The 57,671-nt window shown below is 60.5% G+C and carries 46 protein-coding genes and 1 pseudogene (1 of these 47 running past the window's edge); 27 read left to right on the top strand and 20 right to left on the bottom strand.

Annotation, left to right across the window (positions count from 1 at the left end; genetic code table 11):
• Positions 1-293: 293 nt before the first annotated feature.
• The gene (pdxT, locus tag DWV32_RS06690; RefSeq protein ID WP_117757660.1) at positions 294-881 is read right to left on the bottom strand and encodes a pyridoxal 5'-phosphate synthase glutaminase subunit PdxT; all 588 of its coding nucleotides are present in this window, start codon (positions 879-881) and stop codon (positions 294-296) included.
• Positions 882-901: 20 nt separating this feature from the next.
• Complete coding sequence (gene pdxS, locus DWV32_RS06695; protein ID WP_117757661.1) at positions 902-1,792, bottom strand: pyridoxal 5'-phosphate synthase lyase subunit PdxS; 891 nt, start codon at positions 1,790-1,792, stop codon at positions 902-904.
• 145 nt (positions 1,793-1,937) lie between these two features.
• Here pdxS and DWV32_RS06700 point away from each other — a divergent pair, with 145 nt between their 5' ends.
• Complete coding sequence (locus DWV32_RS06700; protein WP_117757662.1) at positions 1,938-3,374, top strand: PLP-dependent aminotransferase family protein; 1,437 nt, start codon at positions 1,938-1,940, stop codon at positions 3,372-3,374.
• Positions 3,375-3,916: 542 nt separating this feature from the next.
• The gene (locus DWV32_RS06705; RefSeq protein WP_117757663.1) at positions 3,917-4,798 is read left to right on the top strand and encodes a hypothetical protein; all 882 of its coding nucleotides are present in this window, start codon (positions 3,917-3,919) and stop codon (positions 4,796-4,798) included.
• A 242-nt stretch (positions 4,799-5,040) separates the two neighbouring features.
• On the opposite strand, the gene DWV32_RS06710 is transcribed toward DWV32_RS06705, so the two are convergent.
• A complete protein-coding gene (locus DWV32_RS06710) occupies positions 5,041-5,604 on the bottom strand; it encodes a ferritin family protein (protein WP_070097113.1) in 564 nt (187 codons plus the stop codon).
• Positions 5,605-5,857: 253 nt separating this feature from the next.
• Here DWV32_RS06710 and DWV32_RS06715 point away from each other — a divergent pair, with 253 nt between their 5' ends.
• From DWV32_RS06715 to DWV32_RS06750, 8 genes are all read left to right on the top strand, one after another.
• Positions 5,858-7,078, top strand: coding sequence for an iron-containing alcohol dehydrogenase (locus DWV32_RS06715; protein ID WP_117757664.1), 1,221 nt, complete (start codon positions 5,858-5,860; stop codon positions 7,076-7,078).
• 8 nt (positions 7,079-7,086) lie between these two features.
• Positions 7,087-8,466, top strand: coding sequence for an aldehyde dehydrogenase (locus DWV32_RS06720; RefSeq protein ID WP_117757665.1), 1,380 nt, complete (start codon positions 7,087-7,089; stop codon positions 8,464-8,466).
• Between the two features lie 250 nt (positions 8,467-8,716).
• Entirely contained in the window at positions 8,717-8,896 is a 180-nt protein-coding gene (locus tag DWV32_RS06725) for a hypothetical protein (RefSeq protein WP_117757666.1), read from the top strand.
• A 66-nt stretch (positions 8,897-8,962) separates the two neighbouring features.
• Positions 8,963-9,508 (top strand): metallophosphoesterase, encoded by a 546-nt coding sequence (locus DWV32_RS06730; protein ID WP_233540426.1) that lies wholly within the window; start codon positions 8,963-8,965, stop codon positions 9,506-9,508.
• Between the two features lie 73 nt (positions 9,509-9,581).
• Entirely contained in the window at positions 9,582-10,418 is an 837-nt protein-coding gene (locus DWV32_RS06735) for a PRD domain-containing protein (protein WP_158566100.1), read from the top strand.
• Between the two features lie 341 nt (positions 10,419-10,759).
• Entirely contained in the window at positions 10,760-12,208 is a 1,449-nt protein-coding gene (locus tag DWV32_RS06740; protein ID WP_117757669.1) for a PTS transporter subunit EIIC, read from the top strand.
• Positions 12,209-12,285: 77 nt separating this feature from the next.
• Positions 12,286-13,050 carry a ChbG/HpnK family deacetylase gene (locus DWV32_RS06745; protein WP_089573337.1) on the top strand — a complete coding sequence of 255 codons (765 nt, stop codon included), beginning with the start codon at positions 12,286-12,288 and terminating at the stop codon, positions 13,048-13,050.
• 139 nt (positions 13,051-13,189) lie between these two features.
• Positions 13,190-14,947: a DUF2130 domain-containing protein gene (locus DWV32_RS06750; RefSeq protein ID WP_117757670.1), complete on the top strand. Its 1,758-nt coding sequence runs from the start codon at positions 13,190-13,192 to the stop codon at positions 14,945-14,947.
• A gap of 80 nt (positions 14,948-15,027) precedes the next feature.
• On the opposite strand, the gene DWV32_RS06755 is transcribed toward DWV32_RS06750, so the two are convergent.
• The 3 genes from DWV32_RS06755 to DWV32_RS10140 form a co-directional block, all read right to left on the bottom strand.
• Positions 15,028-17,709, bottom strand: a complete 2,682-nt coding sequence (locus DWV32_RS06755; RefSeq protein WP_117757671.1) for an RNA helicase — start codon at positions 17,707-17,709, stop codon at positions 15,028-15,030.
• A 309-nt stretch (positions 17,710-18,018) separates the two neighbouring features.
• A complete protein-coding gene (locus tag DWV32_RS06760) occupies positions 18,019-18,858 on the bottom strand; it encodes a tRNA (guanosine(46)-N(7))-methyltransferase TrmB (protein ID WP_117757672.1) in 840 nt (279 codons plus the stop codon).
• Between the two features lie 118 nt (positions 18,859-18,976).
• A complete protein-coding gene (locus DWV32_RS10140; RefSeq protein ID WP_147346221.1) occupies positions 18,977-19,849 on the bottom strand; it encodes a hypothetical protein in 873 nt (290 codons plus the stop codon).
• 268 nt (positions 19,850-20,117) lie between these two features.
• On the opposite strand from DWV32_RS10140, the gene DWV32_RS06775 reads away from it, so the two are divergent.
• The 4 genes from DWV32_RS06775 (at position 20,118) to DWV32_RS06790 (ending at position 24,611) form a co-directional block, all read left to right on the top strand.
• Entirely contained in the window at positions 20,118-20,831 is a 714-nt protein-coding gene (locus tag DWV32_RS06775; protein ID WP_117757675.1) for a helix-turn-helix domain-containing protein, read from the top strand.
• On the top strand, positions 20,831-21,727 hold the full coding sequence (locus DWV32_RS06780; protein WP_158566102.1) for a DUF4097 family beta strand repeat-containing protein: 897 nt from the start codon (positions 20,831-20,833) through the stop codon (positions 21,725-21,727). The genes DWV32_RS06775 and DWV32_RS06780 overlap by 1 nt, the downstream gene beginning before the upstream one ends.
• A 97-nt stretch (positions 21,728-21,824) precedes the next feature.
• A complete protein-coding gene (locus tag DWV32_RS06785) occupies positions 21,825-23,732 on the top strand; it encodes an elongator complex protein 3 (protein WP_117757677.1) in 1,908 nt (635 codons plus the stop codon).
• The gene (locus tag DWV32_RS06790) at positions 23,733-24,611 is read left to right on the top strand and encodes a spermidine synthase (RefSeq protein ID WP_117757678.1); all 879 of its coding nucleotides are present in this window, start codon (positions 23,733-23,735) and stop codon (positions 24,609-24,611) included.
• A 28-nt stretch (positions 24,612-24,639) separates the two neighbouring features.
• On the opposite strand, the gene DWV32_RS06795 is transcribed toward DWV32_RS06790, so the two are convergent.
• From DWV32_RS06795 to DWV32_RS06835, 9 genes are all read right to left on the bottom strand, one after another.
• Positions 24,640-27,084: a DEAD/DEAH box helicase gene (locus tag DWV32_RS06795; protein WP_117757679.1), complete on the bottom strand. Its 2,445-nt coding sequence runs from the start codon at positions 27,082-27,084 to the stop codon at positions 24,640-24,642.
• Positions 27,085-27,200: 116 nt separating this feature from the next.
• Positions 27,201-28,505: an ATP-binding protein gene (locus DWV32_RS06800; protein WP_117645733.1), complete on the bottom strand. Its 1,305-nt coding sequence runs from the start codon at positions 28,503-28,505 to the stop codon at positions 27,201-27,203.
• Entirely contained in the window at positions 28,498-30,252 is a 1,755-nt protein-coding gene (locus tag DWV32_RS06805) for a TerB N-terminal domain-containing protein (protein WP_233540427.1), read from the bottom strand. The genes DWV32_RS06800 and DWV32_RS06805 overlap by 8 nt, the downstream gene beginning before the upstream one ends.
• An 87-nt stretch (positions 30,253-30,339) precedes the next feature.
• Positions 30,340-31,056, bottom strand: coding sequence for a DUF554 domain-containing protein (locus DWV32_RS06810; protein ID WP_187361837.1), 717 nt, complete (start codon positions 31,054-31,056; stop codon positions 30,340-30,342).
• A gap of 118 nt (positions 31,057-31,174) precedes the next feature.
• Positions 31,175-32,605, bottom strand: a complete 1,431-nt coding sequence (locus DWV32_RS06815) for a hypothetical protein (protein ID WP_117645731.1) — start codon at positions 32,603-32,605, stop codon at positions 31,175-31,177.
• 18 nt (positions 32,606-32,623) lie between these two features.
• Complete coding sequence (locus tag DWV32_RS06820; protein ID WP_147325188.1) at positions 32,624-32,839, bottom strand: hypothetical protein; 216 nt, start codon at positions 32,837-32,839, stop codon at positions 32,624-32,626.
• 46 nt (positions 32,840-32,885) lie between these two features.
• Positions 32,886-33,485, bottom strand: a complete 600-nt coding sequence (locus tag DWV32_RS06825) for a hypothetical protein (protein ID WP_089573324.1) — start codon at positions 33,483-33,485, stop codon at positions 32,886-32,888.
• A 90-nt stretch (positions 33,486-33,575) separates the two neighbouring features.
• Positions 33,576-34,085: a hypothetical protein gene (locus tag DWV32_RS06830; protein ID WP_117629648.1), complete on the bottom strand. Its 510-nt coding sequence runs from the start codon at positions 34,083-34,085 to the stop codon at positions 33,576-33,578.
• Positions 34,082-34,378: a hypothetical protein gene (locus tag DWV32_RS06835; RefSeq protein ID WP_089573322.1), complete on the bottom strand. Its 297-nt coding sequence runs from the start codon at positions 34,376-34,378 to the stop codon at positions 34,082-34,084. The genes DWV32_RS06830 and DWV32_RS06835 overlap by 4 nt, the downstream gene beginning before the upstream one ends.
• Positions 34,379-34,723: 345 nt before the next feature.
• Here DWV32_RS06835 and DWV32_RS06845 point away from each other — a divergent pair, with 345 nt between their 5' ends.
• Genes DWV32_RS06845 through DWV32_RS06855 form a run of 3 tightly spaced genes read left to right on the top strand, consistent with a single transcriptional unit; the run spans position 34,724 to position 38,349 of the window.
• Positions 34,724-36,325: an FAD-binding oxidoreductase gene (locus DWV32_RS06845; RefSeq protein ID WP_117757681.1), complete on the top strand. Its 1,602-nt coding sequence runs from the start codon at positions 34,724-34,726 to the stop codon at positions 36,323-36,325.
• Entirely contained in the window at positions 36,322-37,143 is an 822-nt protein-coding gene (locus DWV32_RS06850) for an electron transfer flavoprotein subunit beta/FixA family protein (protein ID WP_233540428.1), read from the top strand. Before DWV32_RS06845 ends, DWV32_RS06850 begins: the two co-directional genes overlap by 4 nt.
• Positions 37,144-38,349: an electron transfer flavoprotein subunit alpha gene (locus DWV32_RS06855; RefSeq protein ID WP_117563499.1), complete on the top strand. Its 1,206-nt coding sequence runs from the start codon at positions 37,144-37,146 to the stop codon at positions 38,347-38,349.
• Here the strand turns inward: DWV32_RS06855 and DWV32_RS06860 are convergent.
• Positions 38,346-39,158, bottom strand: a complete 813-nt coding sequence (locus DWV32_RS06860) for an HD domain-containing protein (protein ID WP_117582900.1) — start codon at positions 39,156-39,158, stop codon at positions 38,346-38,348. The two genes, DWV32_RS06855 and DWV32_RS06860, sit on opposite strands and share 4 nt — an antisense overlap.
• A gap of 162 nt (positions 39,159-39,320) precedes the next feature.
• Here DWV32_RS06860 and DWV32_RS06865 point away from each other — a divergent pair, with 162 nt between their 5' ends.
• The 4 genes from DWV32_RS06865 to DWV32_RS06880 all read left to right on the top strand — a co-directional run bounded on the left by DWV32_RS06865 (position 39,321) and on the right by DWV32_RS06880 (position 42,787).
• A complete protein-coding gene (locus tag DWV32_RS06865; RefSeq protein WP_255413120.1) occupies positions 39,321-39,977 on the top strand; it encodes an AzlC family ABC transporter permease in 657 nt (218 codons plus the stop codon).
• On the top strand, positions 39,967-40,290 hold the full coding sequence (locus DWV32_RS06870; protein ID WP_117582902.1) for an AzlD domain-containing protein: 324 nt from the start codon (positions 39,967-39,969) through the stop codon (positions 40,288-40,290). Before DWV32_RS06865 ends, DWV32_RS06870 begins: the two co-directional genes overlap by 11 nt.
• A 141-nt stretch (positions 40,291-40,431) precedes the next feature.
• Positions 40,432-41,454 (top strand): 2-keto-3-deoxygluconate permease, encoded by a 1,023-nt coding sequence (locus DWV32_RS06875; protein ID WP_117645720.1) that lies wholly within the window; start codon positions 40,432-40,434, stop codon positions 41,452-41,454.
• Positions 41,455-41,644: 190 nt separating this feature from the next.
• The gene (locus DWV32_RS06880) at positions 41,645-42,787 is read left to right on the top strand and encodes a diguanylate cyclase (RefSeq protein ID WP_158566105.1); all 1,143 of its coding nucleotides are present in this window, start codon (positions 41,645-41,647) and stop codon (positions 42,785-42,787) included.
• A gap of 100 nt (positions 42,788-42,887) precedes the next feature.
• Here DWV32_RS06880 and DWV32_RS06885 read toward each other — a convergent pair whose 3' ends face one another.
• Together DWV32_RS06885 and DWV32_RS06890 are read right to left on the bottom strand one after the other, a co-directional pair.
• Positions 42,888-43,823 carry a DMT family transporter gene (locus DWV32_RS06885; protein ID WP_117582905.1) on the bottom strand — a complete coding sequence of 312 codons (936 nt, stop codon included), beginning with the start codon at positions 43,821-43,823 and terminating at the stop codon, positions 42,888-42,890.
• Positions 43,824-43,922: 99 nt separating this feature from the next.
• A complete protein-coding gene (locus DWV32_RS06890; RefSeq protein WP_117629658.1) occupies positions 43,923-47,669 on the bottom strand; it encodes a phosphoribosylformylglycinamidine synthase in 3,747 nt (1,248 codons plus the stop codon).
• A gap of 184 nt (positions 47,670-47,853) precedes the next feature.
• Between DWV32_RS06890 and DWV32_RS06895 the strand changes: the two are divergent.
• A pseudogene (locus DWV32_RS06895) lies at positions 47,854-49,417 on the top strand (cation:proton antiporter).
• Between the two features lie 284 nt (positions 49,418-49,701).
• On the opposite strand, the gene DWV32_RS06900 reads toward DWV32_RS06895, so the two are convergent.
• A complete protein-coding gene (locus tag DWV32_RS06900) occupies positions 49,702-50,451 on the bottom strand; it encodes an SDR family NAD(P)-dependent oxidoreductase (protein WP_117645711.1) in 750 nt (249 codons plus the stop codon).
• A gap of 214 nt (positions 50,452-50,665) precedes the next feature.
• A complete protein-coding gene (locus DWV32_RS06905; protein ID WP_117757683.1) occupies positions 50,666-52,009 on the bottom strand; it encodes a homoserine dehydrogenase in 1,344 nt (447 codons plus the stop codon).
• 251 nt (positions 52,010-52,260) lie between these two features.
• Between DWV32_RS06905 and DWV32_RS06910 the strand changes: the two genes are divergently transcribed.
• The 5 genes from DWV32_RS06910 to DWV32_RS06930 form a co-directional block, all read left to right on the top strand.
• Positions 52,261-53,427 carry an ABC transporter substrate-binding protein gene (locus DWV32_RS06910; RefSeq protein WP_117757684.1) on the top strand — a complete coding sequence of 389 codons (1,167 nt, stop codon included), beginning with the start codon at positions 52,261-52,263 and terminating at the stop codon, positions 53,425-53,427.
• A 271-nt stretch (positions 53,428-53,698) separates the two neighbouring features.
• Positions 53,699-54,886, top strand: a complete 1,188-nt coding sequence (locus tag DWV32_RS06915; RefSeq protein WP_055250634.1) for an ABC transporter substrate-binding protein — start codon at positions 53,699-53,701, stop codon at positions 54,884-54,886.
• Between the two features lie 139 nt (positions 54,887-55,025).
• Positions 55,026-55,907, top strand: coding sequence for a branched-chain amino acid ABC transporter permease (locus DWV32_RS06920; RefSeq protein WP_117757685.1), 882 nt, complete (start codon positions 55,026-55,028; stop codon positions 55,905-55,907).
• A 9-nt stretch (positions 55,908-55,916) separates the two neighbouring features.
• Positions 55,917-56,996 (top strand): branched-chain amino acid ABC transporter permease, encoded by a 1,080-nt coding sequence (locus DWV32_RS06925; RefSeq protein ID WP_117757686.1) that lies wholly within the window; start codon positions 55,917-55,919, stop codon positions 56,994-56,996.
• Positions 56,986-57,671, top strand: the 5' portion of a protein-coding gene (locus tag DWV32_RS06930) for an ABC transporter ATP-binding protein (RefSeq protein WP_089573307.1). It continues 175 nt past the right edge of the window; 686 of the gene's 861 nt are visible here — the first part of the coding sequence; its start codon is at positions 56,986-56,988; its stop codon lies off the right edge, out of view. Before DWV32_RS06925 ends, DWV32_RS06930 begins: the two co-directional genes overlap by 11 nt.

Below are 57,671 nucleotides of genomic sequence, written 5' to 3' on the forward strand. Positions count from 1 at the left end.
AGCGGGGGCTCCTATCTTTTCAGTGCCCTCGGATTGGGTCATAGTGTCTGTCGCTACCAAAACATCGGCGTTGCCTTGATCCAAACCTACCAAAAGGGGACAGGTTTATTTGGTCGGTTTTATCTGGACAAACGTGGTCGTCTATCGCAATATGGTCGTTGGGGACGTTCTTGTTTGACTAGTCGTTTAAGAACGTCCCCAACGACTACATAGCATGAGAGTGGATAATCTCCCGGTTTGAGTCTGCATTCAAGCTCAAAGTGGGAGATTATCCACTCTCGTTTTTGTTCTACCTACATTTGTAGGAACAGTTCGTGGAGGCGGGTGTCTTCATCGAGTTCGGGGTGGAAGGTTACGCCGAGCTGGTTGCCCTGGCGGGCGGCGACGATGCGGCCATCGACCTCTGCCAAGGCCTTGGCGTCGCCGTGGACCTCGACGATGCGGGGCGCGCGGATAAATGTCAGCGGCACTTCACCGTCGATGCCGTCTACCTGTCCCTTGGTGCGAAAACTGCCGAGCTGTCTGCCATAGGCATTGCGCTCAACGAGCACATCCATGGTTGCCAAACGCGGCGTGCCCTTATCGTCATGAGCGGCAAGGTCGTGAGCCAGCAGAATCAGGCCGGCGCAGGTGCCCAGGACGGGCATGCCTTCAGCGATACGGGTACGAAGCTCCTCGAGCATGCCCAACTCATCAAGCAGTTTCCCTTGAACGGTAGACTCGCCGCCGGGAAGTACCAGGCGGTCAAAGTTCTGCTGCAAATCGGCCGCCTGCCTCATCTCGATACAACGTGCGCCCAGCTCAGATAGCCTTGCCTCATGCTCGGCAAAAGCGCCTTGGACCGCCAGCACGGCGACCGTTTGGTCTGCATAATCGCTCATGTGCGATCCTTTCTGCTGGACTAGCGCCCGCGCTCCTCCATGATGATCTCGATCTCGTCGGCGTTGATGCCCACCATAGCCTCGCCCAGGTCCTCCGAAAGCTCGGCGATGAGCTTGGCGTCGGTGAAGTTTGCCACGGCCTTGACGATGGCGGCGGCGCGCTTGGCGGGGTCGCCGCTCTTAAAGATGCCCGAGCCAACAAAGACGCCCTCGGCGCCCAGCTGCATCATCAGCGCGGCGTCGGCGGGGGTCGCTACGCCGCCGGCGGCAAAGTTCACGACGGGAAGCTTGCCCGTGGCATGGACCTCGCGCACCAGCTCGACCGGAACCTCCAGCTGCTTGGCTGCCTCAACGAGTTCATCGTCGCGCAGGGCAACAACGTCGCGGATCTGCTTTTGGATCTTGCGCATATGGCGCACGGCCTGAACGACGTCACCTGTGCCCGGCTCGCCCTTGGTGCGAATCATCGTGGCGCCCTCGGCAACACGGCGCAACGCCTCGCCCAGATCGCGGGCGCCGCAGACAAACGGTACGTCAAACTGGGTCTTGTCGATGTGATAGACATCATCGGCGGGGGAGAGAACCTCGGACTCGTCGATATAGTCGATTTCGATGGCCTGCAGGATCTGCGCCTCGACCATGTGGCCGATACGGCACTTGGCCATAACGGGGATGGAGACAGCTTTTTGGATACCCTTGATCATCTTGGGATCGCTCATGCGCGAGACGCCGCCTGCGGCACGGATGTCGGCCGGGATGCGCTCGAGCGCCATGACGGCGCAGGCGCCCACCTCCTCGGCGATGCGTGCTTGCTCGGGCGTGGTGACGTCCATGATGACGCCGCCCTTGAGCATCTGCGCGAGCTCGCGATTGAGTTTGACGCGATCGGCCTTGCTGGTCTGTTCTGCCATGGTTGCTCCCTTGGTTGGCATGTACATTGCTTGACGGAACATCCTATCGGGGAGCTGGGTATGGCGAAATACTCAGTTTTCGAGATAATAACAAGGTCAGACTAATGTCAGATTGAATGATTCGATAAGGTCAGGTGATAGACCCATGCTTGACTACAATTTGGAAAATCGCGGCGAAGCATCGCTTTATGAGTATGTTTACCAGCAAATTCGCGATGATATTGTTGCTGGCCGTATTGCGGCGGGGGAGCATCTGCCGTCTAAGCGCGCCTTTGCGAGTCATCTGGGTATCAGTGTCATTACCATCGAGAATGCATATAGCCAGTTGCTTGCCGAGGGCTATATTTGCTCAATGCCGCGTCGTGGCTACTACGCGTGCGAGCTTCCGGATGCGCCGGTTTTGGCTTTGGCTGCGGGGGATATCGACCGAGATGCTGTCCCTGTTGGTCCCAGCGCGCATGATGCCATGGGGCAGGCAGAGCGATTCGACGCACTTTCTCCTTCCGCTTTGGAGGCGGCGCGGCTTTGGCAAAGTGCGCTACGGGCGACGCTGACGTCCGAAGACGAACGTGAAATCTTTTCGCCCGCACCGGCGCAGGGCACCGCTCGACTGCGACGTGCGATTGCACACCATCTGCGCGGGACAAGGGGCATGAATGCCAATCCCGACAATATCGTTATCGGTGCGGGCGCCCAGCTGCTCGATACCATGTTGGTTCAGTTGCTTGGCGCGGACAAGGTGTATGCCGTCGAGGATCCAGGCTATTTGCGCTTGACGCGCATCTATCAGGCCATGGGTTGCGAAGTGCGGCATGTCCCGTTGGATGCTGAGGGCGTGGACTTGAGCGCGCTGCAGAAAACCGGGACCGATGTCCTTCACCTGATGCCGTCTCATCAGTATCCGACCGGTCTTGTGACGAGCATTGCACGTCGCTATGCGTTGCTGAGCTGGGCCGCCGAGCGGCCAGGTCGGTATCTCATCGAAGACGACTTTGATTGTGAGTTTCGCCTTGCCGGCAAGCCGATTCCCGCGCTCGCGTCGATCGATGCCGCCCAGTCGGTTATCTACACCAACACGTTTTCGAAGAGCCTTTCATCGGCGTTGCGTTTGGCGTACATGGTGCTGCCCGATGAGCTAATGGAGAGGTTTAAACGCAAACTTGGTTTCTACGCCTCGTCGGTAAGTTCTGTTGATCAGGTCGCCTTGGCGCGTTTGCTGGAATCGGGTGATTACGAGCGACATGTGAACCGCGTGCGCGTTCGCGCTCGCGAGGCACGCGATGGCCTGGCGTCGCTTGTACGGAAAGCGTTTCCGGCAGGGGAAGTCTCGATCGAGTACGCGGACGCCGGCCTTTACTGCGTCGTGGCCGTGGAGCGTGACGCGGGCGGAAGCTCTTTTGCACGGGCCCTCACGCGCTCGAGCATCCCTTTTATCGATATCGGTGACTGTTTTTGGTGTGCCGATGGCGCATCTGTCCCTGAAAACTCAACTCAAATTCTTGTTCAGTATGACGATCTGAGTCCAAAAGTACTAACTACCTTGGAATTGCAACTAATGGGGGGCACTCTGCAACCTAAGTGAGTAGACTTTTAGCACTTTGGCGACCAGGCAGTTTTGTAACAAGCTATCTACCTGCGGTTTTGAAAAGCAGGATGACCGGCCTGCTCGGGATGTTCAAAAAAGTCCACTCATTTGCCGCGCACAGCTCCTGCATGAGAAAAAAATGGGGTTTTCAACAGGACCCCGTCCAGTTCTTGGCAAGCTTTTGGTCAGTTGGGGAGGGCTGTTGAAAACTTGACAGTCCGTTCGACGCCATTTTTGGTGCGTTCGCGCCAATGCGTGACTGACTGGGTTGAAATTCGTGTTTTCCTGTGCCTATGAAGGATCTACTTTGTGACATATCAGCTTTTAGGTACTGGCGTTTGCCTCCTCAGGTCCGCGCTTTGTGTCCGCCGCTTCCACGACCGGAAGAAGACCGGCAGCGATATGATCTCGCCCGCAACCCGACGGCTGCGGTCGCGCTCGGTTTTCCGTTGTATACATTGGTTCGGTCGAGAAACAAACGGACTTGTCCTGCCAGCATTAGGCAGCGGCTGTTTCTTGGTGAGCTTCCCAGGGAATCCGTGCTGGAAACGGAGCATGGGGTTTTGATTACGTCTCCTCTACTGACGGCATTCATCATGTTGCGGCATCTGACGGATCTTCAGCTTCTTTTGGTGTTGGCGGAGATGTGTGGCTTGTTTGCGGTGTGTGCCCTGCCGGCGGCACTTGAGGCGGAGCTTTCGCGTGCAATTGATTCGGGCGCGATTTCGACAACGTTCGGTTGGGTGCGCTGCCCGTCCGAGGACGGCACCGCCTCAAATTTATGGCGTCGAGACGCTTTGGTTTTGGGCGGAGATCTTGACCGTTTTTGTTCAGATGTTTGCGGGATACGTTACGGCAATAGATTTATAGCGGTATCGCAACTCGTTCCATTGGGCGCCGCGTCGCCTTTTGAGGTCGAGGCGTATTTGCTACTTGCACTGCCGCGATCCCTGGGAGGCGAAGGTTTTTGCGGCATAGAGCTTAATGTTGAAGTGATGCTAAGCACAAGCGCTCGGGCGATTGTGGGAAAGTCCCGTGTATATATCGACCTACTTCTTTCTTCGCCGGACGGCAGGCGACAGGTGGCCATTGAATGTCAGGGAAAGGCCTCGCACGGACGCGCAGGGGATGGCTTGCGTGACGCTGACCGCATGACGGCCCTTCAGGCCATGGGCTACGATGTACTTCTCCTGACACACAGACAGATATCCGATGAGGGTAGATTCCACGCGATCGTTAAGGCCGTATGCAGGATGCTCGATGCTGAATATCGTGATAAAAGCTTGGAGGAGCAAGGGGCCGAGGCATTACTTCGGTCTGAGCTATTCGTTGACTGGTCAAAACTGGGAGAAATCGACAAAAAGATGCCCGTTAGACACAAAAAGGCCCGATCATGGACGGTTGCAAATCTAAGTGAGTAGACTTTTAGCGTGATGGCGACCAGATTGTTTTGCGGCAAGCTATCTACCTGCGGTTTTATAAAGCAATACGGGTGGTCTGCTCGACAAGTTCCCAAAAGGCTACTCACTTAGTTTTTGACGCGAAGCCGATGTCAAAGGTGGTCCTATTTTTGGGACGTTAACTGGTTTGCAAGACACGAAAAAGGCCCGAACCATGCGGTCCGGGCCTTATAAAGCTAGAGAATGTCTCTCAGGCGTTTGGCTTAGCCGAAGTAGCGCTTTAGCAGGCCGGCGAAAGCCTTGCCGTGGCGAGCCTCGTCGCGAGCCATCTCGTGCACGGTGTCGTGGATGGCATCGAGACCAGCGGCCTTGGCGCGCTTGGCGAGATCGGTCTTGCCGGCGGTGGCGCCGTTCTCGGCCTCAACGCGCATCTCGAGGTTCTTCTTGGTGGAGTCGGTCACGACCTCGCCCAGGAGCTCGGCGAACTTGGCGGCGTGCTCGGCCTCCTCGTGGGCAGCCTTCTCCCAGTACAGGCCGATCTCGGGATAGCCCTCGCGATGAGCGACGCGAGCCATGGCCAGGTACATACCGACCTCAGAGCACTCGCCCTCAAAGTTGGCGCGCAGGTCAGCAACGATGTCCTCGGAGACGCCCTCCATCTTGGCGACGCCCACGACGTGCTCGGCAGCCCACTCGAGCTGACCCTCCTCCTGCTTCAGGAAGCGAGAGCCGGGAACGCCGCACTGGGGGCACTTGAAATCCTCGGGCAGCTGGTCGCCGTCGAACTCTTCCACATAACCGCAAACGGGGCAAACAAACTTCATAATTCGATCCTTTCGATCGATGGCGATGGCGCGCTCGTCCGGTCCCGTAAGGGCCCTCTCCGGACGTGCGTCTTGACGAGTTCTATTATCCATAAATGCAACCAAATGTGAAGCCTATTAGGAATGATTTTTAATAAAACAATTTAAGCATGTGAAGATGTTGATTGATTAACGATTGGCAAGCCATATACGGACGCCGATGAGTACAATCGGTCGAGCAAATGTTGACCAATCAACAAATGAAGGAGCTTCCTTTATGCATCTAGCCCGCCGCGCCTGGTGCCGAACGTATCAAACGGTTTTTCGCATCGCATTGCCGGTGCTGCCCTATACCGAGCCACGCATTTTAGAGCACGCTGAGGAAGTGCCCGCAGTGCTTCAAAAGCGTTCAATACGGCATGTTCTTATCGTGACGGATCCCGGCATTGCCCGTCTGGGGCTCACGGCACCGCTCGAGACAGCGCTCGCGTCCAAGGGAATTAGCGCTGCGGTCTATGCCGAAACACGTGCGAACCCCACGGTCTCGAATGTGGAGGAAGCAGCGTCCCTGTATCGAGAGAACGCCTGCCAGGCCATTATTGGTTTTGGCGGCGGTTCGGCCATGGACTGCGCCAAGGGCGTGGGGGCACGCATCGCGCAGCCAAAGAAGCCCATCAACAAGATGCGCGGCCTGTTGCGCATTCATCGTCGTCTGCCGCTGCTCATCGCCGTTCCCACCACGGCGGGCACGGGAAGCGAGGTCACGCTTGCAGCGGTAATTACCGACGACGAGACGCACTACAAGTATCCCATTAACGACTTTGTGCTGATCCCGCGCTTTGCGGTGCACGACCCCGAGTTTACGCGCGGCCTGCCCGCCTCCATTACGGGGCAAACGGGCATGGACGCCCTGACACATGCCGTCGAGGCCTTTATCGGGCGCAGCACCACGCCCTATACGCGCAAGATGGCGCGCCAGGCGGTGCAGCTCATCCACGACAATTTGCTCGAAGCCTATGAGTGCGGTGGCAACATGCGTGCGCGCCGCAATATGCTTTCGGCGGCGTATAAAGCGGGCGTTGCCTTTACGCGCTCTTATGTTGGATACGTCCATGCCATCGCGCACAGCCTGGGCGGGCGTTACGGGATTCCCCACGGCTTGGCCAACGCCATCATCCTGCCGCACATGCTTCGCGCCTATGGCGAAGCTGCTGCTCCCAAGCTCGCCGATCTCGCCCGCATGGCCGGCATTGCGCCGGCTAATGCGCTGGACAACGTGGCTGCTGAGGCCTTTATCGATTGGGTCGACCGCATGAACGCCGCCTTGGGCATACCCAAATATGTGACGGGCATTCGCCGCTCCGACATTCCTGAGATGGCGGCGCATGCCGATGCCGAGGCCAATCCCCTGTACCCCGTTCCGCTTTTAATGGACCGTTTGGAGCTCGAGCATATGTACGAGGTCGTTGCGGGTGGTATGTTTGAAGACGAGAACTAGGAGGGCCCATGAACACCGAGGAAATCGCGCGCATCGTTGCCGATCAGCGCGCCTATTTTAAGACGCACGCCACGTTTGATGTCAACGCTCGCCGTCGCGCGCTCGTGAGCTTGCGCGACGCAGTGCGGGCGCACGAAGCCGATATTGCCCATGCGCTCAAGACCGATCTGGGTAAGTCACATGACGAAGCCTATATGTGCGAGATCGGCACCTCGCTTTCCGAGATCCGTCATCAGATTGCGCACGTGGCTCGATGGAGTCGTCCGCGCCTGCGCCCGTGCGACCTCGCCAACGCCGTGAGTGTGTGCAAGACGCAAGCCGTGCCCTATGGCGTCGCGCTCATCATGGCCCCCTGGAACTACCCGTTTTTGCTAACGCTCGAGCCGCTCGCTGGCGCTCTTGCCGCAGGCAACACCGTGGTCATCAAGCCGAGTGCCTATGCTCCGGCATCGAGTGCGGTGCTCAAGCAGATCTGTGAAGAGGCATTTGATCCGTGCCTGGTGACGGTTGTCGAGGGCGGGCGCGCCGAGAACGAAGCGCTGCTCGACGAGTGCTGGGACAAGATCTTCTTTACCGGTAGCGTTCCGGTCGGCAAGTTCGTTATGGAGCGCGCAAGTAAAAACCTTACGCCCGTGACGCTTGAGCTGGGCGGGAAGAGTCCCTGCATCGTGGATGCGACGGCTAACTTGAAGGTCGCGGCGCGCCGTATCGCCTTTGGTAAATGGCTCAACGTGGGGCAGACTTGCGTGGCGCCCGACTACCTGCTGGTCGATACGCGCGTGCACGACGAGCTGCTGGGTCTCATCAAGGAAGAGGTCCGCCGTATGTTTGGCGAGCATCCGCTCGATAACGAGGATTACGGGCATATCGTCAACGCCAAGCATTTTGCGCGCGTGCGCGGGCTGATCGATCCCGATAAGGTCGTGCTTGGAGGTACCGCGCGCGAGACTTCGCTCAAGATCGAGCCGACGATTTTGGATGGCGTGTCCCCCGATGACGCCGTGATGCAGGAGGAGATTTTCGGCCCCATCTTGCCGGTGCTGACGTTTGAGAGCCTAGACGAGGCCGAGACGTTTATTACGGATCGTCCGACGCCGCTGGCCCTGTATATCTTTAGCCAGGACCGTGAGGTTCAGCAGCGCTTTGTGCGTTACGTGCCCTTTGGTGGTGGCTGTGTTAATGACACCATTATGCATTTGGCCACGAGCCATATGGGCTTTGGCGGCATGGGGGCGAGCGGTATGGGACAGTACCATGGACGCGAGAGCTTCGATACGTTTAGCCACAAGAAGAGCATCGTGAACAAGGCAACGTGGCTGGACGTGCCGTTCCGCTATGCCCCTTACGCAAGCTGGAAGCACAAGTTCGTGCGCATGTTTGTGCATTAGAATCAGATGACATAGGGATAAACAAAGTGGCTGTCCCCGCGTAAGCGAAGACGGCCACTTCTCACGATGAAAACGTGTATCGGAGTTGGCAAGACCCGCTGCCACGGGTGCCATCCGTGTTCCTATCTTATCTGCAAGCGTTGCGGCGAGCGATTGAAAGACGCAGGTAGGATGAATTTGTGTCCGCACGGGCCCGTAGACTTCTCAATAAGGTTACTTGCCGGTTTACCCGGCCGTTAGAGGAGCGGTCATGTTTGAAGACGACGATCTGTTCGATCTGGTAGACGATCCGTTTGAGTGGGATCTGCTGCTCGATGACGATGAGCTGGAGCAGGACCGTAAGAAGCGGCAGGACAAGAAAGCTCAGAGTGACGCTTCGAAAAAACAAGACAAGCGCCGCCGGGGTCTGTTCGGCGGGCTCTTTGGGTAACCGCTGCATCGCTGCGTCTGTATACTAAACAGGTCTTATACGCGTTGCGAAATGAGGGCATGGACGATGATGTGGTTTACCGCCGACCTGCATCTGGGCGATACGAATATCTTGCACGATATGGACCGACCGTTTGGCTCGGTCGAGGAGATGAATCGTAAGGTCATTGATGCCATCAACGAGTACGTGGCTGCGGACGATCGTCTCTATATCTTGGGAGACTTTACGTATCGATTGCCCATGGCGGAAGCGGTACTCCTGCGTGGGCGCATCGAATGTCAGAACATAACGCTCATCCGCGGTAACCACGACGGCGACTGGGAAGATCCGGACGCGCCGCACATTTGGGATGAGGTGCGCGATTATCTGGAGGTCGCTCCCGGTTACGCTAAGGGTCATCGCCTGGTGATGAGCCATTACCCGATGCTCAGCTGGAATGGCAAGGCGCGCGGCGCCATCATGCTGCACGGGCATATCCACAGCAGGGGAGACCGCGCCAACGCGCGCAATCGCGATCGCGAGCGCCCGATCCTTCGCTATGACGTTGGTCTCGACGCTAACGATTACAAGCCCGTAAGCCGCGACCAGATCCTCGGCTTCTTTGGACTATAGCTGCAAGTGCAGGTAGAATGAACGCGCCGCGCGGATGGTCTGCGCGGCGCGTTTTAGTAGGAGCGATGATTCCATGAAGGCTATCCAGCGCATTAACCACAACGCTGCCATCTGCGAAGACGGCGCGGGGCGTCAGCTTATCGCGCTGGGTCGTGGCATCGGTTTTGGCGAGATGCCGCACGAGGTCGATCTGGACGTTGTTACACGCACCTTTTACGGCATCGATTCAAAGTACCTGGCGTTTATCGACGAGGTCGACCCCGAGGTGCTGGAGTTTTCTGCTCAGCTGGCCGATATCGCAACCGGACAGCTTTCGTACGAATTGAGTCCTAACCTTCCCATTACATTGGCAGACCATATTCAGTTTGCCATTAAGCGTGCCCGCGAGCATATGGTCGTGTCGTTGCCGCTCGAGCGCGATCTGGAGCAGCTGCATCCCATCGAATACCGCTTGGGCGAGCTGGCTGTTCGGGGCATTCAGAAAAGCTTCCGGGTGCGTATGCCCCGAAGCGAGGCAGCGGGCATTGCCATGTCGATTGTTAATGCATCGGTTAGGCCGAGCGAGCGACGCGTGCTTGCCGAGCAGCACGAGGAGCAACTGCTCGATATGACGGTCGCGATTATTCAAGAAGAGTTGGGCGTGACGGTCGATCGCTCGTCGTTTGCCTTTACTCGCTTTGCCACTCATGTGCGCTATCTGCTCGACCGCGTGGCAAAGAAAGAACCGATAGATACTGAGAACTCCGGTCTCTACGACGTGCTCGTGGAGCAGTATCCGGCGGCGTCGCGCTGCGCTCATCGTGTGGACGATCTGATTCAAGAGACCTTTGGCGAGCCATTGGCCCAAGAAGAGCTCGTCTATCTGATCATGCATGTGAATCGCGTGGCTCCTGCCAACCCGGATAAATAAGGTCTCCATCATTCCCTTACCGTCATGGTGACCGTTCGCGGGCTGTTTGCTACCGCTCGCCGGTAATCTGAGCCGCGACGAACGTAACCGCCGCATATACTCCCCCTGTGTTGGGTGTTACTCACGGCGCAGCTCCGAGAGGCACTACCGATTCTGTCGAGACCATTATTGGGTCTCTGTCGGTTGTGCGCGGGGCTTTTTTCATGTCGATCCACCCGGGAATCACATGCAATGAAATCTCTTGCCAACGGGCATCGCGCGCTGCGCAGGCGCGAGCGGAATCGTGTGTCTTGGTGCCATGAAGCCCCACGAGCCTTTAGTTGGAAGAGAAGGGATTCGACATGGCTGTCGATAACAAGAAGATTGCCGAGGACGTGCTCGCTGCCGTCGGCGGCGCCTCCAATGTGACGAACGCGACGCACTGCATGACCCGCCTGCGTCTGAACCTCAAGGATCAGTCCATTCCCAATGACGATGAAGTGAAGAAGATCAAGGGCGTGCTGGGCGCACAGTGGTCTGGCGGCCAGTATCAGGTCATCATTGGCCAGAACGTGCCGAAGGTCTATGACGCCGCTCTCAAGCTCGGCGTGAAGGGCGAGGGCGCAATCGCAGAGAACCTCGATGGCAACACCAAGGAGCCGCTGACGCTCAAGACTGCGGGCCAGAAGACCCTCAACTACCTGTCCAAGACAATGGTCATGACGATCCCCATCATCATGGGCGCCGCCATGTTCCGTACCATTGCCGTACTTTGCGGCGACGGCATGCTCGGTATCTGGTCTGCCGATTCCGACATCTACAACTTCTTCTACAACTGGATTTACAACGCCGGCTATTATTTCCTTCCTGTCTATCTGGGTTGGGCTGCCGCAAAGCAGCTCGGCTGCAGCCAGCCGCTCGGCATGATGCTCGGCGGCGTGCTCATTGCCCCCGAGTTCATGACGTTGGTCAACGCCGCTGCGGATTCTGGTGCTACGACCACGATGGTTTACGGCGTGCTCCCGGCTCAGCTGAACAACTATTCCTGCACCGTTCTCCCCATGGTTCTGTCCATGCCGGTACTCATGGTCGTTGAGAAGTTCATGAAGAAGATCATTCCCGACATGCTCTCTACGGTGTTTGTGCCCGTGTGTACTCTGGCCGTCATGATTCCCGTTTCGCTGTGCGCGCTGGCTCCGATTGGCTCTATCTTGGGCAACGCGGTTGGTAACTTTATGTTCGGCCTCGGCAACACCGGCGGTATCGTCACGGTCATCTCCCTCGTTGCCATTGCCGCGCTTTGGGAGTTCCTGGTTATGACCGGTATGCACCAGGTCCTGCTTACCCTTGGCATTGTGCAGCTGCTCACCATGGGCTCTGACTCCTGCGTCATGGTCGCGGGCGCTATCGCTCAGTTCGCTACGTGGGGCATGGCCTTCGGCGCCTTCCTGCGCCTTAAGGAGACTGACGAAAAGGGTGCCATGCTTGGTTTCTCGCTCTCCGGCATTGTCGGCGGCGTGACGGAGCCCGCGCTGTATGGCTGCGGCTTTAAGTACACCCGCTGCTTGGGTGCCATGGTTGCCGGCGGCGCTATCGGCGGCCTGATCGCGGCTCTTACCAATGTGACGACGTATGTTTTGGGCGCGACGAATATTCTGGGTATAACCGGATATGTTGCCGGCGGAACTGCCAATCTCGTATGGGGGTGCATTGCATCGGGTGCCGCGTTTGTTTCCGCCGCCGCCATCGCTTATCTCTTTGGTTTCACCAAAGAGCAGCTCGATGAGGACGCTGCCGCCGCCAAGGCCTAAAGCGTCTGTTCGGTAAGATAATTGCCTGGGGCATTTGGTTGCACTTCAAGTGCCCCTTTCCATAGATGGGGGTCAATATGAAGCAATTGCTCATTCGTGCCGATGATATTGGTTATTCGTATGCCGTTGACTTGGGGATTGCCCGCAGTATCAATGAGGGCCTGGTGCGCTCGGCGGGCCTGATGCCCAATATGCCCGAAGCTGAGCGCGGCTGGTCGCTCGTGGCGGATGCCGGCATTGCGGTGGGCCAGCATACCAACGTATGCCTGGGCAAGCCGTGTGCCGACCCGGCGCTCATTCCGAGCATGCTCAACGAGAACGGTGAGTTCCATAGCAGCCGTACCTTCCGCGAGCACTTTAAGCGCGGCGAGGAGTTGATAGACTTCGACGAGGCCTGCATCGAGATTCGCGCGCAGCATGACCGCTTTGTCGAGATCGTGGGCCGCGAACCCGATTATTTTGAGGCCCATGCCGTCATGAGCAAAAACCTTAACCGCGCGATCTCGACGGTTGCCCAAGAGCTGGGCCTTAAGGAGCAAAAGGCGAGCTTCGACCCCACGGCGGTGGTGCATTGCGGAGATACCGACCTGCGGATGGTGATGCACTCGATGGAGCCGGGCTACGAACCCAAGGACTCGATTATGCAGGCGGTTCGAGAGATGGAGGACGGCGAGACGGTCGTCTTTGTGTGCCATCCGGGCTATCTCGATCGTTTTATCCTCGAGAGCAGCTCGCTTACGACCGATCGTGCCAAGGAAGTTGATGCACTCATCGACCCCGAGCTTTGCGCTTGGCTTGAGTCTCAACCCAATCTTCGCCTGATCGACTACCGCGACCTGTAAGGATCCAAGCCACCACAAAGGGGACAGTCACCTTTGTGGTGGTTCTGGCGCCGTTGCCATTATGGCGGCGGCGCCTTTTTTGTCCGTGCGGCGCGGTAGAGTGTAGGCGGTTGAAATTTGCGTCCATCGAGGAGCTGCCATGAACGAGATCAAGTGCCCGCATTGCGGCGAAGTTTTTAAGGTCGATGCGTCCGGTTATGCGGATATCGTCAAGCAGGTGCGCGATGCCGAGTTCTCGCGCGACCTGGACGAGCGTGTGAAGGCAGTCCAGCGCGAGGGCGAGCAGGCGTTGGAGCTTGAACGCTCACGCTCGACGGCTGCTTTGCAAAGGGCAGAGTCTCAGCGCGATGCTCAGCTTGTCGAGCAGAAGAACGCCGCAGCTCAACAGCTGGCGCAAGAGCTCGCCAAGCGCGATGCGGAGCTTGCCGAGCTGCACGCCAAGCTCGAGGGCGCTGCCGCAGAGCGCGAGAGCGCAAGCCAGCGCGCGGCGGTTGAGGCCCGTGCCGACGCTCAAAAGGAGAACGCCGAGCTCCAGCGCGAAATCGACAACTTGCGTGCGCAGCTGGGGCGCAAGGATGACGAAGCCAAGCTTGCCGAGTCGGCGGCGCGTAATGCTGCTCAAAACGATGTAGCTGCACGAGATGCCCAGATTGCCGAGTTGCAGGCCAAGCTTGCCGCGGCGGACAAGGCCCAGGAGATGGCGCTTGCCGCTGCCGCGGCCGAGTCTCAGCGTGAGCTCGATGTCGCTCGCAGCGAGGCCGAACGCACACTCACAGACTACCGCGCGAAGGTGCAGGAGAAGTTTTCCGCCGCAAAGGCACAATCTGAGCAAGAGGCCGAGGGCCTGCGTGCCCAGTTGCGCGAGCAGGAACTGATGGCAAAAATGAACCTGTCGGAGGCGGTCGCCGCGGCGGAGCGGGAGCGCGATGAGGCGCGTGCCAAGCTGGCGAGTGAGCTGGCGGTGCGCGATTCGCGTGAGGAACAGGCCAAGGCGGCACATGAGCTCGAGCTTGCGCAGGCCAAGCACGTGAGCGACGAGTTGATCCGCTACAAGGACGAAGAGATTGAGCGCCTTAAGGACATGAAGGTCCGCCTGTCCACCAAGATGGTGGGCGAGTCGCTCGAGCAGCACTGCGAGACCGAGTTTAACCGTCTGCGCATGACGGCATTTCCTAACGCGTACTTCGAGAAGGATAACGATGCGTCCGAGGGCACCAAGGGCGACTTTATCTTCCGCGAGTGCGACGCGAGCGGCAACGAGGTCATTTCGATTATGTTCGAGATGAAAAACGAGAACGACGAGACCGCGACCAAACATAAAAACGAGGACTTCTTTAAGAAACTCGATCACGATCGTCGCCAGAAAGGCTGCGAGTATGCGGTGCTCTGCACCCTGCTGGAGCCTGAGAGTGAGCTCTATAACGCGGGCATCGTCGACGTGAGTTACCGCTATGAGAAGATGTACGTGATTCGCCCGCAGTTTTTCATTCCCATGATTACGCTGCTGCGCAATGCCGCCATGGGTTCGCTGCGCTATAAGCAGGAGCTGGCGGAGTACAAACAGCAGAATATCGACGTCACGAACTTCGAAGCTAAGATGGAGAAGTTCAAGAATGATTTCGGTCGCAACTACGAGATTGCGAGTCGCAAGTTCCAAACGGCGATCGATGAGATCGACAAGACGATTAGCCATCTGCAGAAAACCAAGGAGGCGTTGCTGTCCTCCGAGAACAACCTGCGCCTAGCCAACAAGAAGGCCGACGATCTTACCATTCGCAAGCTCACGTGGGGCAACAAGACCATGAAAGCAGCGTTTGACGAGGCGCGCGGGGCCGCGACAGAGACGAACGATGAGCCAGCCGAGGCGGATTCGTATGAGGTCGAGGATGCCGAGTAGGGGATAGCGTATCGCGCAAAAAGCGGGGCCGCTGGCGATGTTGCCAGCGGCCCCGCTTTGTTTCGTCCCATTGCGCCCGGCTAGTCCTCGAGCAGGTCCTCGATAAAGCCGACGCGGTAGTTTTTGAAAATGACCTCGCCGCCGTCTTGCGTGGCGTCCAGATCGACATCGCCCATGATGCCAAAGTCGTGGTCGCCATCCTCGTCGGCAAAGATCTGGTGCACGTGCCATACGTGCGCGGTCTTCTCGTCGGACTCGTCGATGGAAAACATCGCGGCGCTGCGGGCATCTCCGTCGGTGAGGATCTCCTCATGCTGCTCGTGGTAAGCGTCGAGCGCTTTTTGCCAGCGGATCTCGCTCATGCCCCAGTCGTCGTCGAGCTCGCCCAGGTCGCGAACGTGCTCGCGGGCGGCAAGGGTCACGCGGCGGAAGAGCGCGTTGCGCACCAGCAGCGTGCAGCCGCGGCGGTCCGCCACGACCTCGTCGATGCCCCGCGGCGGCGCAGCATCGAGGGCTGCCGGGTTGCCGGCGTTCTCCCACTCGTCCACCAGGCTCGAGTCCACCGAGCGCACCACAAAGCCCAGCCACGAGATAATGTCGCGCAGGCGCTCGTCGCGCTTCTCGATGGGCACGGTGCGGTCGAGTGAACGGTAAGCCTCTGCCAGGTAGCGCAGCAAAATGCCCTCGGAGCGGGCAATGCCCAGCTTTTGAATGTAGCCCTTAAAATCGCTCGCGCTTTCCAGCATATCGCGCAGAACGCTCTTGGGAGAGAGCTGATAGTCGTTTGCCCAGGGCACTTCCTGGCAGTACTTGTCGAAGGCGGCATCGAGCAAGTCCTCGAGCGGTTTTTCGTAGGTGACATCCTGGATGCGCTCCAGGCGTTCCTCATATTCGACGCCGTCAGCCTTCATTTCGGCCATCGCGCGGTCGCGCGCTGCGCGCTCCTGAGCGCGCAGCACCTGCTTGGGATCCTCGAGCGTTGCCTCGACCATCGAGATCAGGTCCATGGTATAGGTCTCGCTCTCGGGATCGAGCAGCTCCAACGCGGCAAGCAAAAACGGCGAGAGCGGCTGGTCGAGCGCAAAGTCCTCGGGCAGGTCGACCGTCAGCGCGTAGTCGATGTCCGGCGCGGCATCAGCCGGAGCGTCGGGTGCGGGCGGTACCTCGGTGCGCACGACGACGCCGGAGTCGATGAGCGTGGCGAAGATTTCGTCGGCGCGAATCTCGAGCTTGGCCTTTTCCTCGGGCGTTTGCAGGCTTGTCTCGATGAGGTCGTGCACGCGGGCGCGGGCATCGCCGCCCTGCTCGACTACGCTAATCACCATAGAGTGCGTGATGCGCAGGCGCGGCTTGAGCGTCTCGGGCTGTGTCTCGATTAGGCGTTCAAAGGTTTGCTTGTTCCAGGTGACAAAGCCCTCGGGCGCCTTCTTCTTTTTAATCTTGCGAAGCTTCTTGGGGTCGTCGCCTGCCTTGGCCATAAGCTTGGCATTCTCGATCTCGTGCTCAGGTGCCTCGGCAATCACCATGCCCTCGGTATCGAAGCCCGAGCGCCCGGCGCGACCAGCGATCTGATGGAACTCACGGGCGCGCAGACGACGCATCTTGTAGCCATCGAACTTGGTGAGCGCGGTGAGCACCACGGTGTGGATGGGTACGTTGATGCCGACGCCGAGCGTATCGGTGCCGCAGATGACGGGCAGCAGGCCCTGCTGCGCCAAGCGCTCGACCAGCAGGCGATAGCGCGGCAACATGCCAGCATGGTGCACGCCGACGCCGCATCCAAGCAGGCGCTTGAGAATCTTGCCAAAAGCCGTCGAGAAGCTCGTGCCTTTGGCAGCTTCCTTAATGGCCTCGCGCTGCTCCTTACTAGCGATGCCAAAATTGGCGAGCGACTGTGCCGTCGCAAGGGCGGCATCCTGGCTAAAGTGCACGATATAGAGCGGGGCCTCGCCGCGGCGCATGGCGAGCTCGACCGTGCCCTCGAGGGAGGTCGTCACATAGTCGTAGCTCAGCGGAACAGGACGCGGGGCATCGATGACCAAGTCGCAAGCAGCGCCGGTGTGCTCCTCGAGTGAGGCGGCGATGACAGTGACATCGCCGAGCGTGGCGCTCATGAGCATAAACTGCGTGTGGGGCAGGGTGAGCAGCGGCACCTGCCAGGCCCAGCCGCGGTCGGGGTCGGCAAAGTAGTGGAACTCGTCCATGGCTACGCAGCCCACATCGGCATCTTCGCCCTCGCGCAGTGCGTCGTTGGCAAGGATCTCTGCCGTGCAGCAGATGACGGGCGCCTTGGTGTTGATATGCGTGTCGCCGGTGATCATACCGACGTTATCGCGGCCGAGCACCTGTACCAGATCGAAGAACTTTTCGCTGACCAGGGCCTTGATAGGGGCCGTGTAATAACAGCGCTTGCCCTGCGCCATGCCCATAAAAAGCATGCCCAGCGCGACGAGCGATTTACCCGATCCGGTCGGCGTGCCCAAAATGACGTGATCTCCGGCGGCCAGGTCCATGAGAGCCTCTTCTTGGTGATCCCACAGCTCAATGCCGCGATCGCTCGTCCATTCAAAGAAGCGCTCGAAGGCCTGATCGGGCGTGAGCCACGGTTCGGGCTCGCTGCCGTCCTCGGGCTCCCACCAGGTGGGGGAGAGCGCGCCGAGCGAGCCGAATTCGGCTTCGGTTCCCGTGCCGCCCGAGAATGAGCTGGCGGCGCCGGCGCCGGAAACGGTGCTGGCGGCGGTGTCTGTCGTGGTCTGTGCCATGTGTTTGCTTTCTCTCGCGATTGTCCGCCAACTATTATGGCGTAGCGGCGGCGCGGGGTGCCAGCGCGCGAGAAAATGCAGGAAATGGGCGTTCTGCCCGGCCGTTTGGTGCAGTTGCCAGCTAAGTGAGTAGACTTTTTGCGATATTGCGAGCACATGACTTTTGCGCAAGGGTTCTACCTGCGGTTTTATGTTTCGCTATGCGGGCTGTGCCTGGCTATTGCAAAAAAGTCTACTCACTTAGGTTTGAGGGCCGTTCGCTGGCGCCAATTTGCGCTTGTTTGCCGACGCCGCGACCATCAGAAGCCCCTAGGACTCTTGCGGCAGGCGCTTCTTGCCTTTACGGGCGCGGTTTCTAAAGTTCTCGACGGCCTCTTCCATGCCCAGAGGTACATAGGTGAGCTCATCGAGGTTTTCGGGCAGGTAGCAGGCAAGGCTTTGCTCCTGCGCGCGGCCCGCCGCGAGCTGTTCATCGCTGGGCTGCGCGCCGGGTGTGGCGCAAATGCCATAGACGACGGCACCCATCTCGCGCGTGCGGCATTCGTATTCGGTCTCGGGATGCTCGGGATGGTCGCGGCGGACGTCGTCGCTTACCCAAAGCGTGTCGTAGCCGGCCGCGGCAATCTGCCCCAGGGCGTAGTCGCGCAGCGGTTTGCTGTCGGTGCGCAGCGTGACGGTGGCGCCGGCTGCAAAGAGCGGGCGGTAGAGCATCAGATGGTCGACATGGACGAGCCGTTTTTTGGCGTACTTGGCCTTGGGCTGCGGCGTGGGAAAGTTGATGGTGATGGCATCGAGCTCGCCTGCGGCAAACAGCTGCGGCAGCGATGCGGCGCCTCGGGGCAGGACAAGTGCGTTGGACAGCTCCTGCTCGCAGATTTTCTGTGCGGCATAGGCGATGCAGATGGGCTCCTGGTCCATGCCGATAAAGAACGTGTTTGGCTCGCGGGCCGCGCGCTCTACAAGGTACGTTCCCTTGCCACAACCAAGATCCAGATGAAGGTGTTCGAAAGGCTTGCTGCCTGCGGGCGCACAGGCCTCGCGCCAATCTCCGGCATAGGCCTCGGGGTTCGTCTCAATCGCATCGGCGTAGCGCTCCAGGCGCTCCTCGAGTACAAAGTTCTTGGGCGTGCGAACGTGGACGGCTCCCATGAGGCTCCTTGGTCATAAATGCGAAACGCATGGCTGCGCGTTTCGGCAATGCGTTGGAAGAAGGTGGGCATAGTTTGCCCGAAAGATGCGGCGCGGCTCGGCGGCGCGTCGTCGATGCCTACAGACGCTTGAGAATCACATAGCGGTTGAGATCGCCGCTACGACCGTCAGCATGGAAGCGCTCAAGCTCGCGCACGGGGACCTCGCCGCTCTTGTAGAACGTGCGGACACCGCGCACCAGGTCGGTGATCTGCTGATCGTCAAAGTGATGGCAATAGCGGTAGGCGTGGCGGTCGTTTTGCCAGCCAATGAGGTGGTCGCCGGCTTCAAACTGCGCGGAATCGTAACCCTCAAACGGCGGGGTGAGTTCGGCGCGGGCTTCGGCGCGAACGGCCTTGCGCGCCATGCGCTCGTCGTTCATAAACTCCCAAAAGCTGATGGCGATGATGCCGCCCGGGCGTGTCTGGCGCACCAGGGTGTCGAGCACGCGTACGCGGTACTCGCACGACGGCACGTGGTGCATAAAGCCAAAGCAGACCGAGATATCGGCGAGCGGGGCGTCGAAAAGCACGTCGGGTGTCTCGGCGGGGTTGAGCTTCATGAGGGCGTCGAGCACGTCGAGTTCCTGGAAGTGCAGGTTGGGAATGCGCAGGGCGTGGCCATGTGCATCGATGGCCAGGTCTTGGCACGAGTCGACGCCATAGAACTCGAAGGGGCAGCTGGCATCTGCCGAGGGGTTTGCGCCGTCGACGCCCTTGGCGGCAAGTGCGCCGCCGGCGGCAAAGTTCTCGAATCGCATATTGCCGCAGGCAAGATCGAAGACGCGGACGGGATGCTCGATGGTGGCGACGTCGAGCTGTTCGAGCGCGATGTCCATGGTGCGCACCCAGCCGGGCCACGGGGCCTGGCGCGTATCGGAAAAGGAGGCGGAGTGCTCGCGATAGAACGTATTGTTGAGCTGGATGAGCGATGAGGCGAAATCGCGGTTCACGGCGCGGAACTCCCTCCGTTGGCGGTGCGGAATAAACAGTACGACCATACTACCGTTAACGCCGCAACGGGGACAACCGAGCTGCGGGTCATTGCTTTGTTTGGACACATTTCCGCAGCTCATATGCACCCGCAACCGCCGGTTGTCAAAAATCTCACTAGAATAGGTGGCATGCTTTTGGCGGTGGCGGATAGATTTTTAACCGTGCAAGGCGCCTTAAGAACAAAAACGGTCCGGCGGCACGGCTGGCAAAAGCATAGGAGGAACCATGAATGTAGAAACTGCGCAGCGGCTCGCCGACCTTCGCCGCAGCAAAGGCTTTAGCCAAGAAGGGCTGGCGCGAAAGCTGGGGCTGTCGCGCCAGGCGGTCAGTAAATGGGAGCGCGCGGAGAGCTCGCCCGATACCGAGAACCTGATCTCGCTCGCCAAGCTCTATGGCGTGAGCCTGGACGAGCTGCTCAATCCGAGCGATGAGATCGAGGACGATATCGAGTTTGAGAACGAGGACCGCGCCCGTCAGCGCGAGGCCGAGGCGGCAGAACGTGCCCGCACCCATGAGGCGGCGGCGCGCGCCACGGAGGCAGCTACGCAGGCGAGTGATGCTGCGGCCAAGGCGGCGCAAGCGGCAAGCTGGAGTGCGCAGGCCGCCAATGCCGCTACGGCGCAGGTGACGAGTGGCGGCGCAGCTGGCTCGACTCCGGTGAAAGGTCCGTTCCAGTCGTTTCCGTATTGGGCCGTGTGCTGGCTGCTGTTCTTTTTGCTGATGTTCCTGTTTGGTGGCTCCTTTGCCGCGCTGATCTTCTTTACAATCCCCATCTATCGCTGGGTGGCGCGTGCGCTCGATGGCGATTGGGCACGCGGGGATATTCAGGTTGGTCCGGCGCCGGAGGCGGCTAAGGCTCAGGATGTTTCCGCTGCGGTTGATACTGACGTGGCTTCCTCGACCGCCGCTGAGCCGAGCGCCAAAGAAGGTGATGAATGATGAAGCTCTCGCATGAGTCCAAGGTCCGCCTGGGCGTCGGTATCGGAGCGTTCGTGCTCATCATCGGGCTTATCTTTGGCACTTCGCGGATATTGTTTCATTTTGATGGCCTGTGGGATCTCGGCGATATTGCATCCGGTTTGTCCGGTATGGACGATGTGGTTGACGGGGACGATTCTTTGGATGGCGGTAACTATTCTGCTCAGTCTCGGCAGCTTTCGAGCGAAACGTTTGATGCCGACTCATTCCAGTCCCTTGACCTGGATGTGACATCGGGTGAGGTTGAGATCAAGTGCGTTTCCGGCGGGCAGGTGCGTGTCATCGAGAGCGGTCGTGTTGCAAAGGGGGTAGCTACCTACGATGCTGCCACTCAGAATCTGGCCGAGGTCCAGGGTTCTACGCTCACGATTAGCCAGTTCGACTGCGATGACGAGCGCGCTATCGATCGTTCGGTCACCATCGAGCTGCCGCGGGATGTTGCGGATAACCTGGTCGGCATTACGGCGAGGGTGGGGTCGGGAGACCTGACGGTCGCGGACATTGCATGTCACGACTTCGAATTGACGTTGGACTCGGGAGACGTTGAGTTTGCGGGCACCGTAACCGACACCCTGAATGCCAAGGTAGGTTCGGGCGATGTGACGTTCGAGCTCTACCAGGCGCCCGCGAAGTCTATGGACGTGAGCGTGGGCTCGGGCGACGTGGAGATGACGGTTCCGAACTCTACGGGTTTTAAGGCGAGCCTCACCTTGGGCAGCGGCGACTTCGAGAGCGATTTCCTTCCGCTTGGCTACGACGGCGAGACCATTTTGAATCTTGAATTCGACAACGGTGATAAGTCTGCCACGTATCGTTTTGAGGTCGGTTCGGGCGACATGTCGTTTGATTCGGAGTGATGGGTGGTTTTCGGAGACCCGCAAACGTAGCCGCGCTGTTTGATGGAGGCGCCGGAGCCGTGACTGGCTCTGGCGCCTTTGCCTTTACAATGGGGGCATGGAACAGATTATCTTGAACATACTCGAGGCCCTGCGCCGCGGCGAGACCGTGGACGACAGGGCGCTCGTCAAACTGATACATGCCGAGGCGCGCCGTGAGGGTGCCGACAAACGCGACCTGGCCAAGCGCCGACTGCTGCCGTTTTACCAGCGGGTTAAACGTGAGGAACCGGCTCGTTGGGCTGGGTGGAATGTCGATGCCGATCTGGAACGTCAACTGCTGCAGGTGCTGCGTATGAAGCCGCGCCGAACGGCCTCGGGCGTGGCGACCATTACCGTCATCACCAAGCCCTGGCCGTGCTCGGGCGATTGCCTGTTTTGCCCCAACGACCTGCGCATGCCCAAAAGCTATCTTCATGCCGAGCCGGCGTGCGCCCGTGCGGAGCAAAACTGCTTCGATCCGTATCTGCAGGTGAGCGCTCGTCTGACGGCGCTTTCGCAGATGGGTCATGCGACCGACAAGATTGAGCTCATCGTCCTTGGCGGTACCTGGAGCGACTATTCGCAAGGGTATCAGGCATGGTTTATGTCGGAGCTCTTCCGTGCGCTCAATGACGATGCCGTCGCCGGCGTGGCGGCAAACCCCATGTTGGCGCGTCCGGGCATCAGCCGTGCCGAGGCGGGGCGCCTGCTCGATGACGCTCCCGCCGATGCCCTGCCGCCGGTGGTGGCGGAGCGTCGCGAGCGCTATCGGGCAGCGGGCATTACGACCGACGAGGTCGAGCTTGCTGCCGGCGTTGCCGACGAGCAGGGGCGTGTGGATGCTGCTGTGGGCGGCTATAACCGCGCAGTGCGTTGTCTGTACGGCCCCGGCACGCCGTGGGGCGAGGTCGCCGAGTGGCAGACGGCGACGATGGAAGAGCTTGAGCGGCAGCAACGCATCAACGAGACGGCGAAGCATCGCGTGGTGGGGCTCGTTATCGAAACGCGTCCCGATGCTGTAACACCGCAGGCGCTCACGCTCATCCGTCGTCTGGGCTGTACCAAGATTCAGATGGGCATCCAGAGCCTCGACCAGCATCTGCTCGATATCAACGAGCGTCGCATTTCGGTGGCGCAGATCGAGCGCGCGTTTTCGCTTGCGCGCCTGTTTGGCTTTAAGATCCATGCGCATTTTATGCTCAATTTGCTGGGCGCCACGCCCGAGGGTGACAAGCGCGACTACGAGCGCTTTATGACCGAGGGCGCCTTTATGCCCGACGAGGTCAAGGTCTACCCGTGTGCGCTCATCGAGGGTTCGCGCCTGGTGGGCTGTTACGAGCGTGGCGAGTGGCGCCCCTATACCGAGGAAGAGCTGCTCGATGTGTTGGCCGACGATATCGTGGTGACGCCGGCGTTCTGCCGCATCAGCCGCATGATTCGCGACTTTAGCTCCGACGACATTATGGTGGGCAACAAGAAGCCCAACCTGCGTCAGCTCGTTGAGAACCGCCTGGCTGCTCGGGGTGACGGTGCGACGGTGCGTGAGGTTCGCTATCGCGAGATCAGCACGGCGGGTGCCGACCTGGGCGAGTTGACCCTTGACGAAGAAGTGACGTACGAGACGCCGGTGACGCACGAGCGCTTTTTGCAGTGGGTGACGCCGCAGGGCAAGATTGCGGGCTTTTTGCGGCTGTCGCTGCCCGATCGCGCATTTGTTGCCGCGCATGCGGACGAGTTGCCGACGACGCCGGACGAGGCGATGATTCGCGAGGTGCACGTGTATGGCATGGCGGCACGCGTGGGCGACCAGGGACAGGCGGCGCAGCATCACGGGTTGGGGCGTTTGCTCGTAGAGCGTGCATGCGAGATTGCCCGGGATGCGGGTTATGCGCGTATCAACGTGATCAGCGCGATTGGTACGCGCGAGTACTATCGCCATTTGGGTTTTTACGATCATGGCCTTTATCTGCAAAAGGAGCTCTAAATGAACAAGCCGAGTGTTTCTGCCGGCGTCGTTGCCGGCGTTGCTCTGGGAGCCGCGGCGCTTGGTGCGGCCGCCGTCGCTGTTCGTGCTGCCTGTCTGCAGGTTGCGCGAACCCGCAATGGGTTGGCGCGTGTGAAACGCGTGCACGATGAGGGCGGCGATGAGATTCGCGTGTTGGTGCAAGGCGGCGTCTACCAAAGCGCAAGCTATGTTGGCGAACGTTGGGCGGAGCCCGTCTTTGCGTACTATCGTGCGTTTGACGACGTGTTTGAGGCCGAGGGCGCAATGCGTGACGCTTATGGTCATGGCATCGACCGCATGCTTATGCTGGGCGGCGGCGGGTTTGCCTATCCCAAGTTCGCGCTGATGTTGCATGAGAGTTTGCGCATGGACGTCATTGAGTACGATGCCGAGATTACACGTCTAGCGCGTCGTTGGTTCTACCTAGACGAGCTGGAGCGTACGGCGGGCGATCGCCTGCGGGTGATTACCGCCGAGGCGCGTTCGTACCTGGGCGTGACGAGCGTGGGGCATCGTCGCTACGACGTGGTCGTGAGCGATTGCTTTGGCGGTGCCGAGCCCGTACGCGAGCTGGCGACGGTTGAGGCGATGCGTTTGGTGCGGGGCAGCCTGAACCCCGGCGGTATCTATGCGGCCAATATCGTGAGCGCGAACGAGGGGAGCGACGTGACGTTCCTGCGCGATTGCGCAGCCACGGCGCTCGAGGTGTTCGCCCATGCCTGGGTGGTCCCGTGTGGCGATGCGGAGTTCGGTGGCGAGGAGAACTACCTGCTCATCGCCGGCGACGGCGACTACACCTTTGCCGAAGCCGTGCCCTTCGATGCTGACTTCCTCGGCGCGGCCCTCCACGACAAGTAAGTCTCCCCGTCCCAAAAAAAGACTGGTCCTAGGCGTGGTCGCACCAGCTGCGGACACGCTGCTTCATGCCCTCTATGTCGAGCACGCCTTCGGCAAAGCCCTTGCGCACGAGCTCTTCGGGAACAAACTCGTCGTAGCGGTCAAAGTAAGGCACCTCGCCAGGATAGACGAGCTCGATGGGATCGAAGTCCTTCTCGGCCTCGGCGGCGAGCACCTCAAAGAACGTCTCCTCGTCGGCCTTCATCTTAAACTGCATAAAGTACGGGCGTGACGAGTCGAGTCCGCGAAGGCCCAGCTCCGCGGCACATTTAATCTTGAGCATGCGCTCGAGCGCCAAAAAGGCGTAGCTGCCCAGCCAGGGGAAGAGCACCCAGGTATCGCCGCCCAGGTTGATGAGCGGCTTGGTTCCCGCACCCGAAATCTCGGCCGTATGACGAGCCTGCGCCAAGCGGGCCCGTGCGTTACCCATAAGGTACGGATATGTCGCGTGCTCGTTGAGCGCCTTGCGCATGCGCTCGAGCACATGCGTGTTAATGTCGCCGGGGCAGTCGCCAAAGTAGGCCGGCACCCGGCCCTTGACCTGCGTGGCAAAGACAGTGTGGCGCTTCCAGTCCACTTCCTCGACAATCCAGCAGTGTCCGGCGATGGCGATGCGCTCACCGGGCGGGGGCGGATTAACGATCGTGCCCAGCTCAGCCGATTCGCTCCGGACGGTAAACTCCTCGTTTTCCTGGAACACGGCGTAGAACTTAAAGTTGTTGATGATGCGCTCGCCCGCGAGACCCACGATGAGCCCGCCACCTTCGGTGACCTGGATATGGTCGATCTTAATGAGGTGACGTAGCAGCACACGGTAATCGTCTGCCGAGACACGGTGGAAATAGCTGAGCGTGAGCACGCGCTGGGCAAGTTCGGCCGGCGTGAGCTCGCCGGTGCTGGCGAGGGTCGACATAGTCTGGTGATAGAGCAGGCTGTAGGGGAGACGATCGAGCTCGGGTGGCTCGACCCACTTTTCCTCGCGATAGAGTTGTACGAGCGCGATACCCTGCAGGAGCTTCCAGGGAATGGTTTCGGGCATCATCGTGCGCGGCTCGGGCTCTTCCTCGCGCATGACAAACCACATCTCGGGCGGAAGATCGCGACGGCCTGTGCGCCCCATGCGCTGCAAAAAGGAGCTGACGGTAAACGGCGCGTCAATCTGGAAGGCGCGCTCCAGGCGGCCGATATCGATACCGAGCTCCAACGTAGAGGTGGTGACGGTTGTCTGCGTCTGCTCCTCGTCGCGCATGAGCTCCTCGGCCGTCTCGCGTAGCGATGCCGAAAGATTGCCGTGATGGATGAGAAAACGGTCGGGCTCGTGCCGGCTCTCGCAGTAGCTGCGCAGCATGGAGCACACGGCCTCTGCCTCCTCGCGCGAGTTGGCAAAGACCAGGCATTTGCGGCCGCGCGTATGCTCAAAGATATAGCCCATGCCGGGGTCGGCGTTGTCGGGCGCCGTGTCGGTGGGGTTGAGAAGCGCCTGCTCGGTCGCTCGTGGGATGTCGACTTCGCCCTCGGGGGCCGAGGAAGTGCGACGGTCTTTGGGAGCGGCCTTGTCCCGCGCCTGCTCACGACGTTGACGGTGTTCTTCCTGTGTAAGCTGTCCGCTGTGGCACATGTCTTGTCCGGATGCGGGCAGCGCCGCGGGCGCCGCCGTCTCAATACGCTCGCAAGCAAGCACCTCGGCTTCTTGTGGACCTGTGCCTACGAATCCTCGTTGCTGAGCCTGGGGGCCCGAGTTGTAGAAGTGCTCCATGGAGATGCGCCACACGCGGCGCGGTTCCTCAAAGCGGGGGATAACGCAGTCGCGCCCCGTTCCCTTCGAGAGAAAAGCGCCCGTGCGCTCGGGGTCGCCGATGGTGGCCGAAAGGCCAATGCGTCGGGGCTGTACGCCGGCCATGCGCGAGAGTCGCTCGATAAGGCAGAGCGTCTGCCCGCCACGGTCGCCGCGCATGAGCGAGTGGACCTCATCGATGACCACATAGCGTAGGTCGCAGAACATGCGCGGGATCGCCATGTGCTTATGGATTAAGAGCGCCTCGAGCGACTCGGGCGTAATCTGCAAGATGCCGCTTGGCTTTTTGATGAGCTTGGCCTTGTGCGACTGCGAGACATCGCCATGCCAGTGCCAGACGGGGATGTCGGCTTCTTCGCACAGGTCATTGAGACGGACGAACTGATCATTGATGAGCGCTTTGAGGGGGCCGATGTAGAGGGCGCCCACGCTCGCGGGCGGGTTCTCCCAAAATTCGGTCAGGATGGGAAAGAAGGCTGCCTCGGTTTTGCCGGAAGCCGTGGATGCCGTCAGGAGCACATTATCTTGCGTGTTAAAGATGGCATCAGCTGTCGCAACCTGGATAGAGCGCAAGCTCTCCCAATCGTGGGAGTAGATGAAGTCTTGGATAAACGGGGCGTAGCGGTCAAAGGCGTTCACGAGGCCTCCTTTCAAAAGCGAATCTCTCAACGCGGCGGGCAGTGGCTTGCTGCATTACTGCTTCAACGTTTGCCCAGATAGAGCCTGCCAAAATAAACCTGTCCCTTTTTGGCAGGTTAGATGGTGAATTCGGCGAAGTTACGGTCGCCGCCTGCGGTATCGGTGTCGCCTGTTGCGGCTGCCGGCGCCAGCGCGTCGCCGCCGACGCTTTGCAGCAGCTCGGCCACGTTGGCGTCGGGGTTTTGGCATAGGATGTCGAGCAACTCGATAAAGTCACGAATGACTTCACGCGGCGTCAGATGCGTGTCGGCTCCCACACGACCGAACTCGATCTTGAGGAAGTCCACCAAGTCGTTCTCGGTAAGCGTGGGCGTCCAGCCAAAGTAGCCGGCGTGAATTTGCATGAGTTTTTCGATGAGCACCAGTAGCTCCTCGTAGGTGAGCGGCTGCAGGCGGATGATGGGTGCGAGCATGTCCTTAAGGTCCTGGCGCGCAAAGCGACCCTGAGCGAGTCGGCTGCGCAGAGCCTCGTAGGAGAACACGCCGCGGCGGCGGTCTTCGATGGAGGTTGGCGTGCCGCCCATGATCATGCCCAGGTACTGCGCCTTGCCCTGAAGTGTGTCGTTGTACATGGTCAGGATCTTCTCGTAGTTGTACTGGCGCGTGATGGCATTGGGAATCTTATACAGATTCACGAGCTCGTCGATGAGCACCAGCATGCCCTTGTAGCCGCTGCAAACCAAAAAACGCGCGATGAGTTTGACGTAGTCGTACCAGTCGTCATCGCTGATGATGGTCGAGGAGCCCAGCTCGGCGCGCGCCTCGCTCTTGGTGCGGTATTCGCCGCGGATCCATTTGGTCACGCGGCTCATGGTCTCTTCGTCGCCCCCGGATGCGGCCATGCGATAGCGGCGGAGCATGCGGGTGAAGTCGAAGCCGTGGACCATCTCCTCGAGCGGGGCCAGTTGGGCATTGACGACCGACTCGTCGACGTCGGCACATGAGGCGACCCAGCGATCTAGGATAAGGTTGAGCGCACCGCCCTCGGGGCGCGTCTTGGTCGATATATTGCGGATGAGCTCGCGGTAGGTGGCAAGGCCCTGTCCCTGACCGCCCTGCAGGCGGCGCTCGGGCGACAGGTCGGCATCAGCGACGACGAATCCCTCGCCCATGGCGTGCGTGCGGATGGTCTGGAGCAAAAAGCTCTTGCCGGCGCCGTAACGACCGACCAGAAAGCGGAAGCTCGCGCCACCGTCGGCGATGAGGCTCAGATCGGTGAGCAGGGCGCGGATCTCGACCTCGCGGCCTACGGTGATGTAAGGAAGGCCGATGCGCGGGACCACGCCGCCCTTGAGCGAGTTGAGAATGACGGCAGCGACGCGCTTGGGCACGCGAGGTGCTGCGGATGCGGTATCACTCATGGTCTAGGTATCCTCTCACGTCTGCTTCGTAGTCCTCGATAATCTGCGGCCCTGCCGCGCTAAATTCAATTACGGTGTCGCCCACCAGGTCAAAGAGCGCCTCGTTGATGGTATCGACGAGCATGTCCTCGCTCTGCTCCGATTGCACTACCGCCGATTCCGCCTGTACTGCGTTGTGCTCGAGCAGCGCGCGGAGATAGGCGTCTGCGGCGAGCGCGAGTTCGTTCGTGGCGTCAGCGGGCGCAGCCGCTGCGAACGCGGGCGTCGGCGCGAGAAGCGGTGCCATGACACCAAACTGTTCGGTGGATATGGTCGGCTCGTCGGACTCGTCCTGCCCTGCGGCCGCCGCGACCGCCTCGACCGTCGCGTCGGCTACGGGCTCGGCTTCCGGTTGCCCTGAGTCCGCTGCCTCGGCTTCTGCGGACGCGCCGTCCTCGCGTTCCTCGTCAATCAAAAGCGCTTCGCGCGTTTGTGCGGCAGCGCTCCGAATGTGCCCCAGCTGGCTCAAATCGATATCGATCTTGACGGGCTGGTGTGCAGCGTCCCACGAAAGCCATGTCACAATCTCGTCATCGATAATCTTGGCCAGATATTTGGGGACCTTTTCTTCCTTAAGGGGATGGGCAGGGTCCAGGGCCAGGCGCAGGCGTTGGTCGCAGGCGCGCATCATCTCGCCAAGTTTGCTGCTCTTTTGTCTGCTGCCGTGAATCCGCATGCATTCCCAAAAACCGTTTTGGCAACGGTAGATATGGATGGGGTCCAGACGGTATTCGCAGTCCTCGTGGCGCTCGGGCGCAAAGAATACGGCCGAGGCAAACATGGTGTAGGGCATGGCCGTCTCCTCCCCAAATAAACTTGCCACGATGCCGGTCTTTCGGTGCGTGTCATAGTAGCGCGCCATGCGGACATACACGGCGCACGCCACGTGGCGCAGATCGCGGTGGTGGCTGCGGTCGAGCCGCGAGCTACTTAGGTTGTACGTGGAGAGGGCGTTGATGGCGGCCATGAGTCGCTCCTCGCGCACCTCATCGGGCGGAAGGGGGAGCGTGGGCTCGGAGGTTTTGCGACGCTTAGGGGTCTGGCCGGACGGTGCCGGTACAAGGTCTCGTGCCGCGCGCCGCAGTTCGATAAGGGCGTTATCGAACATGACGGTTTTAGAGTCGCGAAGCAGCTTGGGGTCGAGCCCGTGGAACACGGCGTAATCTTGCAGCCACACGCGCGCAAACCGGTCGATGCCGGGCTCGAAGGCGCGATAGACATCCCAAAAAGCCTTGATCTTGTTAAAACCATCGAGTGGATTATCTACGCCAATGCCGCAGATCAGCTCATAGAGATACAGAAAGGCAAAGGACGTAGACGTTTCCTCGACGGTTCCGCGGCGCACTTGGGCACGCCAGGTAAAGTAGCCGCGCAGTTGCCGGTCGCTCATGGCGTTGTAGGTGGGAAAGTACGACTTAAAGGTGCCGTTGTAGGGACAGTCGTCCTCAAAGTCGGCCATCAGCAGGCCCTGGCGGTAAAAAAGCTCGGCTTCCGAAAGCCAGCGGCCCGCACCGCCCTTGGGGTCATCCTGCCAGCGCGATATCTCGCGCATTTTACGGTACTGGTTGGGGAGGAAATTCTGCATCTGTCGGCCGGTTTTGAGAATCGGCTCGTCTGCGTAGGTTTCGTTTGAGAAGCGGGCGGACTGATGGGTCCGGGCCTCGGCCATAATGCGCTCGATGAGCATCTTGATGTCCTGGTCGGCCACCGCTCCTCCTCTCGAACGCAGCTACGGTGACCTCATATCATAGCACAGCATCAAACAGATGTTCGAGATACCGCTGCGTTGATAGATTTAGAACAGGAGGGCGTATATGACGGCGATGACGACGGAGGGAAGCATATTGGCCGTGCGGAAGGTCTGAGGACGGATGAGGTTGACGCCGACGCAGAAGATGAGCATGGAGCCTACGAGCGAAAGGCTGTTGAGGGCTGCTGTGGTCATGATGGGGGAGAGCGCGCCGGCAAACAACGTGATCGTCCCCTGGAACACGGCGACGGGCAGGGCTGAGAAGATGCAGCCGCGGCCAAGCGAGGCCGTCATGGTGCAGACGATGATGCAGTCCAGTGCGCCCTTGAGGGCAAGCGTTGACCAGTCGCCGAGCAGGCCGTCCTGGATCGATCCCACAATGGCCATGGCGCCGATGCACACGGTGAGTGAAGTCGAGACAAAAGCGTTGGTGAACTCGTTATCGCCCTCACTGCCAGTCTTGCGCTTGAGCCATTCGCCAAGGTTCTCGATGGAGGCCTCCAAGTTGATGGCCTCGCCGATGAGCGAACCGAGCGCAAATGAGACGATGAGCATGGTGGTACCGGTGGTCGCTAGCGCCTTTCCATCGATGATGAGCATCTTTTGCATGGTGCCGCCCAGGCCGATAAACAGGACGCACAGCCCCGATGCTTTCATGAGCGTGTCTTGGATGCGCGGTGTAATGAAGCGGCCGCCCGCTAATCCCAAAAGACCGCCCGCAACTAAAAGCGCAACGTTGATGATTGTTCCCAAGCCCGGCATGAGCCCTCCTGTATTGATGCCAACGTGGCAATCGTAGCAGAACGAAATGCGAGGCACATCGCGACTCATCTAATACGTTATATAAGTGGTATTAGGAATGATGCGCAGCATTTAAGCCTCAGGTGGTTGTCGGGACATAGGGATAGTAGTCAAAGCGCAGTGTCATAAGCCGCTGTGGGGATTCAATAGCCGCGGCGATGATATTGGCATCGCGGGCACGATCAAACCCTTCGAGTTCGATCTGATACGAGACGTCTTGCATAATGTCCAGACGTCGCCAGGCTAGAAGTGTGTCGCCATCGAATTCCAAGGTCTTGCCTCCGTCTGGGGCAACGGCGTATAAACGCAGTTTAGCGGTGGTTGCAGGGTCGACAACCGTGACCTTTTTAATTTCGTTTCGAGTATTCTTGGCGCCCAACAAGGTGAGCAGTGTTGGGGCCACGACCTCGCCTGATGGCAAAAAGACGACTTCGATGGATTCGGGAAATGCGATGATGGCCGACTTGCGGACGGGCTGATTGGCGGCGGCAACTTCGATGTTTGCAGCATCGATGACCTCTGTGTGGTCGAGGGCGGCAAGCACGCAGCAGTTACCTTCATCGATCTCCTGAGGATCAGCAAGTCCCAGACTGTCCGCGAGCTCGGGATCGTTTGGACCGGTAGCGGGCTCATTCGGTGCTTCGAAAGAAGCTGGGACGCTGTTTGTCGGCGACGGCGTGTCGCCCGCACCTGCTTCTTTGTCCGTGCTCTCTTCTTGTATGGTTGCGTTGATGGGTTCGTCGTTTGAGGGGAGCGTCTTGGCGTCAAGCGCGGAGGGGACAATCCCGATGGCTCCGGATCCGTTCCACTCCATTTCGAGAAGCGCCGGGTCGGCAAGAATGCGTTGCCTGCTTTGCGCGTGGGCATCGATTTCAATAGGGCCTGCCTCTATCCCTCGTGTAAGGCTGAGTGATCCGGCTGACTTCTCGAAATGAGCGTCTGTGTCTTTGGTGCTGACGGCGTAGAACAGCAGGGATGCTTCTCCCGCCGCGATGGCATCGGTGCCCGCCTTGGTCAGCCGCAGCGATGCCGTGAATGAGAGGGTGGGCTGCACATCGTCTGCATTCGCGGCGGCGCAGCCCAGACATATACCGCCTCCTTTCTCGAAAAACGCACCGTCGAAGGCGACCTTCGCTCCGTTCGCCGAGTCATCGACCGAAGCGATATCGATGCGCAACCCCAAATCGCACGGATCGCCATCTGCATCGAGCACAATCGAGCGCCATGTGCAGACGGCGCACCCCGCCTGGGAGCCGTTTGCCTTGTTCGAACGATTGATATCCACGACTATCGAGCCGTCCGTATTACGACGAAGGCATCCCGAGGTTGAGATTGCGGCCTGTGCGAACGAAAAACGCTTGCACGCAATGGCGCTCGACGGATTTGGTGCGGAGCTTAGGGCTGCTGGTAAGGAGTCTGCCATGACGGGAGTCGCCCAAGCGGCGACAGGCGTTCCGGTTGCGAGCGCGCCGCAGAGTGCGACGACGGGCAAAAGGTTCTTCGATGCCATGGGGTCTCCTTAGCTAATTTAGTGCGGCCTGTCCGTGTTTCGTTTCTGGCTGCGTTTGATGTGCAGACCGAGGCCGGCGGTTCCCGCACCTGCTGCCGTGGCGCCTGCTGCCAAGAGCCATCGTCTGTCGTCTGTCTGTGCCAACGGTTCCTTGCAGTTGCCGCGGTCGAGCTCCGAGAGGTCGACCGTCACTTGCGTGGCGGCCTGCGCCTGTTCTTGCTGGGCAAAGGCCATGGCTGGCCCAAACGCTAGGATACTGACGGCGGCCAGGGCGACGGCCTTATGCCGTGTGCGCACCGGGCTCGACCGTCCAGGTGATCGTTGCAACCTGATCGCCTTCGCCGGTTACGCGGAAGATGTCGCGCGTGACGCGGGCGACGTTTCCGCTTGTCTTGAGCTTAATTTTGTCCGTGCCGCCGGCAATGCCCTGGTAGCCCATGTCGAAGGCTGCATTCTTGGAAAGATCGAGGCCCGTCTCCTGCATTGCGGCGCTGGCGTTCTGGAGTGCGCCGTCGGGGCCGACCTTAAAGTCGATGGAATTCTGCGCGGTTCCGGCCTTGGCGTCGGCGGCAATGGTCCAGGTGTTCATGGCGTCGATCTTCATGTTGGTGACATGGATGCCGTAGGCCGAATGATTGTCGATGGTGGTCGCGTCTTCTGAGGGGCCCTGAAGCGTGCCGTCGGCCTTGGCGACGAAGGGAATAACCGTCGGAACTTTGAACTCTACGTTGTCGATCTCGGTCCTGACCATTACTTTCGTGGTTCCAACGCGCCCGGCTGCCAGAGCTGGCGTCGGGGCGGCGCCCATTGCGAGCGCGAGCGCGAGCCCTGCGCCCACGACGAGCGCTCTGGCTCCGTTCATGTTCCTGGTGATGTCCATGGTCGTTCCTTTCTATTCGCCGCGGGCCGTCCCCGCGATGATTGGACGAATGCTGGTGAATTGCGTGCGGTGTCGCGTCGGCCGAAAAAGCTAGTTCTCGGCTTGCTCAACCCGTACCTTGACACGTGTCGGATTGCCGTGGCTGTCGAGGGTCTTGGCATCGAGTGCCTGGATCTCGATGTATGCCTCTCCTTCTTTGATGTCGCCGGCGGGGCACGTCTCGATTGTCTTGCCGGTCTCGACCACACCGGATTCGTACATGGTCTCGTCGTTTTGGATGACGCGGAATCGCTGGGGAAATTTATTGTCTTGGACGTTTTGCACGTTGACGCGCAGCTTGCCGTCCTCCTGTAGCTGAGCGACCGGCGCGACCGAAATCGTCATCATGTTGTCGCGGACGATGGCATCGAGCTCATCTTGGATTTCTTGTCGCGATTTACCCTCTGCCGTCGTGACTGAGGCGCCCGCTTCGGGCACGGGCTGCGACTGCCAGGCGTATAGCCCTACGGCGATGAGGGCGCAGGCGATAGCCAGGCAGACAACGACGAGTTTCTTGCGACGCCCCAGTCCTGCGAGGCGGGGCGGCTTCTTCGCACTCATGCGGCGTCCTTGGTGGTGTAGACACGTGCGAACGTGGACGGGTCCGCTCCAAAGAGCATGTGAAGCATCAGGCGGCGCGAGTAGATGAGCTCGTCAAAGTCGTGAGGGAGCTCGATGTCGTGGATACGCGCGATGTGGTGGGCGAGCGCCGAGAACGACTCGGGGTCGCAGATAACATCGGTGGTGACGTGGTAGACCGCCGTATCGGGGAACGCCTCTTCGTCGAAAGGCAGGAGATAGGGATCGTCGTCGACCTCGATGGCGACGCCGTACTGGGGCCAGTAATATGCCATGGGAACCTCCCTGCTTCTGGGGCCAAAACTTCTATCGGTTTTGGCTGTCGACGCCGACCGTATCAGCCGCTACTTGACCAATTTCTGACCAAATGCTTGACGGATTGACATCTCCGCAGGTAAAAGGTGGGAAAATTACTTCAACTTTTTTCGAGCGACAATCGAGCGGTCGGCGACGGCGGGGCGATATGTGTCAAAAGCATCGTCTGCCGAGGAAGCCTTGCCGTTCGCCGAATTGCACAAACGTAAAAATCGCCAATTATGGAGACGGTCTCGAACACGTCGACGAAACGATGCGGTAACATCTCCCTGCAAACACTGTAGTTAGCTAAAGGGGGAGTTCGCGTGTCTGCAACCATTAAACCCTTCACCGATGAGTTCGAAGAGTATGGCCGCGATGAATCTCGTGCATCGGGCGAAGCATCGAGCATCTCGTTTCCGACAACGGAAGACGAGGTCCGTGCCATTTTGGAAACGCTCCATGCCGAGCGTGTCCCGGTAACGGTTCAGGGCGCCCGAACCGGCCTTGCCGCCGGTGCCGTGCCCCACGGTGGGCATATCCTCAATACTTCCCGTATGAATCGCTACTTGGGCCTTCGCCGCGATGAACAAGGCCAATTTCTGCTGCGCGTGGAGCCGGGCGTTGTGCTCTCGGAGCTGCGCAAGCAGCTGAGCAAGAAGGTACTGCCGACCGCTGGTTGGGACCAGGCATCGCTTGAGGCCTACGAGGAGTTCCAAGAGTCCCCCGAGCAGTTCTTTCCCACCGATCCCACCGAGGCATCTGCCTGTCTGGGTGGCATGGCGGCATGCAACGCCTCCGGCGCCCGCAGCTACGCTTACGGCCCCATGCGCCCGCATATCACGGGACTCCACGTCGCGCTGGCTGATGGCGATTTGCTTGAGCTTCAGCGCGGCGAGGCTTTTGCCCAGGGCCGCCACCTGTCGCTCGTGACGGCAGAGGGTCATACATTCGAGCTTGATCTTCCTGACTACACCATGCCCAAGACCAAAAATGCCTCGGGGTATTTTGTTGCGGACGATATGGACGCCATCGATCTTTTTATCGGTGCGTGCGGCACGCTCGGCGTCATTACCGAGCTCGAGATCGCCCTGCAGGCGGCACCTTCGGTCGTATGGGGTGTGAGTTGCTTTTTCGATAGCGAAGACAAGGCCGTGTCCTTTACCGATTCCGTGCGTCCCGTGCTGTCCCATGCCGCCGCTATTGAGTATTTCGATGCTGGCGCCCTGGATATCCTGCGTCGCCAGCGCGAGCAGTCGACAGCGTTTGCCTCGCTGCCGGCGCTCGACGACGAGGCAAAGGTCTGTGTCTACGTGGAGCTCGACTGCGATGACGAGGCGCAGGCGACCGAGGAGCTGTACCACCTTGGATGGGTGCTGGAGTTTGCGGGCGGCCGCGACGATGCGACATGGGTCGCCCGCACCGAAGTCGATCGCGAGTGCCAGCGGTTCTTCCGCCACGCGGTGCCCGAGAGCGTCAACATGCTCATTGACGCGCGTCGCCGCACCGACCCCACCATTACCAAGCTGGGATCGGATATGTCGGTGCCCAATGCACGCCTTGCCGATGTCATGGCCCTCTATCGCCGCACGCTGGCCGAAAGCGGGCTTGAGTCTGCTGCCTGGGGACACATCGGGAACAACCATCTGCATGTGAACATCCTGCCGCGCGATGCGCAAGACTACCGTCGTGGTGGAGAGCTCTTTGCCCAGTGGGCTTCCGAGGTCACGGCCATGGGCGGTGCCGTTTCTGCCGAACACGGCGTCGGCAAGATCAAGGCGGGCTTCTTGGAGACGATGTACGGCCACGAGGCCATGGTCGAGTCGGCGCGCCTCAAACTCCAGCTCGATCCTGCCGGCCAGTTGGGTCGCGGCAACCTGTTTACGGAGAAGCTCTTGGATGAACTCGTCCAGAAAGGGGGCGCATGAAGATGAGTGATTTCCATATGGTGGTGTGCGTCAAGGCGGTGCCCGGAAGCACCGAGGTCAAGATGGACCCCAAGACCAATACTATCGTGCGTGATGGCAAGCAGGCGGTCATTAATCCCTTCGATGCAAGTGCCCTCGAATGTGCGCTAGCGCTGAAGGACGACTTTATCGGCTTTGGCATGGACGTGCGTGTGACGGTGGTGTCGATGGGCATCCCCGCGACCGAATCGCTGCTGCGCGACTGCATCGCCCGCGGTGCCGACGACGCGCTGCTGCTGACCGATCGCGCCTTTGCGGGCGCCGATACCCTAGCCACCACCTATGCCCTCAAATGCGGCATCGAGGCACTCGATGAGGACTTTGACCTGCTCATCTGCGGCAAGATGGCGGTGGACGGCGATACGGCCCAGATCGGCCCCGAGCTGGCCGGCGCCTTTGGGGTCCCCTGCGTGACCGACGTGAGCTGTGTGCAGAGCGCGGGATTTACGACGTGTGGCTCGCTGGCGCTCGTTCACGGCTGCGATGCCGGCGAGGAGACGGTGTACCTGGAGATGCCGTGTGCGATGACGACTGCCAAGGAGATTGGCCAGCTGCGCATGCCGAGTATTGCCGGTATTCGCGCGGCCGAGGATGCAGACGTGCGCGTGGCCAGCGCTGCCGACGTAAACGCCGACCCCTCGCGTTGCGGCCTTGCCGGATCACCGACGCAGGTCGTGCGCTCGTTTGTGCCCGACCGTGACCAAACGTGCGAGGCCGTCGAGGGAACGGCGTCCGAGCAGGCGGTAAAACTTGCCAAGATTATCGAGGGGGTGGCATAGATGAGCGGGCTGATTATCGATAGCGAAGCCTGTATCGGCTGCGGTCGCTGCGTTCGCGCCTGCGCCTCGGGCGGCATTGTGGTGGAGGGTGAGCGCCCCAATCGCTGTGCCCGCGTAACCGACGGCTGTATCCTGTGCGGTGGGTGCGTCGACGCCTGCCCCGTCAACGCCATCTCGATTGAGCGCGACGAGGCCGCCGGCGCGGCAGACCTTGACGCATATCGAGACATCTGGATCTTCGTGCAGACTGACGAGCACGATGCCGTTGCATCCGTGGCCTTCGAGCTCATGGGCAAGGGGCGCGAGCTTGCCGATGCCCGCGGCTGCCGTCTGGTGGCACTGGTCGGCATGAGCCCCGAGGGCTCACTCGGGGACCTGGAGCATCTGATTTGCGCCGGTGCGGACGAAGTTCTGGTCTGTCGTGACGAGCGCCTGCGTCAGAACGACGCGGAGGTCTACGCTCGCTTGATCTGCGATTTGGTAGCCGAGCGCAAGCCCGAGGCCATTCTGTACGGCGCGACCGCCTTTGGTCGCGAGCTGGCGCCCGGTGTGGCCGTGCGCTTGCAGACGGGTCTTACGGCCGATTGCACGGTGCTTTCTATGGATACGGAGACGGGTCTGCTGCAGCAGACGCGCCCGGCGTTTGGCGGCAACCTGATGGCCACCATTATCTGCCCCAACCACCGTCCTCAGATGGCAACGGTGCGCCCCGGCATCTTTAAGGCGCCCGAGTTTGACTATAGCCGCTCCGGCACGATTACCCAGGTAGTGCTTGCGGATGACGTTAAGGCCCGCGTCGAGATCTCGATTCCCGCCGAGGAGTGGGGACAGCAGGCCTCAATTGCCGATGCCGAGCGTCTGGTCGTGGTGGGCCGCGGCATCGGCTCCAAGAAGAATCTGCCCCTGATGCGAAAGCTCGCCGATGCCCTGGGTGCCGAGCTTGGTTGCACGCGTCCCATTGTGGAGGCAGGCTGGTTGGAGTATCGCCACCAAATTGGCCAGACGGGTGTATCGGTCTCGCCCAAGCTTCTCGTGAGTATCGGTGTTTCGGGCGCCATCCAGCATCTTGCCGGCATCGGTGGGGCGGAGTGCATTATCGCCATCAACGAGGACCCGGATGCCCCCATCTTTGGTGCTGCCCAGTACAAGGTTGTCGGTGATGCCGTCGAGGTCGTCGAGGAGCTGCTGGCCCAGTTTGAGCGCTAGGCACGCGCCAGCCAGTCGCGCATCTCGTCCTTTAGGCGGCTCCAGGTTGCCTGCGTGGCGGGGTCGGTAAAGGGCCGCGTAATGCCAAAGGGCGCGTCGAGCAGGCGGTAGATATCGCCTTGCTCGCGCGCCAGCGCGCGGCTTGCCGGATAGACGAGCTCAAACATAAAGCAGATAAGCCCCACCAAGAAGTCGGCGGGCTCATCGCGCTCATCGCGCGCGACGCAGCGGTGCTCGTCAAAGGCGGTAAGCGCCGGTGTCGAGAAGTGGCTGGCGAGAAACGTGTCCTCATCCACCTTGAGGACGGTGTCGACGGTGCTGTCGGCGATGGTGCGCATAATGTCGATCTTGTCGCCATCGCGCACGATGTCGCAGAAGCTCCGCGTGCGCTCGTCGAGCTGTGCGGGTAGACGGAAATCGCTGTGATAGGCGATGCTCGCTCGGATGAGCTCATCTTCTGCCGGGTCATCGATAAAGTCGCGGATGCTCATTACGGCGGGTGCATCGGCGGGATTCTCGCCAAAGAGGACCTCGATGCCCAGCACTGCATGGCTCATGCTCTCGGCGTCCTTAAAGGTGTCCCAGCGTCGCAGCTGCTCAAAGCGGCCCATATCGTGCAGCAGGCCGCAAAGCCATGCCAGGTCAATATCTTCTGACGACCAGCCCTGCTCGCGCGCTACGGCATCGCATGCCTCGGCCACGTGGTACGTATGCTCGATTTTGAGCGCGATGCGTGGGTTGGTGGCGTCGTAGGCATCGGTGTAGCTTTTGAAGGCCGCGCGCGCCCGGTCTCGATCGATAGCTGTCATAATGACTTCCTAAAAAGTTGTGTCTTTCGATCCGGTGGCAATTGTAGGTGAACTTTATTGCCACCGGTTGATATTTCTGCTGCGTTGCAAGGCGCGCTGCAGACGACTTACCAGAATGGGAGTGGCATGGTCCTTAGGATCTTTAAAATCGTCTGGCCAGTGATGCTTACCTATGTTGCAATAGGCGCGCCGTGCGGAATGATCATGGGGCAGACGGGAATGGAGCCCTGGATGGTCTTTGCTCTGAGCAGCACGTTTGTGACGGGCAGCGGCCAGTTTATGATCTGCAATCTTTGGCTGGCGGGCGTACCGGCACCTTCGATTATCGCGAGCGTCGCCGCCATCTCCTCGCGCTTCGCTCTTTACTCGGCATCGATCGCACCCCATCTGGCGGGCGCCTCGAAGCGTCAGACGCTGGCTGTTGCCGCGACGCTCACCGAGGAGGCATACGGCATCTCGCTTGCCAAGCTGGTTGAGGGGGAGGATTGGGGCCCGCGCGAATCCTTCGTGCTCAACGTGATCCTCATCGCGACATGGGGCGCTTCGTGCACGATGGGTGCCATCGTCGGTGCCGTTGTCGATGTTCCCACCGCTATTGCGAGTTTCGTCTGCACGTCGCTCTTTATCTGTCTACTCTTTTCGCAGCGGCTGTCGCGCGGCAACGTTGTCGCGGCGGTTTCGGGCGCGGTGTCCGTCGCCGTATGCAAGTTCTTGGGCCTCACGAATATTGCCGTGCCGGCAAGCGTCGTGGTCGGCATTGCCATTGCGCTGGCGTGCGATGCTGTATTAGACGGAAGAGGTGCCCGCGATGCCCGTTAACGAGTTCTTGGTTCTGTGGCTGTCGTCGTGGGCTGCTATCGCGTTCTTTCGCATCGCGCCGGCGTTTGCCTTGCGCGGGAGAACGCTGTCGCCCCGCATTACCGAGGCCCTGGGTTATATCCCGCCCGCTGCCTTTGCCGCGCTGGTCGCCAACGACTTGGTGAGCCCCGGGGCGTTCGACGCGGGACTCTGGCCTGCCTTGGTTCCCTGGATTGCGGCTGCCGGCGTCGTGGTGGTGGCAATCAGGACAAAGTCGATGTTGTGGTGCTGTGTTTCGGGCATCGTGCTCTATATCGTTTTGAGCCTCGTATAAGAGCGGGACACGTTTAGCATCCCGGCCAACGAATCCAATTTTTCACCGAGCTGGTCTATTTCTTCTGGTACCATGGTCAAACTTTACTGTAGCAAAGCGTGACGTGGGCTTTTGTACCCCGTCAGCGGAAATGGGGGTTTCATGGCACAGGAAGCGACCGCCAACGAGCAAAAGAAATTCAAGGTCCCGCGCATCCCGGGCGACATCATGATCTATCCGATGATCGTCGGTCTTTTGCTCAACACCTTCTGCCCGCAGGTTTTTGAGATCGGCGGCTTCTTTACGGCTGCCTGCCGCGGTGGCTCCAATACCATCGTCGCCGCGATCCTGCTGTTTGTGGGCGCCGGCATCAGCTTTAAGTCCACGCCGGGTGCCATCAAGACCGGTATCGTCGTGCTGATCCCCAAGCTGGTCGTCGCAGCGGCTCTCGGCCTGGGCGTGGCATATTTCTTTAACGACAACTTCCTGGGTCTGAGCTCCGTGTCTATCATCGGCGGCATCACGTTTTGCAACATGGCGCTCTATACGGGCATCATGGGCGAGTTCGGCGATGAGTCCGAGCAGGGCGCCGTCGGTATCCTGTTCTTTACGGCTGGCCCCGCCGTCACGATGATCATCCTCGGTGTTTCCGGCCTCGCCAACATTCCCATTGGCACCATTATCGGCTCCATCTTGCCACTCGTTATTGGCATGGTTCTGGGCAACCTGTTCCCGTTTATCAAGAACCTGCTGGTTCCCGGTGCCAATCCCGCGATTGCCGTCATCGGATTTCAGCTCGGTGCGTCCATGAGCCTGTCGAGCTTTATCACCGGCGGTATTTCCGGCATCTTGCTGGGCCTTGTCACGCTGTTTGTCGTCGGTCCCATCACCTTTGCGTTCGAGCGTCTGTGCGGCGGCAATGGCAAGGCCGCTGTGGCTTGCTCCACCATTGCCGGCACGGCTATGACCACACCGGTTGCCCTCGCCGAGGTCGCACCGCGTTACGCCGAGCTTGCGCCCACCGCGTACGCTCAGATCGCCACCGCCGTTATCATCACGGCGATCATGGCTCCGATTCTGACTGGCTGGGTCGACAAGAAGTTCTGCCAAGGCAAGGAGGATCTGTCGCCTGTCGGTGTCGAGGCCATCGAGGAGGCCGTCGCGACTGACATCGATGGCGAGTAGCAATCGATACCCATCAATGATGCCGGCGTGTGCAATTCGCGCCGTATGGGCGCCCGAACAGAAATTGTTTTGCAGTGATGTTCGGGCGCTCTGCTATTATCCCCTTTACCCCTGCGGAGTAAAGGGGTGTTTATTGCCCTGATTCGAATTGGGCGATTCTGACCACTTGGGTATTGAAGGGATGGCGCTAGTGGTTAAGGCACTCAAGATTGAGATATTCGTGCTATGCATGATTGTTCTTATCGGGCTTGCCGTGCGAAGTCGTTGCTCCTTGTTCTCGAGCACCCAGCAGCTATTGTTTAGCATGCTTGGCTACACCTCTGCCGCGTACATATTATTCGATATGATCTGGACGCTTTCGGACGGTGTGGACGGCACGTTGGGCATTGCTGCCAACTGGATTTCCAACGCGGTTTCGTTTTCGCTCTTTGCTATCGCGTGTCTCATTTGGTTTATCTATTCCGAGACGGTGCAGGGTTCTCGTCTTTTGACCTCGCGCTATAGGGTGGTGCTTGTAGCGTTGCCTACGGCTCTGGTGGTCGTGCTGGCGTTTACCAGTTACTGGACGCACGCCCTGTTCTATATCGATTCGCAGGGCGTGTATCGTCGCGGCTTTGCCTATATGATCCAGCCCATCGTCAGCTACTGTTACGTTATACATACGTCCCTGCATGCGTTTGTGCAATCTCGCAGGGTCGAGAGCCTGCAGACGAAGGCCATCTATCGAACCTTGGCATTTTTCGCCATTCCGGCCCTGGTGGGCGGTACCTTTCAGGTCGTATACTCGGTGCCCGGCCTTTGTGTCGGCATAATGATTAGCATGTTGCTGCTTTACATCATCTACCAGGAGCAGCTCATCTCGACCGACCCGTTGACTGGACTTAACAATCGCAACCGTTTTGAGACCTATATGCTGTCGCTCTTCTCAAATGTGGATCAGGCCGAAGATGTATATCTGCTTATGATGGACGCCGACGGCTTTAAGCAGATTAACGATCGCTATGGGCATGTGGAGGGCGACCACGCTCTTCAGGTCATATCCGCTGCGCTCAAAGAAGTCTGCTCGGCGTCTGGCGGCTTTATCGCACGTTATGGCGGCGATGAGTTCGTGGTGCTCCAAAAGGCGACGGCGGAGCAGGACATCATAAGCCTGTGTGCGGCAATCAGCGATGAGCTCGCACGTGCCGACGTGCCGTATCTGTTGCGGATGTCCATCGGCTACGCACGGGTCGGTGACGGTGTCGATACCTGGCAAGACTTGCTTCGCGCTGCCGATGCGGAGCTCTACCGCGTCAAGGCCGAGAAAAAGAAAGCCGGCGTCCAGATACGCTAGAAAAAGGGGCGCACGCTTGCGTGCGTGGTGGCCTTCAGCTCACCGATGTACTCCATTAAACTAAAGTATGTGAATCTCTCTGCTAAATAAGGGCAGTTCGCTAGGCTTTTTTGGGTTTGTTGACGATGATGATGCCGCTGCAGACCAAGAGCAGGGCAACGATGACGGTAACGGGGCTCGTGCCGGCGCCCTCGCCAAGCAGCAGTGCGCTCAGCAGTACGCCAAAGACCGGGTTCATAAACCCAAAGACCGAGACGCGGCTGACGGGGTTGACGGCAAGCAGGCGCGACCACAGCGAGTAGGCGACCGCGGAGATAAGCGCCATGTAGATGATGAGCACGATGGCGGGGACAATCGCCGTGGGGGAGAGCGCGCCACCCATCAAAAAGCCGATGGCGGTGAGGACCAGGCCGCCGACCAAGAACTGCCACCCGGCAAGCAAGACGCCGTCGTGCTTGCGCGAGAAGATGCCGATCAGGCAGGTCGAAAGAGCACCCGCGACAGTGGAGGCTAGGATAAAGCCCTCGCCATCGAGCCTGAAGCCAAAGGTGCCATCTGCGCCCGAGAGGTTGACGAGCGCGACGCCGGCAAAGCCCAGCGCACAGCCAAGCACCTTGGCCGTATTGAGCTTCTCGGTGTGAAATGCCAGGGCGGCAAAGAGGATTGCGAGGAAGTTGGCGCTGGCCTCGATGATGGAGCTCGACATGGCGCTGGCGCGCGAGAGGCCCAGATAGAAAAAGAAGTACTGCCCGATAGTCTGGAAGAGCGACAAGACAAAGATGGGCTTGATGTCGCGAGCCTGCGGAATGAGGGGGCGGCGTTGGGCCGCACTCATCCCAACGATAACCAGGGCGCCGGCAAGCGTGAAGCGCAAGCCCGCAAAGAGCAGCTGCGAGGCGCTATCGTGCGCCGGGATACCAAAGAGTGCGTAGCCGATCTTGATGCAGGGAAAGGCCGACCCCCAGAGCGCGCAACAAACAAGGCAGCCCAGGATGAGTCCGGGCAGGGTGGCGAGATACGGCTTGCGGCTTTCCATGGTGTCCTTCCTGTATGCGCGAAGCAAAAAAGAACCCGCCACCGGGTGTGCCGGTGGCGGGTGTTGTTACCCGAGGGGATTGTACCCGATGGGAAAGCTTTAAGCGAAGTAGGCTACGCCGCTCTCAAAGATCGGCATGAACTTGTCGCCGGGGACATGCTCGGGCACGTTGCGGTACAGGTTGTCGCCGCGACGCTCGGCATGGCCCATCTTGCCCAGGACGCGGCCGTCGGGGCTCGTGATGCCCTCGATGGCAAGTGCGGAGCCGTTGGGGTTGATGGAAAGGTCCATGCTCGGCTTGCCGTCCTCGCCCACGTACTGCGTGGCGACCTGGCCGTTGGCGATCAGCTGGGCGAGCACCTCGTCGTTGGCGACAAAGCGGCCCTCGCCGTGGCTGATGGCGACGGTGTAGGGGTCGTCGAGGCTGCACTGCGACAGCCACGGGGACAGGTTGGACGAGATGCGGGTGCGCACCAGGCGGCTCTGATGGCGACCGATGGTGTTGAACGTCAGCGTGGGCGCATCGGGCGTGGCGTCGACGATGTCGCCGTAGGGCACCAGGCCGAGCTTGACCAGAGCCTGGAAGCCGTTGCAGATGCCCAGCATCAGGCCGTCGCGGGCCTTGAGCAGGTCGCGGACTGCCTCGGTGACCTCGGGAGCGCGGAAGAACGCCGTGATGAACTTGGCGGAGCCATCGGGCTCGTCACCGCCCGAGAAGCCACCGGGGATCATGACGATCTGGCTTGCACGGATGCGGCGGGCGAGCTCGTGGGTGCTCTCGGCGACGGCCTCGGGCGTGAGGTTGTTGATCACGAAGGTGTCGGCCTCGGCACCGGCGGCACGGAAGGCGCGGGCGCTGTCGTACTCGCAGTTGTTGCCGGGGAACACGGGGATGATTACGCGCGGGCGGGCGATCTTGGCGCCGCCGTACACGTGGATATCCTTGGCGCGGAAGTCGATGGTCTCGACCTCGGCGGTCTCGCCGGTGCTGCGGTAGGCGAAGACGCCCTCGATGCCGCTCTCCCAGGCCTCCTGGAGCTCAGCGAGCTCGATGACTTCGGAGCCGGTGTCGATGACATAGCCCTCGACGGTGGTACCCAGGGGCTCGACGACAACGCCGTCGGCGACCTCGGGCAGCTCGGCGTCCTCGGCGAGCTCGACGATAAAGCTGCCGTAGAGCGGGGTGAAGAGGCTCTCCACGTCCACGTCCTCGGCAAGCTCGATGCCGATCTGGTTGCCGACGCACATCTTAAAGAGGCTCTCGACGCCGCAGCCGTAGCCGGGCGTGGAGACGGCCAGGGCGTCGCCGTTGGCGGTGAGCGCCTCGACGGCGTCAAACGCGGCGAGCAGCTGCTGAGCGTCGGGGCGGTAGTCCTCACCATAGGTGGCGGGGGCGATGCGCACGACGCGATGCGTCAGACCCTTGAACTCGGGCGAGACGGCACGGGCGGCCTTGCCCACGGCCACAGCGAAGCTGATCAGGGTCGGCGGAACGTTGAGCTCACCGGCCTCGTCCTCAAACGAGCCGCTCATAGAGTCCTTGCCGCCGATGGCACCGGCACCCAGATCGACTTGGGCCATAAGGGCGCCCAGGACGGCTGCCATGGGCTTGCCCCAGCGCTCGGCCTCGGTGCGCAGACGCTCGAAGTACTCCTGGAAGGAGAGATAGGCACGCTTGTGCTCAAAGCCGGCAGCCACGAGCTTGGCGATGGACTCAACCACGGACAGGTAGGCGCCCGCAAACTGGTCGGCCTCCATCAGGTAGGGGTTGAAGCCCCATGCCATAGCGCTCGCCGTGGTGGTCTCGCCGTCCACGGGGAACTTGGCAACCATGGCCGAGCTCGGGGTGAGCTGCGTCTTGCCGCCAAAGGGCATGAGCACGGTCGCGGCGCCGATGGTGGAGTCGAAGCGCTCGGAAAGGCCCTTGTTGGAAGCGACGTTGAGGTCGGTGACGAGCGAGGTCATGCGCTCGGCGAGCGTGGTACCGGCCCAGCTGGGCTGCCACACACTGCGGGCGCAGACGTGGGCGACCTGGTGCTTGGGCGCACCGTTGGAGTTGAGGAACTCGCGGGACAGATCGACGATGGCGACGCCGTTCCAGGCCATGCGCATGCGCGGCTCGGCGGTAACCTCGGCGATAACGGTCGCCTCCAGGTTCTCCTCGGCGGCGTAGCCCATGAACTCCTCGACGTCACCGTCGGCGACGGCGCAGGCCATGCGCTCCTGGGATTCAGAGATGGCGAGCTCGGTGCCGTCAAGACCGTCGTACTTCTTGGTCACGGTATCAAGGTCGACATACAGGCCGTCGGCAAGCTCGCCTACGGCGACCGAGACACCGCCGGCGCCAAAGTCGTTGCATCGCTTGATCAGACGGCAGGCATCGCCGCGGCGGAACAGGCGCTGCAGCTTGCGCTCGACCGGGGCGTTGCCCTTCTGGACCTCGGCGCCCGATGTCTCGATGGACTCGGTGTTCTGGGTCTTGGAGGAGCCGGTGGCACCGCCGATGCCGTCACGGCCGGTGCGGCCGCCCAACAGGATGATCTTGTCGGTGGGGGCGGGGCACTCGCGACGCACGTGGTTTGCCGGGGTGGCGCCCACGACGGCGCCGACCTCCATGCGCTTGGCGACGTAGCCGGGGTGATAGAGTTCGTTGACCTGGCCGGTGGCAAGGCCGATCTGGTTGCCGTAGCTGGAGTAGCCGGCGGCAGCAGTGGTCACGAGCTTACGCTGCGGCAGCTTGCCCTCGAGCGTCTCGGACACGGGGACGGTGGGGTCGCCGGCGCCGGTGACACGCATGGCCTGGTACACGTAGCTGCGGCCCGACAGCGGGTCGCGGATGGCACCGCCCACGCAGGTGGCGGCACCACCGAAGGGCTCGATCTCGGTCGGGTGGTTGTGGGTCTCGTTCTTAAAGAGGAACAGCCAGTCCTGGTCCTCGCCGTCGACATCGACCTTCACCTTGACGGTGCAGGCGTTGATCTCCTCGGACTCGTCGACATCGGTCATGACGCCGGTCTTCTTGAGGTACTTGGCGCCGATGGTGCCCATGTCCATGAGGCAGACGGGCTTGGTGTCGCGACCGAGTTCGTGGCGCATCTCCATGTAGCGGTCGAAGGCCTGCTGCACCACGGCGTCGTCGATCGTCACGTCGTCCAGGACGGTGCCGAAGGTGGTGTGGCGGCAGTGATCGGACCAGTAGGTGTCGATCACGCGGATCTCGGTGATGGTGGGGTCGCGATCCTCATCGCGGAAGTACTGCTGGCAGAAGGCGATGTCCGCCTCGTCCATGGCAAGGCCGCGCTCGGAAATAAAGGCGGCAAGGCCGGCTTCGTCGAGCTCGCGGAAACCGTCGAGCACCTCGACGGGCTGGGGCTCGGGGGTCTCCATGTACAGCGTCTCGGGCAGGTCGAGCGAGGCGATACGCGCCTCGACGGGGTTCACCACGTAGTGCTTGATGGCATCAATGGCGGCCTCGTCCAGAGCGCCCGAGATCATATAGACCTTGGCGGAGCGCACGGCGGGGCGCTCGCCCTGGCTGATGAGCTGCACGCACTCGCTGGCGGAGTCGGCGCGCTGGTCAAACTGGCCAGGCAGGAATTCGACGGCAAAGACGGCGTCATCGCTTGCGGGGAGCTCGTCGTAGGTCACATCGACCTGGGGCTCGCTAAAGACGGTCGGCACGCAGGACCGGAAAAGCTCCTTGTCGATGCCCTCGACGTCGTAGCGGTTGATAATCCTCAGGGCCTCGATGCCCTTGATGCCGAGGATTTCGGTCAGCTCGCCCTTGAGCTGCTGAGCCTCGACGTCGAACCCGGGTTTCTTCTCCACGTAGATACGAGAGACCATTGGTTCCTGCCTTCCTGATCGGTTGGGCGTACGGTACGGTATGCGGCAGCGGTCGGTTTGCGGGGTCTGCCCTGCGGTCGCCTTGAGCCACATGTTTGTAAACCTCACTATGATACGACAGCTCGCGGCGCGTTGAGGACGGCGAGGGTGCTACAGTGAAGCGCAAACAAGAGAAAGGCATCACATGGCATTCATTTCGCTCGCCATCATCGCACTCGTGGCCTTTGCGAGTCCTTTTATCGCCTCGGCGATTCCCGGAAAACCCGTTCCCGAGACGGTCTTTTTGCTCGTGCTCGGCGCGGTACTGGGACCCCATATGCTCGGCGTCATCCATGTAGATGCTGAGGTCTCGCTTGTGTCCGAGCTGGGCCTGGCCTTTTTGTTCCTGCTTGCCGGCTTTGAGATCGACCCCAAGAGCATCACGGGCGTCGAGGGGCGCTACGGCTTGGCGACGTGGGTCGTCACGTTTGGTATCGCCTGGCTTGCCGTGCGCTTTACCCCGTGGTTCTCAGTCAGTCATTTCGACGGTATCGCCGTGACGCTTGCCCTCACTTCGACGGCGCTCGGTACGCTTGTGCCCATCATGCGTGAGCGCTCGCTCACCGGCACGCGCGTGGGCGACTCGATTCTCGCGTATGGCACTTGGGGCGAGCTCGGTCCCGTGCTCGCCATGTCGGTGCTGTTGTCTGCCCGCACTGGCATCCAAACGCTCGTTATCCTTGGCTTGTTTGCGGTGGTTTGCGTGTTGCTGGCCGTGGTCCCGAGCCGCTCCAAGCGCGTCGGCAGCCGCTTCTTTGCATTTGTTGAGGAGCGCGCCGATACCACGTCGCAGACCTTCGTGCGCCTGACGGTGCTCATCCTGGTCACGCTCGTGGCATTCTCGGCTGTCTTTGATCTCGACATCGTGTTGGGTTCTTTTGCCGCTGGCTTTGTCCTGCGCTATATCATCCCCGAGGGCAACCATACGCTCGAGACCAAGCTCGACGGTCTGGCCTACGGTTTTTTTGATTCCGGTGTTCTTTACCGTGTCGGGCGCAAAGATCGACCTGACGGCCGTGGCGTCGCGCCCGGGCTTGCTCGCGGGCTTTATCGTGGCGTTGCTGATTATTCGTGCCGTGCCCATTCTTATTTCCATGAGCATTTGTCCTGCGACGCGCGATGTGTCGGCGTATGGTCGCATTACCGTGGCCCTGTACTGCATCACGGCGCTGCCGATCATCGTTGCCGTTACGAGCGTTGCCGTCAACGCGGGCGCGCTGTCGCAAGATATTGCGTCGGTCATGGTTGCCGCCGGTGCCATCACGGTGTTCTTGATGCCATTGCTCGCGCAGCTCTTCTACCGCGTGGTGGATGCCGCACCGGTCGCCGCCGTGGCAGAGGTTGCCGAGCATCCATCCGATGCGCTCGACATCTTGCGCGCCCACCACGACCTAGCGAGCTTGCTCGCGCGCGAGCACGAGCTGCTGACCTCGCATGGCCATGGTCGCGTATTCGAGGGCCTGCCTACGCTCGATACGATTGCCGAGCGTCTTTCCGCCGAGGCAGCGAGCGGCCACATCGATGCCCGCATCGTGGACGCGGCGCACCTGCTTGCCGATAAGACCTATGGAGACGAGGTCGACCCGTCCGAGCTGACTCCGCGTGAGCGCCGCCGCCTGGAGCGCGCCAAGCTCGCTGTGCGCGAATACCGCCGCCGCATGCTGGAGCTCTATGCGCGCGAAGAAGCCGAAGACGACGACGGTAAGTAGTCGATACTTTCTCGGGGAAGCCGCGTCCCGCTTTGAAGGCTCGGAACGGGATGTGGTTTCCGAAACGGGGGCCGTTGGGAAGCTGTGTCCCGGAATGGGCGCTCAGAGTGGGATGCAGTTTCCGCAAGGAGGTCCTGGGGGAAACCGTGCCCCGTTCTGATCCGAAATACTGGGACATAGTTTCCCTTTCATAACAGGAGAAGGCGCGCTGTCTGCAGTTGATTCAGACGGCGCGCCTTTTTGGTTGAGCTATGTTGAAGCTTGAAGCCAAAGCTTGTGGCTCCTTAGGAGCGGGCGGCTCCGTCGACGGGGAGCACGGCGCCCGTGACATAGGAGGACATGTCGCTCGCCAGGAAAACAAAGGCGTTGGCGACATCCTCGGGCTCGCCCATGCGACCCAGCGGAATGGTGGCGATGATGGGCTTGATGACCTCTTCGGGCAGGTTGGCGACCATGTCGGTCTTAGTCACGCCGGGGGCGACGGCGTTGACGCGGATGCCCATGGGAGCGAGCTCGCGCGAGAGCGACTGGACCATACCGTTGACGGCAAACTTGGACGTGGGGTAACCGACGCCGGAGGGCTGGCCGTACTTGGCGACCATCGAGCTTGTGGTAGTGATGGTGCCGCCGTGGCCGGCCTCGGTCATGATCTTGGCGGCAGCCTGGTGGCCATTAAAGACGGCGACGACGTTGAGGTCCATAACTTTGGCGAACTCCTCGGCCGTGTAGTCCAAGAGGGGTGAACGCTGGGAGATACCGGCATTGTTGACGACCGTGTCCAAGCCGCCCATGTCGGCTGCAGTCTGCGTAAAGGCCTCAGTCACGGCCTCGAGCGAGGTGAGATCGCAGGAGCGACCCCAGACCTTGGCGTCGGGATAGGCGGCTGTCAGCTTCTCAACGGCCGTGTCGGCAGTCTCCTGGCGCGAGCCAAAGACGGTGACGGCAGCGCCTTCCTCGATAAAACGGCAGGCGATGGCATAGCCGATACCGCGTGTGCCTCCGGTGATGATTGCTTTCTTGCCCTCGAGCAACATGGTGCTTCCTCTCATCGCGGGCGGACATTCGCAGCACAGCGTAGCGGTAGTCGGAATCGGCCGCGTTTGCATATCGGTGAACGGTAGCCCGCGTTACCGATGAGCGGCTCGCGCAAATATGCTTTGCCGTTGTGCTTAGGGCAGGTGACAAAAGGGCTCCCGTCCCACATCGGACGGGAGCCCTCAAGGCGCGTATTGCTAGGCGAGCGTTGGGCTAGTTCGCCATGACGCCTTCGGTCCAAGCCTCAACGTCCTCGATGCGCAGGACGTTGGCGACCTCGGCCACGCAGCCGACGCTGGCAAGCTCGGCGGCGGCAGCCTGGACGTCCTTCTCGAGCGCGCGGTGCGTCAGGAAGATGACCGAGCAGGCATCGCTGACGCCCGATTTGCCGTCCTCGACCTGGTTGATGAGCGAGATCGAGATGTTGTGCTTGGCAAAGATGTCGACCGTCTCGGACAGGGCGCCCACGCGGTCGGCGACTTTCAGGCGCACATAGTACTTGGTCTGGAGCTCGTCCATGGGCTTAAAGGTGAGGTTGTGGCCATAGGGCTCAATCTCGGGCAGCGGAGCCACGCCGCGGCTGATCTGCTCGGAGAGCGACAGGATATCGCCCACGACGGCGCTCGCGGTGGGGAAGGAGCCTGCGCCCGCGCCGTAGAACATGGTCTCGCCCACGGCGTCGCCTACCACGTAGACGGCGTTCATGGCGCCGTTGACCTTGGCGAGCATATGGTCTGCGGGGATCAGCGTGGGATGCACGCGAACGTCGACGCCAGCGTCGGTGTTGCGGGCGATGCCGAGCAGTTTGATGGTGTAGCCGAGCTCGCGGGCCTGGGCGATGTCCTCGGCGCCGATGGTGCGGATACCCTGCTGGTACACATCATCGGTGGTAACGCGGGTGCCAAAGCCGATGGAGGCGAGGATGGCCGTCTTGCTGGCGGCATCGAAGCCGTCGACGTCGGCGGACGGGTCGGCCTCGGCATAGCCCTTAGCCTGTGCGTCGGCGAGCACGTCAGCGTAATCGGCGCCCTCGGCGTCCATGCGCGACAGGATGTAGTTGGTGGTGCCGTTGAGGATGCCGGCGATGGTCAGGATCTTGTTACCCACCAGGTCGTGCTCGAGTGTGCTGACAATGGGGATGCCGCCACCGCAGCTGGCCTCGCACTTAATCTGCACGCCGCACGCACGCGCCTTCTCGGCAAGCGTCTCGACATGGCGGCCCAGCAGGGCCTTGTTGGCGGAGACGACATGCTTGCCGTTCTCGAAGGCAGTGGTGAAGATCTCGGTTGCGGGATGCTCGCCACCAATCAGCTCGACGACGATGTCGACGGCGGGGTCGGTGACGACATCGTGCCAGTCGCTCGTAAAGGCCTCGCGCTCAATGCCTGCCGCCTCGGCCTGCTCCCAAGCAAGCGCGCAGGCGCGGGTCAGCTTAAGGTCGATGCCGTAGGCTGCCAGGTACTCATCGTGGTGGCTCTTGATCAGACGGGCCACGCCGCCGCCGACGGTTCCCAGACCGATCAGACCGACGTTCACGGTGCGCAGGGATTCGCTCATAGATAGCTCCTTCGTGCATCTTATGGATGGATTAACCGCTTAAAGGTTGAGTGCATTCTAGCGTGAACCGAGGGCGCGTGCTCGCCAGGCAACAGGAGTCGCACAAAACGGCACCCCCGAAACGCTGCGGAAACATTGGAAACATGCTCGCTACAAACGGAACTCCGTAACAAACTGTCAACGTTTGCGCCATAAGGTTTGCCCCGTACCGCAAGACGGCCGCACTGCGGCCAGCGAAAAAGGGGGACACCATGTTCAACATCAACAGCACGCTCAGCCGAAGGAACTTTCTCGCCGGCGCCGCGGCGCTCGGCAGCACCGCGGCACTCGCTGGTTGTTCGTCGGGTGGCTCGGACGGCGGCTCCGCCGATGACGGCAAGACCTTCAAGATTGGCGTTATCGGCCCTCTGACCGGCGCCGCGGCAACCTATGGCGTCTCGGCCGAGAAGGGCGCCAAGCTCGCCGCCAAGGATTTCTCGACCAATGACCTCAAGCTCTCGCTTAAGTCCGAGGACGATGTCGCCGACGGCGAGAAGGCCATCAACGCCTTCAATACGTTGTGCGACTGGGGCATGCAGGCGCTCGTCGGCCCCGTCACCACCGGTGCTGCCGTCGCCGTCTCGGGCGAGATTGCCGACGATATGCTCATGGTCACGCCTTCGGCCTCGTCGCTCGACGTGACCAAGGATAAGACAATGGTCTTTCAGGTTTGCTTCACCGATCCCACCATGGGTGCCAGCGCCGCGAAGTTCTTGGCCGAGAAGTATGCAGACGCCAAGATCGCCCTGTTCTACAACTCCGGCGATACGTATAGCTCGGGCGTTGCCGACGCTTTTGCCGAGCAGGCCAAGGCATCCAAGCTCGACATCGTCGATACCGAGACCTTTAAGGACGACTCTTCCACGAGCTTTACCAACCAGCTCACCAAGGCCAAGGAGGCCGGCGCCACGCTTATCTTTGCGCCGATCTACTACACGCCGGCGTCCGTCCTGCTCAAGAACGCCAAGGACATGGGCTACGACATGACCCTCATGGGCACCGACGGCATGGACGGTCTGCTCTCCGTTGAGGGCTTCGATACCTCTCTTGCCGAGGGCGTGCTGCTCATGACCCCGTTCTCTGCCGACGATGAGAAGAACGCCGACTTCGTCAAGGCCTATAAGGACGCCTACGACGAGACGCCCAACCAGTTCGCCGCCGATGCCTATGACTGCGTCCATGCGATTGTCGAGGCTATCGATAAGGCAGACATCGACATTACGGCCGACGGCGCCGACATTGCCGGCGACCTTGCCAAGGCCATGCGCAAGATCAAAATCGAGGGCCTGACGGGCGAGCTGACGTGGAACGACAAAGGGCAGGTTGAAAAGCCCGCTACGGCCTATGTGATTCAGGACGGCAAGTACATCGCCGCCTAGGTGCGTACAAAACGCGACCGGTGAGGCTGTTTTAATCAGGGCAAGGGCGCTTGTAACGGAATGGAAACATTACTTTCACACAATAAAGTGGCTAAACTGCATAAACCAATAGAAATACGCATAATTATGGATAAACGGACAAAACAAAAGAAAAGTTGAAATAATCGCCACTTTTCTCAACTAAAGCGTCTACTATTTTGCGAACGCCGAACACGGCGAAGGATGGCCTGTTGGGTAACCGAAACCCGACGAGATTTGAGAGGAGAGCCGCATGTCGAGCCTCACCGGTAAGTCATTGAACCCTGTTATGAATCGCAGGAGCGTTATCGCGAGCGCAGCAGGTCTGGGGGCGATGTCCATTCTAGCTGGCTGCTCCTCCAACGGCGGCGACAGCGGTTCCGCTTCGGGCGACGCTTCGTTTAAGATCGGCACCATCGGCCCGCTGACCGGTGCCGCCGCGTCCTACGGCAAGTCCGTTACCCAGGGCGTCGAGCTTGGCTGCAAGGACTTCTCCACCAAGGAGCTGCCGCTTGCCAGCAAGGCCGAGGACGACCAGGCCGACGGCGAGAAGGCCGTCAACGCCTTTAATACCCTGCTCGACTGGGGCATGCAGGCCCTTGTCGGCCCGACCACCACGGGTGCGTCGGTTGCCGTTGCCGCAGAGTGCGGCAACGACCCCAAGACGTTCATGATCACCCCGTCCGCGTCCTCCGAGGACGTCACCGACGGCAAGGATTGCGTCTTCCAGGTTTGCTTTACCGACCCCAACCAGGGCGTCAACGCTGCCAAGTTCCTGGCGCAGAAGTATGCGGACGAGAAGTTCGTGCTGTTCTATAACTCCGGCGACGCTTATTCTTCGGGTGTCGCGGATGCCTTTAAGGCCCAGGCCGCTGAGTCCAAGCTCGAGGTTGTCGACGAGGAGACCTTTAAGGACGACTCCGCCACGAGCTTTACCAACCAGCTGACCAAGGCCAAGCAGGCCGGCGCCACCATGATCTTTGCGCCAATCTACTACACGCCTGCCTCGGTCCTGCTCAAGAACGCCAAGGACATGGGCTACGACGTCAAGATGATGGGCTGCGACGGCATGGACGGCATCCTGGGCGTTGAGGGCTTCGACACTTCTCTTGCCGAGGGTCTGCTGCTCATGACCCCGTTCTCCGCCGACGACGAGAAGAACGCCGACTTCGTCAACGCTTACAAGGATAAGTACGGCGATACCCCCGACCAGTTTGCCGCCGACGCCTACGATGGCGTGCACGCGGTGGCCGAGGCCCTCAAGGAGGCCGGTCTTGGTGTCGACGCCGACCCGACCGAGGTCGCCGAGAAGCTGCCCAAGGCTATGCTCAAGATTACCGTTGACGGTCTGACCGGCAAGCTCACCTGGAACGATAAGGGTCAGGTCCAGAAGGACCCCACGGCGTACGTTATCACCGATGGCAAGTACGTACAGGCCTAATAGACCGCCTTACATAGAGCGGTTTTGATCCCAAGCAGGGGAGGTTTTGGCCTTCCCTGCTTGCTTGGTATCTAGGGACAGTGTAACGTCCCTGTTTCATACATTAGCTGGAAACCTATTCGAAAGGGGGATGTGGAACATGACGGTCTTTATCCAATACCTGGTCAACGGCCTGTCCATGGGCAGCGTCTACGCCATCATCGCGTTGGGCTACACCATGGTCTACGGTATCGCCAAGATGCTGAACTTCGCTCACGGCGACGTCATCATGGTCGGTGCCTATGTCTCGTTCTGCGCCACGTCGTATCTCGGCCTCCCGGGCTGGGCATCTGTAATTCTCTCTTGCGTAGCCTGCACGGTTCTCGGTGTTCTCATTGAGGGTCTGGCCTATAAGCCGCTGCGCCAAGCAGGCCCGCTGGCCGTTTTGATCACGGCCATCGGCGTGTCCTACTTCCTGCAGAATGCCGCGCAGCTTCTGTGGGGCGCCACGCCCAAGAACTTCACTTCGCTCGTCACCTTCCCGGTGCCGGAGTTCTTGGCCAAGTTCAACGTGAGCGCCGTATCGCTCGTCACCATCGTCGCCTGTCTGGTTATCATGGCCGGCCTGATGTTCTTTACAGGTAAGACCAAGATGGGCAAAGCCATGCGCGCCGTGTCCGAGGACAAGGCCGCCGCTCAGCTCATGGGCATCAACGTCAACCGCACCATCTCGATGACGTTTGCCATCGGCTCTGCCCTTGCCGCCATCGCCGGTGTGCTGCTGTGCTCCTACTCGCCGGTGCTGCAGCCCACGACGGGTGCCATGCCTGGCATCAAGGCCTTCGACGCCGCCGTCTTCGGCGGTATCGGCTCCATCCCCGGCGCCTTTGTCGGTGGCATTCTCATCGGCATCATCGAGGCGATGGCGCAGGCCTACATTTCCACGAGCCTTGCCAACTCCATCGTCTTTGGTGTTCTGATCATCGTCCTGCTCGTCAAGCCTGCCGGCCTCTTGGGCAAGTACGTCCCCGAGAAGGTGTAGGTGAGCGTTATGAAGTTTCTTAAAGACAAGCAGACGCGTCACGACTTTGTTACGTACGCCATGTGCCTTGTGGCGTTCGCCATCGTGTTCTTTATGCAGTCCAGCCACATGATTCCGCGCATGATCGCCGGTCAGCTGGTTCCCATCACGGCCTATATCGTCATGGCCATCTCCCTTAACCTCGTCGTCGGCATCGCGGGCGACTTGTCGCTGGGCCACGCGGGCTTTATGAGTGTCGGTGCCTATACGGGAATCGTTACCGCGGTCGCGCTGGAGAGCGCCGTTCCCTCCGATCCGGTGCGCCTTATCATCAGTATCGTGGTCGGCGCCATCGCTGCCGCCATCCTGGGCTTCTTGATCGGCATCCCGGTCCTGCGCCTGAGCGGCGACTATCTGGCCATCGTGACCCTGGCTTTTGGCGAGATCATCAAAGAGATCGTCACCTGCCTCATTGTGGGCGTCGACTCCCGCGGCCTGCATGTGATCTTTAACATCACGGGTAACTCCACGATCGACGACCTGCACCTGCTCGAGGACGGCACCGCCATCATCAAGGGCGCGCAGGGCGCATCGGGCGTGTCGACCTATTCGACTTTCCTTGCCGGCGCCATCCTGGTCATGGTCGCGCTCGTGATTGTACTCAACCTGGTCCGCAGCCGTACCGGCCGTGCCATTATGGCCGTGCGCGACAACAAGATTGCTGCCGAGTCCGTGGGTATCTCCGTCACCCAGTACCGCATGATCGCCTTCGTGGTTTCCGCCGCTCTCGCCGGTGCTGCCGGAGCCCTCTTCGGCGGTAACTTCTCGCAGCTCTCCGCCACCAAGTTCGACTTCAACACGTCCATCCTCATCCTGGTGTTCGTGGTCCTGGGCGGTCTGGGCAATATGCGCGGCTCCGTCATCGCGGCGGCGTTGCTCACGGTGCTTCCCGAGCTGCTCCGTCAGTTCTCGGACTACCGCATGCTCATCTACGCCATCGTGCTGATCCTGGTCATGATCTTTACCAACAACCCGCAGCTCAAGGCGTTCTTCGCACGCATTAAGGACCGCTTTGCTTCCAAGAAGGAGGTGGCAGCCGATGCCCAGTAAATTTGAGTTCAACAAGGGCAAGATGGTCCCGTATCCTTCTGGCGCCATCGTTCCCGACCGCGACCTGGGCCAGCGCCCGGCGCTCGAGTGCATCCACTTGGGCATTGAATTTGGCGGCCTTAAGGCAGTCGACGACTTTAGCCTGACCATCGGTAAGACCGAGATCGCCGGTCTGATCGGTCCCAACGGTGCCGGTAAGACCACGGTCTTCAACCTGCTCACCAAGGTGTACCAGCCCACGCACGGTACCATCCTGCTCGACGGTGAGGACACCTCGGGCAAGTCGGTCTATCAGGTCAACCGCATGGGTATTGCCCGTACCTTCCAGAACATTCGCCTGTTCAACACCATGACGGTGGAGGACAACGTCAAGGTCGGTCTGCACAACCAGGAGCGCTACTCCGGCTTTGAGGGCGTGCTGCGCCTGCCGACGTATTGGAAGCACGAGAAGGCCGCCCACGAGCGCGCCATGGAGCTGCTGTCCATTTTTGATATGGAGCACCTGGCAAACGAGCAGGCCGGCTCGCTGCCTTACGGCGCCCAGCGTCGTCTGGAGATCGTCCGCGCGCTTGCCACCAACCCCAAACTGCTGCTGCTCGACGAGCCTGCCGCCGGCATGAACCCGTCCGAGACCGCGGAGCTCATGGAGAACATCGTCAAGATCCGCGACACCTT

It is taken from the genome of Collinsella sp. AF04-24 (genome assembly GCF_003465685.1).
GTDB classification, from domain to species: Bacteria; Actinomycetota; Coriobacteriia; order Coriobacteriales; family Coriobacteriaceae; genus Collinsella; species Collinsella aerofaciens_AP.

Bases quoted from the DNA above. Each gene is read 5' to 3' on its own strand.
- pdxT (WP_117757660.1), bottom strand. From the start codon at position 881: ATGAGCGATTATGCAGACCAAACGGTCGCCGTGCTGGCGGTCCAAGGC.
- pdxS (WP_117757661.1), bottom strand. From the start codon at position 1,792: ATGGCAGAACAGACCAGCAAGGCCGATCGCGTCAAACTCAATCGCGAG.
- DWV32_RS06700 (WP_117757662.1), top strand. From the start codon at position 1,938: ATGCTTGACTACAATTTGGAAAATCGCGGCGAAGCATCGCTTTATGAG.
- DWV32_RS06715 (WP_117757664.1), top strand. From the start codon at position 5,858: ATGCATCTAGCCCGCCGCGCCTGGTGCCGAACGTATCAAACGGTTTTT.
- DWV32_RS06720 (WP_117757665.1), top strand. From the start codon at position 7,087: ATGAACACCGAGGAAATCGCGCGCATCGTTGCCGATCAGCGCGCCTAT.
- DWV32_RS06725 (WP_117757666.1), top strand. From the start codon at position 8,717: ATGTTTGAAGACGACGATCTGTTCGATCTGGTAGACGATCCGTTTGAG.
- DWV32_RS06730 (WP_233540426.1), top strand. From the start codon at position 8,963: ATGATGTGGTTTACCGCCGACCTGCATCTGGGCGATACGAATATCTTG.
- DWV32_RS06735 (WP_158566100.1), top strand. From the start codon at position 9,582: ATGAAGGCTATCCAGCGCATTAACCACAACGCTGCCATCTGCGAAGAC.
- DWV32_RS06740 (WP_117757669.1), top strand. From the start codon at position 10,760: ATGGCTGTCGATAACAAGAAGATTGCCGAGGACGTGCTCGCTGCCGTC.
- DWV32_RS06745 (WP_089573337.1), top strand. From the start codon at position 12,286: ATGAAGCAATTGCTCATTCGTGCCGATGATATTGGTTATTCGTATGCC.
- DWV32_RS06750 (WP_117757670.1), top strand. From the start codon at position 13,190: ATGAACGAGATCAAGTGCCCGCATTGCGGCGAAGTTTTTAAGGTCGAT.
- DWV32_RS06755 (WP_117757671.1), bottom strand. From the start codon at position 17,709: ATGGCACAGACCACGACAGACACCGCCGCCAGCACCGTTTCCGGCGCC.
- DWV32_RS06760 (WP_117757672.1), bottom strand. From the start codon at position 18,858: ATGGGAGCCGTCCACGTTCGCACGCCCAAGAACTTTGTACTCGAGGAG.
- DWV32_RS06775 (WP_117757675.1), top strand. From the start codon at position 20,118: ATGAATGTAGAAACTGCGCAGCGGCTCGCCGACCTTCGCCGCAGCAAA.
- DWV32_RS06780 (WP_158566102.1), top strand. From the start codon at position 20,831: ATGAAGCTCTCGCATGAGTCCAAGGTCCGCCTGGGCGTCGGTATCGGA.
- DWV32_RS06785 (WP_117757677.1), top strand. From the start codon at position 21,825: ATGGAACAGATTATCTTGAACATACTCGAGGCCCTGCGCCGCGGCGAG.
- DWV32_RS06790 (WP_117757678.1), top strand. From the start codon at position 23,733: ATGAACAAGCCGAGTGTTTCTGCCGGCGTCGTTGCCGGCGTTGCTCTG.
- DWV32_RS06800 (WP_117645733.1), bottom strand. From the start codon at position 28,505: ATGAGTGATACCGCATCCGCAGCACCTCGCGTGCCCAAGCGCGTCGCT.
- DWV32_RS06810 (WP_187361837.1), bottom strand. From the start codon at position 31,056: ATGCCGGGCTTGGGAACAATCATCAACGTTGCGCTTTTAGTTGCGGGC.
- DWV32_RS06815 (WP_117645731.1), bottom strand. From the start codon at position 32,605: ATGGCATCGAAGAACCTTTTGCCCGTCGTCGCACTCTGCGGCGCGCTC.
- DWV32_RS06820 (WP_147325188.1), bottom strand. From the start codon at position 32,839: ATGGCCTTTGCCCAGCAAGAACAGGCGCAGGCCGCCACGCAAGTGACG.
- DWV32_RS06825 (WP_089573324.1), bottom strand. From the start codon at position 33,485: ATGGACATCACCAGGAACATGAACGGAGCCAGAGCGCTCGTCGTGGGC.
- DWV32_RS06830 (WP_117629648.1), bottom strand. From the start codon at position 34,085: ATGAGTGCGAAGAAGCCGCCCCGCCTCGCAGGACTGGGGCGTCGCAAG.
- DWV32_RS06835 (WP_089573322.1), bottom strand. From the start codon at position 34,378: ATGGCATATTACTGGCCCCAGTACGGCGTCGCCATCGAGGTCGACGAC.
- DWV32_RS06850 (WP_233540428.1), top strand. From the start codon at position 36,322: ATGAAGATGAGTGATTTCCATATGGTGGTGTGCGTCAAGGCGGTGCCC.
- DWV32_RS06855 (WP_117563499.1), top strand. From the start codon at position 37,144: ATGAGCGGGCTGATTATCGATAGCGAAGCCTGTATCGGCTGCGGTCGC.
- DWV32_RS06860 (WP_117582900.1), bottom strand. From the start codon at position 39,158: ATGACAGCTATCGATCGAGACCGGGCGCGCGCGGCCTTCAAAAGCTAC.
- DWV32_RS06865 (WP_255413120.1), top strand. From the start codon at position 39,321: ATGCTTACCTATGTTGCAATAGGCGCGCCGTGCGGAATGATCATGGGG.
- DWV32_RS06870 (WP_117582902.1), top strand. From the start codon at position 39,967: ATGCCCGTTAACGAGTTCTTGGTTCTGTGGCTGTCGTCGTGGGCTGCT.
- DWV32_RS06875 (WP_117645720.1), top strand. From the start codon at position 40,432: ATGGCACAGGAAGCGACCGCCAACGAGCAAAAGAAATTCAAGGTCCCG.
- DWV32_RS06885 (WP_117582905.1), bottom strand. From the start codon at position 43,823: ATGGAAAGCCGCAAGCCGTATCTCGCCACCCTGCCCGGACTCATCCTG.
- DWV32_RS06890 (WP_117629658.1), bottom strand. From the start codon at position 47,669: ATGGTCTCTCGTATCTACGTGGAGAAGAAACCCGGGTTCGACGTCGAG.
- DWV32_RS06900 (WP_117645711.1), bottom strand. From the start codon at position 50,451: ATGTTGCTCGAGGGCAAGAAAGCAATCATCACCGGAGGCACACGCGGT.
- DWV32_RS06905 (WP_117757683.1), bottom strand. From the start codon at position 52,009: ATGAGCGAATCCCTGCGCACCGTGAACGTCGGTCTGATCGGTCTGGGA.
- DWV32_RS06910 (WP_117757684.1), top strand. From the start codon at position 52,261: ATGTTCAACATCAACAGCACGCTCAGCCGAAGGAACTTTCTCGCCGGC.
- DWV32_RS06915 (WP_055250634.1), top strand. From the start codon at position 53,699: ATGTCGAGCCTCACCGGTAAGTCATTGAACCCTGTTATGAATCGCAGG.
- DWV32_RS06920 (WP_117757685.1), top strand. From the start codon at position 55,026: ATGACGGTCTTTATCCAATACCTGGTCAACGGCCTGTCCATGGGCAGC.
- DWV32_RS06925 (WP_117757686.1), top strand. From the start codon at position 55,917: ATGAAGTTTCTTAAAGACAAGCAGACGCGTCACGACTTTGTTACGTAC.